Here is a 57,047-nt window from a genome sequence, read left to right as displayed (position 1 = left end):
GTCGATCATGCCGGTGACCGCGTCGGTGCCCTGCGGCAGGACGCTGAAGCCGTCACCACCACCGGCCAGGAAGCTGTTCACCGTGATCCGGTAGGTGGCGGCGGTGTCGACCGCCGTCCCGCCGATGGTGAGGCTGCCCCGGACGACCCGGGTGCCGGCGCACGGGTCGCCGGCCGGCGCGGAGGTGCCGTTCGGGTCGACGACGTAGCGCACGGAGGCGGACGGGTAGAGCGTGCGCCCGACGGTGAACTGCTGCTCCAGCATGCAGTAGAGCTGCGCGCCGGTCAGGTTCAAGGTGGTCAGGTTGTTGGCGAACGGCTGGACCGTGAACGCCTCCTCGTACGTCACCTGGCCGGCGTCGATGTCGGCCCGGACGCCGCCCGGGTTCATGAACGCGGCGACCGCGTTCTGCTCGGTGTCGGTGGCGGCGAGCTGCGCGTCGGCGATCACGTTGCCCATGGTGGACTCGCCCAGGGTCGTGCCGAACAGGGTCTCCTGGGCGCGGGTCAGCGGACCGCCGGTGGTGCCGACGACCTGGCCGGCGATCGGGCCGAGGACCTCCTTGTAGCGGCTGATCAGCGCAGTCTGCGCCCGGTCCTTGGCGACGTCCCGGGTGACCACGACGTTCTCGGCCCTCATGGTGAGCACGTCGCCGCTACGCCGGTCGATCTTGAGGTCGATGTCGGTGACCAGCCGGCCGAACGAGCTGGCGCTGGTGACCAGCTTGCCGTTGACCTCGCAGTTGTACGCCTGGTGGGTGTGGCCGCTGACGACGACGTCGATGGACCGGTCCATCCGCTTGGCGATGTCCACGACCGGCCCACTGAAGTCGACACAGTCGTTGATGCCACCGGATCCGGCCTGGTTGCCGCCCTCGTGCAGCAGGACCACGATGGTCTGCACGCCCCGGCGGCGCAGCTCGGCGGCGTACCGGTTGGCCGTCAGTGCCTCGTCGGCGAAGGTCAGGCCAGCGGTGCCCTCCCGGCTGACGATGTCCGGGGTGCCCTCCAGCGTCATGCCGATGAAGCCGATCTTGACGCCGTCCACCTTGTGGATGGCGTACGGGGGCAGCAGCGGGCGACCGGTCGAGGTCTTGAACGCGTTGGCCGACAGGTACTGGAAGCCGGCTCCCCGGTACGGGGTGCCGTCGGCACAGCCGTCGACCGGGTGGCAGCCGCCCTTCTGGATCCGCAGCAGCTCTGCGGGGCCCTCGTCGAACTCGTGGTTGCCGACGCTGGCGTAGTCGAGCCCGGCCAACGACAGCGCCTCGATGGTCGGCTCGTCGTGGAACGCCGCGGAGAGCAGCGGCGACGCGCCGATCAGGTCACCGGCGGCGACGGTGATGGTGTTCTTGTGCTTCCTGCTCTCCTGGCGGAGCTGCTTGAGGTAGGTCGCCAGGTATTCGGCACCGCCCGCGGTCTGCCCGGCGATGGTGCCGCTGGAGCCGCTCGGCGGCTCCAGGTTGCCGTGGAAGTCGTTGAGGGCGAGCAACTTGACGTCGACAGGCTTGGGACCGGGTCGGTGGGCCTGGGTGGGGGTCGCGGCGGCCACGCTCAGCGCTACCGCGGTGAGTGCGGCCAGACCGAGGGCGGTCCGGCGACGCATCCCGGAGACGGACATGGAACTCCTCGTGAGGGTTGGTGCGTGGGGCCGGTCGCGGTACCGTCCGGCTGCCCTGATCCGTACCGTTGCAGTGATCGCTAGCAGGGACGCGGCGCGGTGCCCGTCGCCCTGCCGGGACAGCCTCTCATCCGCGCCGCGATCGGTCGACCGGTCGAGTACAGCGGAGCTACGAAGACGTTCGGCCACCTCGGGCGGTCGGACGGCCGGTTCCGGCATGACGGCCGGGTGAACGGTCGACGCCTTCGCCACCGGCCGGGACACCGGGGCGGTGGACGGCGGGTCGGGACCGGACGGTTGTCGTACCGTCGCGGTAGGAACGGTGGGTGACGACGAACCAGCCGGTACGGAGGGTGCGTTCCGCCGACGGCACCCCGATCGCCTACGAGTCCGCCGGGGACGGGCCACCCATCATCCTGGTCGGTGGCGCCTTCAACGACCGGACGACCGCGCGACCGCTGGCCGCCGCCCTGGCGCCGCACTTCACCGCGTACGCCTACGACCGCCGGGGCCGGGGCGACAGCGGCGACACCGCGCCGTACTCGGTCGACCGGGAGGTCGACGACCTCGCGGCGCTGACCGGGGCGGCCGGCGGCTCGGCGTACGTCTACGGGCTCTCCTCGGGGGCGATCCTCGCCGCCCGTGCCGCCGCCCGGGGCTTGGCGGTCACCGGGCTCGCCCTCTTCGAGCCGCCGTTCGCGGTGGACGGGCAGGCCGGCTCCCGGCCGGCCATCGCCGCCGCCCTGGCCGAGCTGGTCGCGGCGGGCCGCCGCGCGGAGGCGGTGGAACTCTTCCTGACCTCGGCGGTGGGGCTGCCCGGCGAGGCGGTCGCCGGCATGCGACACGACCCGAGCTGGCCGTCGCTGGAGCGGATGGCGCACACCCTGGTCTACGACACCACCATCACCGCCGACGGTGCCCTCCCCCGCGACGAGCTGGCCGCGATCACGGCGCCCACCCTGCTGGTCGACAGCACGGCCAGCCCGGAGTGGCTACGGCAGGCGACCGAGCGCACGGCGGAGGCCGTTCCCGGGGCCCGGCGGCTCAGCATGGCGGGCGGGTACCACCAGGTGCCCCCGGCCGACCTCGCCGACGAGCTGCGCCGGTTCCTCCTCGGGTGACCGACGGCAGCGCGCGGTGAGGGCCGCCGCGCCGGCCTCCCGTCAGAGCCGGCGCGGCGGTGGCTTCCGGTCGGTCAGCGGCAGGCGTAACTGCCGCCCGAGCCGCGGTACGGCCGGGCCGGGTTCTCGATGGCGGGGTCTCCGCCACCGTCGAACGAGCCGAAGCGGCCCGCGTCCCGCTGGTCGCGGTCCGCCAGGTCGCGCAGCGCCCAACGTCCGGCGGAAGGCATGCGCCGGTTGATGGGAAGGTTCTCGTCGTTCAGGCTGCTTTTCACGATTCCCCCACATTCCGAGAGCCGGCGAGAGTCCTGCCGGCACGGGATCCCACGTTTCCGTGAGAATGCCTGAGGCTATCGATGGTGATGCCAGTCGTGTACGCAAGAAAGCTGCTGGGGCAACTAACAACTGCCCGGTTGATCAACCACGACCGAACGGCCCACACGACTCAGGCGATCGGCGCATGCCTATGCACTGAGGGTGATCGCGCAGGTCGGCGCGGGTGAGCACCCGCCCGATCGCCGATCGGCGGACGAGAAAGAGCCGATCGGCGGAAGATGTGACCACGCCGACATCCCCGGGAGCAGGATCGGATACACGATTGTCGGAAAATGCGCAGGCAGGTGCAGCTCGTCGTTGTTCCGCCCGGAACACACCGCCACGGGCGCCGATGCGTCGCACCGTTCCCGCCCGGCAAGCGCGGGATGTGCACCCCCGCTGACGAGGGGTGTCGACTGTGGACACCCGCAGTATGACGTTACACCGCGTCGGTCGGACCGGTCCACGTTCCCGCCGTCGCGCGCCGGACCGTCGCCGCCAGGTCGGTCAGCTCCCACCGCCCGGCCACCCCGGGTCGGGCCGCCAGGTAGTCGACGATCCGGTCGGCGGACCAGCCGTGCGACTCGGCGAGCCCGGCGGCGAGCAGGCCGAGGTAGGCGGCGGCCGGCGGGTGCCACGGGACGTCGCCGGCCCGCCAGGGCGCGGTGAACGTCAGCAGCGGGTACCCCTCCCGGCGGCCGGCGCAGACCAGGGTCTCGTACCGGCCCGGCCCGACCGCCACCGAACCCCGCTCCACCGCGGCGGCGAGCGCCGCCAGGTCCGCGCCCGGCGGACGGTACATCTCCTGCGCGGCCACGTCGGCGAACTGCCCGGCGGTGAGCAGGTACGCCCGAGCCGCGACCGTGCCCGGCAACTGCGGGTCGTAGAAGGCCATCCCGCCGGTCCAGGCCCGCGACTCGCCGGTGAAGTAGACACCACCGGGCAGGAACACCGGGACGCTGCGTCGGGGCGGTCGGCGGTCCCGGCAGCCCGGGTACGTCCGTAGTCCACCGGGCGGCCGTCCGCCGCCGAGGTAGCAACCGAGCCGGGCGGCGTGCAGGTTCGAGCCGTAGGCGACGTACCACACCAGGTCCGACGACATCGACACCTCCCGGTCGGCCCAGGGTATCCACAGCCCACGTCCACAGCCTGTGGATAGAACATGTGTACGAGCAGCCGGGCGGCCGGTTCGACCTGGGTACCCTTGGTCGGGCGGCCGGTGGCCGCGCGCCCACCCCCCGACCTGGAACGACGCCCGCGTGGACCTGGATCGAGTCATCCGTGACGTCACGGTGCGCCTCCCGATGGCGTCCACCGCGGTCGAGGCGTGCCAGTGGACCGTCAACACCCTCTCCCGGTACGCCCCGGCGACCATCTCCGTCCTGCTCCAGGTCCACGACCGGCTGCGCTGCGTCGCGGCGACCGGTTCCTGGCAGGTCTACGCCACGGTGCCGCCGAAGGCGGGAATCGTCGGCCGGGTCTACGCCTCGGGCACCGGGGTCACCGTGGCGGAGGTCGCCGACGACCCGGACTACCTGCCGATCCGGCCGGACGTGACCGCCGAGATCTGCGTACCGGTGGTCGACCCGGCGGGCCGGCCGCTCGGCGTACTGGACCTCCAGTGGTGCGGGCCGGTGGAGCTGGGCCCGTGGCGGGAAACCGCCGAGCGGATCGCCACCCGCCTCGGTGCGCGGATCGTGGCGTTGGGCGGCCCACCGGCGGAGACGCGCGGCGAGAAGATGCTCCGGCACGCCGCCGCGCTGACCGCCGCACCGACCGAGTGGGACCTGATGACCGCGGCGATGTGCGCGGCCCGGGACGTCTCCACGCTCTCCGCGGCCGTGCTGGTCCTGCCCGACCCGGACGGCCCGCGACTCGCCGCCCCGCCCCGAGCGCCCGGCGACCTGGAGAGCCGGGTGCGGGCCGAGCTGGTCGAGGCGGGTCCGGGACCGCTCGGGCGGATGATGAGCCGGGCCCACCGGTACGGTGCCGGCTACACCCTGGGCGAGGCCGGACACCCGCCGATCGAGGACCTCCAGCCGCTGGCCCGAGCCGGCGTCCGCACGCTGATCACGGTGCCGGTCGGGCCCCCCGACGGCGGGGGTGTCCTGCTCGTGGCCGACGAACGGTCGCTGCGGCCGGACCCGACCACGGTCAACCTGATCGAGTTGCTGGCCGGGCAGGCCTGGATCTCCCTGGACCGGCTCCGCACCCTGGCCCGGTTGCGCGAGCGGGCCAGCTCCGACCCGCTCACCGGGCTGCGCCACACCGGGCCGTTCGGCGAGCGGATCGCCACCGCCACGCCGGGGCGCACCGCCCTGCTCGCGATCGACGTGGACGACTTCAAGAGCGTCAACGACACGTACGGCCACCAGGCGGGCGACCGGCTGCTGGTCGGTCTGGCCCGCGCGTTGGAGGCGGCGCTGCGCCAGGGGGACGAGCTGTACCGGATCGGCGGGGACGAGTTCGTGGCGGTGCTCGAGGTGAGCCGTCCGGACGAGGCGGTCCGGATCGCCGAACGGCTCGCCCAGGCCGCCCGGGGCACCGGTCAGACCATCAGCGTCGGGGTGGCCCTCCCCCGGCCCGGCGAGACCCCCGAGTCGACGATGCGCCGCGCCGACCAGGCCCTCTACGCGGTCAAGCGCCGGGGCCGGGACGGCGTACAGCTCGCCGCCGCCTGAACGCCCCCGCACCACCGCCACGGAGGAGCGTGCCCGGCGGGCTGCTCAGCGGGTGCGGAACTCGGCGGCGAGCAGCTCGGCGATCTGCGCGGTGTTCAGAGCGGCCCCCTTGCGGAGGTTGTCGCCGGTGACGAAGAGATCCAGGGCGCGGGGGTCGTCGAGGGCTCGACGGATCCGGCCCACCCAGGACGGGTCGGTGCCGACCGCGTCGATCGGCATCGGGAACTCGCCCGAGGCCGGGTCGTCGACGAGGATCACCCCGGGGGCGTTGCGCAGCGCCTCGCGGGCGCCCTCGGCGTCCACCTCGGCGGCGAAGACCGCGTGGACGGCCACCGAGTGCCCGGTCACCACCGGCACCCGTACGCAGGTGGCGGAGACCTTGAGGTCGGGCAGTCCGAGGATCTTGCGCGACTCGTTGCGCAGCTTCATCTCCTCGGAGGACCAGCCGCCGTCGGCGAGCGAGCCGGCCCAGGGAACGACGTTCAACGCCAGCGGCGCGGGGAACGGGCCCAGATCGTCCCCGACCGCCTGGCGGACGTTGCCGGGGCGGGAACCGAGCGCACGGTCCCCGGCGATCTTGCCGAGCTGGGTGTGCAGGGTGTCCACGCCGGCCTGCCCCGCCCCGGACACCGCCTGGTACGAGGCGAGCACCAGCTCGCGCAGGCCGTACTCGCGGTGCAGGGGCGCGACGGCGACGATCATCGCGAGGGTGGTGCAGTTCGCGTTGGCGATGATCCCCTTGGGCCGGTTACGCACCTGCTCCCGGTTGATCTCGGGGACCACCAGTGGGACGTCGCGGTCCATCCGGAACGCCCCGGAGTTGTCCACCGCGATCGCGCCCCGGTTGACCGCGAGCGGTGCCCACTCGGCGGAGACCTCGTCGGGCACGTCGAACATGGCCACGTCCACGCCGTCGAAGACCTCGGGGGTGAGCGCCTGGACGACCAGCTCCTCGCCCCGGCAGCGCACGCGTCGTCCGGCCGATCGGGGCGAGGCGACCAGGCGGATCTCGCCCCAGACGTTCTTACGGGCGGAGAGCAGATCGCACATCACCGTGCCGACCGCACCGGTCGCCCCGACCACGGCGAGGGTGGGCAGCGGCGCCATCGGCGCTACCGCCCCGTTCCCGCGTAGACCACGGCTTCTTCCTCACCGCCGAGTTCGAACGTGTCATGGATGGCCCGTACGGCCACGTCGAGGTCGGTGTCCCGGCAGACCACGGAGACCCGGATCTCGGAGGTGGAGATCATCTCGATGTTGACCCCGGCCGCACCGAGCGCGGCGAAGAACCCGGCGGCCACCCCGGGGTGGGAACGCATGCCGGCGCCGATCAGCGACACCTTGCCCACGTGGTCGTCGTAGAGCAGGCCCTTGAACTTGACCGACTCCTGGATCTTGTTGAGCGCGGCCATCGCGGTCGGGCCGTCCGTCTTGGGCAGCGTGAACGAGATGTCCGTCCGGCCGGTGCCCTCGGTGGAGACGTTCTGCACGATCATGTCGATGTTGATCTCGGCACCGGCCACGGTCTCGAAGATCCGGCCGGCGGCTCCCGGCTCGTCCGGCACCGCGACGATGGTGATCTTCGCCTCGCTGCGGTCGTGGGCGACCCCGGTGATCAGTGCTTGCTCCACAGAGAGGTCCTCCATCGATCCGGTGACCATGGTGCCGGTGTTGGTCGAGTATGACGAACGGACGTGGATCGGCAACCCCGCGCGACGGGCGTACTCCACGCTGCGCAGGTGGAGCACCTTTGCCCCACAGGCCGCCAGTTCCAGCATCTCCTCGTAGGTGATCTGCTTGATGTGCCGGGCGTTGGGCACGATCCGCGGGTCGGCGGTGAAGACCCCGTCGACGTCGGTGTAGATCTCGCAGACGTCCGCGTCGAGCGCCGCGGCGAGCGCCACGGCGGTGGTGTCCGAGCCGCCCCGGCCCAGCGTGGTGACGTCCTTGGTGTCCTGGGAGACCCCCTGGAAGCCGGCCACGATCACCACCGCGCCCTCGTCGATCGCGCCCTTGAGCCGACCCGGGGTGACGTCGATGATCCGCGCCCGGCCGTGCACCGAGGTGGTGATCACCCCGGCCTGCGAACCGGTGAACGAGCGGGCTTCGTACCCGAGGTTGTGGATGGCCATGGCGAGCAGCGCCATGGAGATCCGCTCCCCGGCGGTGAGCAGCATGTCCAGCTCCCGCCCCGGCGGCAGCGGGCTGACCTGATTGGCCAGGTCGAGCAGTTCGTCGGTGGTGTCCCCCATCGCGGAGACCACGACGACCACGTCGTCGCCGGCCTTGCGGGCGGCGACGATCCGTTCGGCCACCCGCTTGATCCGCTCCGCGTTGGCGACGGAGGACCCGCCGTACTTCTGCACCACGAGTGCCACGACGGCGCACTCCCTCCCAGCAGCCCTGAGCGTGCCGACGCCGCCGGGGTGATTCGCCGGCGGCGCGGGTCAGACGTACCCAGGGTATCGGGCGGCTCCGTCCGGCAGGTCAGGTGATCCCACGATCCGGCCGGAAGCGGTCCCCGCCGCCTCGCCGCCGGATTGCGACACGCCGTTCGGGCACGGCCCCGGGGGCTCCCGTACGGCGGTGCCGGACCGGACAATGGACGGGTGCCTACCGGTGTCCACCTCCGCGCCGCGCGCCGCCGACCGACCGTCCTGCTCGCGCTGACCGTCCCCCTTCTGCTCGCCGGCGCCTCCCTGGCCGGCTGCACCTCCGAGGAGCCCTCGACCGAACCACCCGAGCCCGCCGGTGGCAGCCCGACGCCGGCCCGCCCCGACGGCGCGCGCGACGACCTGGCCGCTCTCGCGGCAGCCGCCCAGGACCGCCACCTGACCGCCCGGTACACCCTCACCACCGACGACGGCTCCACCCGGACGATCACCGTGATCAACGCCAACGACGGCAGCTGGCGGGTCGACGTGCCGGGCTGGGCGTTCGGCGGCACCGTGGACGTGGCGCTGGTGAGCACCGCCGAGGGGCTGTTCCAGTGCGCGCTGCCCTCGGCGACCCGGCCCGAGCCGGCCGGCTGCGTACGCCTCGGCGACCCGGACGACACGATCCCCCGCCGGCTGGACCCCCGGGTACAGCACCCGTTCACCGACTGGCTGGACGTGCTCACCGACCGCCAGGCCCCGCTCGCGGTGTCGGTGACCCGGCCGCTGCCCGGCGCCACCGGGACCTGCTACTCGGTCGAGTCCACCTCGGCCTCGCTCAATCCCCCGCTGGACGTGGGGATCTACTGCTACGACCCGGACGGCACGCCGACCGCCGTCCGGACGGCCTTCGGGACGCTCCGGCTGGCCGGCCAGCCCGCACCCGCCCCGGCGACGGTGCAGTTGGCCGGGCCGGTGACCGAGGGCGAGCCGGTCGACGGCACCGCCCCGGCCCCGGGAGAACCGAGCACTGGGCCCACCCCGACGCCCTGAACCACCCGCACGGCCACGGGTGCGGTTGATCACAACGGGTCACCCTTCCATTCCGTCGGGTGACGCGGTAGGGAAAGCTCGGCGGTATGGCCGAACTCTCCCCGTTGCTCGCCGCACGCTGGAGTCCATACGCGTTCGACCCGTCGGTGGAGCTGACCGAAGCCGAGGCCGCCTCCCTGCTGGAGGCGGCCCGCTGGGCGCCGTCGGCGGGAAACCGTCAGCCGTGGCGGTTCCTCCTGGGCCGGCGCGCCGACGAGGCGTACAAGCGGATCTTCGTGCACCTGGCCGCCGGGAACCAACGCTGGGCGGGACGGGCCTCGGCGCTGCTGCTCGGTGCGTACCTGGTGCCGACGCCGGGCGGTCCCGCGCCGGCCGACCACCACCCCGTCCGGGGCGCCGACGACCCCGGGCAGGTTCAGGCCGCCCACCACCCCGTCCGGGGCGCCGACGACCCCGGGCAGGTTCAGGCCGCCCACCACCCCGTCCGGGGCGCCGACGACCCCGGGCAGGCCGCCTACGACCTGGGGCAGGCGGTGGCCCACCTCACCGTGCAGGCCGGCACCCTGGGCCTGCACGTGCACCAGATGGCCGGCTTCGACCGGGCCGGTATCGCCATCGACCTGGCGCTGCCCGACGACGTCCGCCCGCACGTCGTGGTGGCGGTCGGCCGGCTGGGCGACCCGCGCTCCCTCCCGGGGGACCTCCGCCGGCGGGAGACCGAGTTGCGCCGTCGACGTCCCGTCACCGATCTGATCCTCGGCCCGCCGACGGGCTGAACTGGGAGGTGTCGATCTCGTCCCATAGTCCGGAAGGTCGTTTCCGTGAGCCAACCTGATCACGTAGGGTCACCAATATCATGTGGCAGGCGAGCCTCCTCCTTCCGTGCCGCGACGAGGCCCATCCGGCCGGCACCTCGTCGCGGGTCTGACGCGCGCCGTCCAGCACACCGAACTCGTCCGGACCGATCCGGTTCCGACCCCCGCTCGTCGGCACCGTCGCCGACATCTCGATGCTGACGCCACATGATCAACGGGAGCATTCCGCCATGGCCCAGTCCGCCGGCACCAACGACGTCGATCCCGATTCCCGGGTAGCGGTCGACTCCGTCACCCACGACCCGACCGGTTCCGCCCCCGCCGACCCGATCGCCCGGCAGCAGCCCAGCCGCATGCCGTACCAGCGGTACCAGCCGTACCAGCAGCAGTTCCGGATCGACCTGCCGGACCGGCGGTGGCCGAGCCGGCAGGTCGAGGTCGCCCCCCGGTGGTGCGCGGTCGACCTGCGCGACGGCAACCAGGCCCTGATCGACCCGATGTCCCCGGAGCGCAAGCGCCGGATGTTCCAGCTCCTGGTGCAGATGGGCTACAAGGAGATCGAGGTCGGCTTCCCGTCGGCCAGCCAGACCGACTACGACTTCGTCCGACAGCTCATCGAGCAGGACCTGATCCCGGACGACGTAACCATCCAGGTGCTCACCCAGTGCCGGGAACACCTGATCGACCGGACCTTCGAGTCGCTGCGCGGCGCGAAGCGGGCGATCGTGCACTTCTACAACTCCACCTCGACGCTCCAGCGCCGGGTGGTCTTCGGGCTGGACCGGGCCGGCATCACCGACATCGCCACGCAGGGTGCCCGACTCTGCCGGAAGTACGCCGAGATCCACACCCCGGACACCGACGTCTTCTACGAGTACTCGCCCGAGTCGTACACCGGCACCGAGTTGGACTACGCGCTGGAGGTCTGCGCGGCGGTGATCGAGGTGATCGACCCGACGCCGACCCGGCCGCTGATCATCAACCTGCCGGCCACCGTGGAGATGGCCACCCCGAACCTGTACGCGGACTCGATCGAGTGGATGCACCGCCGGCTGCCCCGCCGGGACAGCCTGGTGCTCAGCCTGCACCCGCACAACGACCGGGGCACCGGCGTGGCCGCCGCCGAGCTGGGCCTGCTGGCCGGGGCGGACCGGGTCGAGGGCTGCCTCTTCGGCAACGGCGAGCGCACCGGCAACGTCGACCTGGTGACGCTGGGACTCAACCTCTTCTCGCAGGGCATCGACCCGCAGATCGACTTCTCCCGGATCGACGAGGTCAAGCGGGCCGTCGAGTACTGCAACCAGCTGCCGGTGCACGAGCGTCACCCGTACGCCGGTGACCTGGTCTACACCGCCTTCTCCGGCTCCCACCAGGACGCCATCAAGAAGGGCTTCGACGCCCTGCACACCGACGCGGCGGCGGCCGGGGTGCCGGTCGACGAGTTCCGCTGGGCGGTGCCGTACCTGCCGATCGACCCGAAGGACCTGGGGCGCACGTACGAGGCGGTCATCCGGGTCAACTCGCAGTCCGGCAAGGGCGGCGTGGCGTACGTCATGAAGAGCGAGCACCAGCTCGACCTGCCCCGCCGGCTCCAGATCGAGTTCTCCGGGGTGATCCAGCAGGTCACCGACCACGGCGGTGGCGAGGTCGACCCCGCCACCATGTGGACGATCTTCGCCAGTCAGTACCTGGTCGACCACCAGAGCACGCCGGTGGTGGCCCTGGCCGACTACACGATCGGCACCACCGAGGGCAAGGTCGAGATCACCGCCCAGGTCGACTTCGCCGGGGAGCGCCGGACCCTGGCCGCCGTCGGCAACGGCCCGATCGACGCGTACGTCAACGCGTTGCAGTCGCTGGGCGTGGCGGTGCGGGTGCTCGACTACCACGAGCACGCGCTCTCCTCCGGTGGTGACGCCCAGGCCGCCGCGTACGTCGAGTGCGAGGTCGACGGGCGTACCGTCTGGGGCGTCGGCATGGACGCGAACATCGTCACCGCGTCGGTGAAGGCGGTGACCAGCGCGGTCAACCGCGCCCGTCGCTGATCGGCCGGGTCGGCCCTCGCCGTCGCGCGGGGGCCGGCCCCTCCGGTCCGGGCCGAGCAGCCCGGTCGGGTGGACCGGGTGCCGGCCCCCCGGCGCCTCCCTGGTCGGCGGCCGGGGCACCGGTCAACAGGAGTCCGGCCAGCAGGGCGGCGGCCAACAGGAGCCCCGCGCACCACAGCAGCGCCCCCCGGTACGCGTGGGTCAGCTCGGCGGCCTGCTCGTAGCCGGTGCCGGAGAGACCGACCAGCAGCGGCAGCGCGGCCACCGCGAGCAGCCCGCCGACCCGCGACGCGGCGTTGTTGAAGCCGCTGGCCACCCCGGCGAACCGGTCGGCCACCGCAGCCAGCACCGAGGCGGTCAACGGCGCCACCACCAGGGTGAGACCGAGGCCGAACAGGGTCACCCCGGGCAGCACGTCCGTCCAGTACGACGCGCCCGGCCCGACCCCGCGCAGCAGCAGCAGACCGACGGCGGCGAGCACCGGCCCGACGGCCAGCGGCAGTCGGGGGCCGATCCGCCCGGCGAGCGCTCCGGCACGGGCCGAGCCGACCAGGAGCAGCAGGGTCAACGGCAGGGTGGCCAGTCCGGTCCGCAGCGCCGACCAGCCGACCACGTTCTGTAGGTAGACGGCGAAGAAGAAGGTGAAGCCGCCGAGTGCCGCGTACACCGCCACGGTGAACGCGTTCAGCACGGTGAAGCGTCGGCTGCCGAACAGGGTGGGCGGCAGCATCGCCCCGTTCCCGCGTCGCCGCTCGACCAGCACGAAGCCCGCCGCCGCGACCACCCCGACCAGGGCCCCGCCGAGGACCGGCGGGGCGGTGGCACCACGCCCGGGAGCGTCGATCAGGGCGTACGTGACGCCGGCCAGGCCGAGCGCGCCGAGCAGCGCCCCGAGCACGTCGAACCGGCGCCGGTGCCCGGGTGCCCCGCGACGCGAGACGTCCTCGTCCCGGCTCTCCGGCATCCACCGCAGCGCGACCAGCACCACCGGCACGGCGAGCACCACGTTGACGAAGAAGATCCACCGCCAGGAGAGGGTGTCGATCAGCCACCCACCGACGAACGGGCCGAACGCGGTGGAGACACCGGAGAGGCCGGCCCAGGTGCCGATCGCCCGACCCCGGTCGTCCGGATGGAAACTCGCCTGGAGCACCGCGAGCGAGCCGGGGGTGAGCAACGCCCCACCCGCGCCCTGGAGGATCCGGGCCCCGATCAGCCAACCGGTCCCCTGCGCCAGGCCGCAGAGCACCGAGGCCAGGGTGAACCAGACCACGCCGTACAGGAAGACCCGGCGGCGGCCGAAGCGGTCACCGAGGGCCCCGCCGAGCAGGACGAACGCGGCCAGCATCAGCGCGTAGCCGTTGATCGTCCACTGGAGATCGGCGACGGTCGCTCCGAGGTCGGCACCGAGGCGGGGCAGGGCGACGTTCACGACGGTCGCGTCCAGGAAGACCATGCCGGAGGCGAGAATCGCGGCGAGCAACGTCCCCCGCCCGGCGACGGTGCCGGTGCGCAGGGTGGCCGAGGCGGCGGTCATGGTTCCCAATCTGCCTCCTCGGATATGAGAGTTGCCACGAAACGCCGAAACCGCACCCCCCGTTGCCGTGCGGATTCCCCGGAACCCCCCAAGCTGGAAGGGTGTCGTCTCCACATACCAGAACAGGACCTCGCACCCTCGCGGCGACCGCGATCGTCGCGGTACTCGCCCTCGGTGCCGCCGGCTGCGTCAGCGTGACGGAGCCGGACGCCCCGCCCCCGGACAGCGGCGGCAACGCCAGCGCGAAGCTCGAGACCCTGACCGTGGCGAAGGCCGCATCGATGCGGGGCTACAGCCGGGAACGCTTCCCGCACTGGCGGGACACCGGCAAGAACTGCGACGTCCGGGACAGCGTCCTGGAACGGGACGGCAGCGACATCAAACGCTCCGGCTGCAACGTGGTCGCCGGCCGCTGGGAGAGCGTGTACGACAACCGTGCCTTCACGGACCCGTCCGACGTGGACGTGGACCACGTGGTGCCGTTGGCGAACGCCTGGCGTTCGGGCGCGAACGAGTGGGACGACACGCAGCGGGGCGAGTTCGCCAACGACCTGACCCGACCGCAGCTCATCGCCGTTTCGGCCAGCTCCAACCGGGCAAAGGGTGACCAGGATCCGTCGCAGTGGAAACCGGCGAACCGCTCGCACTGGTGCGAGTACGCCGAGAGCTGGGTGACGGTCAAGCACCACTGGAAGCTCTCGGTGACCAGTGCCGAGAAGGCCGCGCTGGCGGACATGTTGGAGGAGTGCGCGTGAGCGAACGGTCCGGTACCGAGGCCGGGACGACAGCGGCCGGCCCGGCGGACGCAGCCGCACCGGTCACGGCGGCGAACGGAGCAGTACCGGTCCCGACGGAGAACGGAGCCGCACCGGTAGCGGCCGAGGACGGAACGCCGCCGGCGCCGGCCGGGAACACGGCCACGCCGGAGCCGACCGGCGGGTCGGAGAGTCGTACCGCCGACGTCGTGCCCGGCCCCGGCGGGGTGATGACCGACGAGGTGGGCGTGGTGACCGGGGAGCTGACCCTGCGTACCGAGTTCGCCGCCGGTCAGGTCACCCTCCGGGTGCAGTACCGGGAGGCCGACGAGTGGTACACGGTCACCGGCGGCCGGGTGGCGCTGCCGGACGTGTCGGGGCTGGACGCCGTACACGCTGTCGCCGTCGGGCTGCTCCACCGGCCCGAGGGCTGACCGCCACCTCCACGCGCCCCCCGCCTAACCGCTACGGGCCCGCCCCACCGCCGGATCGAGGTGGTTGCCGGGGCCCTTCCTCCGCAAGAAGCGGTGACCAGGGTCCCCGGCTACCACCTCACACGTACGAGCCGGGCTCGGTCGGTGCGGAGACCACGCCGGGCGTCTCACCCTCGCCGGCCGGACGGACCAGTTCGGCGTCCACCCGGTGCGGGCGCAGCTCGCCGGTGGAGATCTGCTCCGCCCAGTGGCAGGCGACCCGGCTCCGGCCGATCTGCCGCAGCACCGGACGCTCGTCGGCGCAGCGGGTCGGCTGCGCCCACGGGCAGCGGGTGTGGAACCGGCAGCCGGACGGCGGGTTGGCCGGTGAGGGCAGGTCACCGGAGAGCAGGATCCGCTCCCGCCGGTCCTCCACGTCCGGGTCGGGCACCGGCACCGCCGACATCAGCGCCCGGGTGTACGGGTGCAGCGGCTCGGTGTAGAGCCGGTCGCTCGGCGCCTCCTCGACCAGCGCGCCCAGGTACATCACGCCCACCACGTCGGAGATGTGCCGTACCACCGCCAGGTCGTGCGCGATCACCAGGTAGGTGAGGCCGAGGTTCTCCTGGAGTTCGTCGAGGAGGTTGACCACCTGCGCCTGGATCGAGACGTCCAGGGCGGAGACCGGCTCGTCCGCGACGATCAGCTCCGGGCCGAGCACCAGGGCCCGCGCGATACCGATGCGCTGCCGCTGGCCCCCGGAGAACTCGTGCGGGTAGCGGGAGAGCGCCCAGCGGGGCAGCCCCACCGCGTCCAGCGTCTCGCCGATGATCCGGCGGCGCTCGTCCCGGCCGTCACCGATGCCGTGCGCGTGGAGCCCCTCGGTCAGGATCGACTCGACGTTCTGCCGGGGGTCCAGGCTCGACATCGGGTCCTGGAAGATCATCTGCATCCGGCGACGCATGCCGCGCAGCTTGTTCGGGGACATCCGGGTCAGGTCGATGCCGTCGAAGGTCACCTTGCCGCCGGTGGGCGGGGTGAGCTGGAGCAGCGCCCGACCGAGCGTGGACTTGCCGCAGCCGGACTCGCCGACCAGCCCGTACGTCCGGCCCCGGGGGATGTCCAGGTCGACCCCGTCCACCGCCTTGACGTGGCCGACCACCCGGTCGAAGAGCACGCCCCGGGTGATCGGGAAGTGCACCTTCAGGTCGCGTACCTCGACGAGGATCTCGTTCTCGGTCACGCCTTGTCCTCCTCACGGCGGGTGCCGACGGGCGGTTCGCTGCCCGGTACGGGGGCCGGGTTGACGCAGCGGTAGCTACGGCCGTCGTGGGTCAGCACCAGTTCGGGCGGCTCCCCCACGCAGGCGTCCACCCGGCGGGCGCAGCGGGGCGCGAACGCGCAACCCTCCGGCCAGGGCAGCAGGTCGCGCACCGAGCCGGGGATGGGGGTCAACCGCTCGCCCCGGCCGGCGTCCAGTCGCGGCACCGACCCGAGCAACCCCACCGTGTACGGGTGCCGGGGCTGGGCGAACAGCGGCCGGCGGCGGGCGGTCTCCACGACCCGACCGCCGTAGAGCACGTTGATCGTGTCGCACATGCCGGCGACCACGCCGAGATCGTGGGTGATCATCACCAGCGCGGTGTCCGAGTCGCGGACCAGTTCCTTGAGCAACTCGAGGATCTGCGCCTGGATGGTCACGTCGAGGGCGGTGGTGGGCTCGTCGGCGATCAGCAGCCGGGGCTTGCAGGCCACCGCCATGGCGATCAGGGCGCGCTGGCGCATCCCGCCGGAGAGCTGGTGCGGATACTCCTTGAGCCGCCGCTTCGGGTCGGGGATACCGACCCGGTCGAGCAGGTCGGCGGCCTCCTTCGCCGCCGTGTCCCCCTTCATGCCCCGGTGCCGGGTGAGCACCTCGGTCACCTGGAGCCCGATCGGAATCACCGGGTTCAGCGAGGAGAGCGGGTCCTGGAAGATCATCGCCACGTCCCGGCCGCGGATGTCGCGCCGGGCACGGTCGTCGAGCCGGAGCAGGTCGGTGCCGTCGAAGACGGCCCTGCCACCGATCCGGGTGCCCCGGTGCTTCGGCAGCAGACCCATGATCGCCAGCGAGGTGACGCTCTTGCCGCAGCCGGACTCGCCGACCAGGCCCACCACCTCACCGGCGTCGACCGAGAAGGAGACCCCGTCGACGGCGTGCACGGTGCGCTGGCCGCGCCGGGAGAACGTGACGGAGAGGTCCTCCACGTCGAGCAGTGCCATTATTGATCTCCCGTTCGCGACTGCTGGGCTCCGCTGCGCTGCACTCCTCGCGCTGCACACATGTCAACCATCGGCGCTACTTCCGGAGCTTCGGGTCGAGTGCTTCGCGCATCGCCTCACCGAGGAGGGTGAAGCCGAGCGCGGTCACGATGATGGCGACCGCCGGGTAGATCGCCAGCGCCGGACGGATGCCCAGGTACGGCTGCGCGTCGGCGAGCATCACCCCCCACTCGGGGATCGTCGAGTCGGGGTTGCCCAGGCCGAGGAAGGAGAGTGCGGCGGCCTCGATGATCGCGGTGGCCAGGGTCAGCGTGGCCTGGACGATCACCGGGGCGAGCGAGTTCGGCACCACGTGGGTGAGCGCGATCCGCGACCGCTTCACCCCGAGGGAGGTCGCCGCCAGCACGTAGTCGCTGTTGGACTGCGAGATCATCGAGCCGCGCAGCAGCCGGGCGAAGACCGGCACGGAGACCACGCCGACCGCGATCATCACGGTGGTGAGGCTCGCCCCGAGCAGCGCGGCGACGCTCACCGCCAGCAGCAGGCTGGGCAGGGCCAGCAACATGTCGACGAAGCGCATCAGGGTGGTGTCCACCCAGCGGCCCCAGCGCCCGCCGAGGCCGGCGGAGGCACCGGCGACGCCGCCGATCAGCGCGCCGACGGCGAGCCCGATCAGGGTGGAGACCACACCGACCAGGAGCGTCTGCCGGGCTCCGACGATCATCCGGCTGAACACGTCCCGGCCCTGGTGGTCGTAGCCGAGCCAGTGGTCGCCGGAGGGGCCGGGGATGAGGCCCTGCCCGGACTTGACCACGCCCTCCCGGATGCCGATCGAGTCGGTCGCCCCGTACGGCACGAGGAACGGGCCGACGACCGCGACCAGGACGAAGAGGACCAGGATCACCGCGCCGACGATGGCGGCCGGGTTGCGGCGCAGCCGCCGGAACGCCTCCTGCCAGAGGCTGACCCCCCGCTCGTCGTCCCGGACGGCGGCGAGTTCGGCGAGCCGGTCGATCTTGTCGCGCTTCTTGCCGCTGGTGACGGTCATCGCACCCTCACCCTCGGGTCGATCAGGCTGTAGGAGAGGTCGACTATCAGGTTCACCAGCACGTACACCACCGCGATGATCAGGATGAAGCCCATGAGGACGGGGTAGTCACGCTGGCTGATCGACTCGGCGATGAACGCTCCGATGCCGCTGAACGCGAAGACGGTCTCGGTGAGCACCGCGCCGGAGAGCAGACCACCGGCGAGCAGACCGATCGAGGTGGCCACCGGGAGCATGGCGTTGCGCAGCACGTGCCGCCGCCGGACCACGCTCTCGGTCAGCCCCTTGGCCTCGGCGGTCCGGACGAAGTCCTCACCGAGCACCTCCAGGACGCTGGCCCGGGTGATCCGGACGATGATCGCCAGCGGGATGCTCGCCAGGGCGAGGCCGGGCAGCACCAGGTGCCAGAGCGCATCGGCGGCGGCGTCCCACTCCCGGGTGAGTATTCCGTCGAGCACGAAGAAGTTGGTGATCCGGGTGGCCTCGATGGTCGGGTCCTGCCGGCCGCTGGAGGGGAACCAGCCCAGGTTCTCCGCGAAGATCGCCTTGAGGACGTAGGCCAGGAAGAAGACCGGGATGCAGATGCCGATCAGCGAGCCGCCGACCGACAGGTGGTCGAGGAGCTGGCCACGACGGCGGGCGGCCAGGTAGCCCAGCGGGATGCCGACGCCGATCGCGATGATCATGGCCATCACGGTCAGTTCGACGGTACCGGGGAAACGCTGGAGGAACTCGGTGGTGACCTCCCGCTTGGTGGAGGTCGAGGTGCCCAGGTCGAGCCGGATCATCCGGCGGATGAACCGGCCGTACTGCACCAGGATCGGCTCGTCGAGGCCGAGGTTGCGGCGGATCGCCGCGCGCATCTCGGGAGTGCCCCGCTCACCCAGGATCGCGGTCTCCGGACCGCCCGGCAGTCGGCGCAACCAGATGAAGAGCAGGATGGAGAGCCCGAACAGGGTGGGTATCAACTGCAACAGGCGTCTGACGATGAACCGGAACACGGCGGCCTCGAAGGGGTGCGGAGGGATGCGGGCGGGCGCTGGTCACCAGCGCCCGCCCGCGTTCCTTGCGTCAGGTCAGGACTTGAACTCGGCGGTGGAGTACCGCTCGTCGGTCAGCGGGCTCGCCTTGACGCCCGTCACGTCCTTGCCGAAGACGATCGCCGGCGGCGAGTGCGAGATCGGCACACCCGGCAGGAAGGTCATGATGTCGGCGTTCAGCTCCTTGTAGAGCTCGACCCGGGCGCCCATGTCGGCGGTGGTGTCGGCCTTCTGGAACTTGTCGAACAGCGGCTTGTTGTTGAAGCCCCACTCGTCCTTCGGCCGGTCGAACATGGTGCCGATGAAGTTGTAGGCGTCGCCGTAGTCACCGGTCCACCCGAGGAAGTGGATGTCGTGCGCGCTGCCCGAGGTGGTGGCGTTGAGGTAGTCCGGGCTCCACTTGAGCGGAACCGGCTGGACGGTGATGCCGACCGCCTTCAGGTCCGCCGAGAGCAGCTCGAAGATGTCCTTCGGGTTCGGCATGTACGGCCGGGTGACCTCGGTCGGGTAGTGGAAGCGCAGCGTCAGGTTCGACGCGCCCGCCTCGGCCAGCAGCTGCTTGGCCTTCGCCGGGTTGTAGTCGTACTTGGTGACGTTGCCGTTCCAGCCCTCGACGGTGTCCGGGAGGAAGTTCTCCGCGACCTTCGCGCCCGGGGGCAGCTTCGAGTCGACCAGCGCCTGCCGGTTGAGAGCGTGCGCGATGGCCTGCCGGACCTTCACGTCGGCCAGCTTCGGGTTCCCCTTCTGGTTGATCGCCAGGTAGAGGATGTTGAAGGCCGGACGGGTGAGCATGTTGAAGCCCTCACCCTTGAGCGGCTCGACGTCGGCCGGGCCGACCAGGTCGTAGCCCTGGATGTCCCCGGAGCGCAGCGCCTGCTTGCGCGCGTTCTCGTCGGAGATGGTCTTGAAGATCAGGGTCTTCAGCTTGGCCTTGTTGCCGGCGTAGTCCTCGTTGCGCTCCAGGGTGAGCGTCTTGTTGGCGATGTCCCAGGCCTTGAACTTGAACGGCCCGGTGCCGGTCGGGTGCTCCGTCGCGTACGAGGGGTACTTGATGTCCTCCGCGGTGCCACCGACGTTGCTGGCGTCGTACTGCTCCAGCGCCTTCGGGCTGTGCATGGAGAACGACGGCAGCATCAGGGCGGCCGGGATCTTGCTGGAGACCCGGGTGAAGGCCAGGTCGACCGTGGTGGCGTCCTTGGCGGTGCAGGACTTGAAGAGGCTCGGCGGCAGTTCCGGGTCCTCGTTCTTGGCGAAGCCGCCCATGACGTCCTGCCAGTACGGGGTCACGTCCGGGCTCTGCATCAGGCCCTTGGCGTTGTACCAGCGGTTGAAGTTGACGCAGACCGCCTCGGCGTTGAAGTCGGTGCCGTCGTGGAACTTCACCCCGGAACGGAGCTTGAACGTCCAGGTCGTGCCGGCCGCATCCGGCGTCCAGGTCTCGGCCAGGCCGGGCGTCACCTTGGTGCCGCCCTCCTCCGGCCGGACCAGGGTCTCGAAGACCTGACGCGCCATGCGCAGCGACTCACCGTCACTGGCAAAGCTGGGGTCGAGCACCTTCGGGTCTCCGGCGACGCCGAAGACGAGAGTGTCCTTCTTGCTACCGCCGGAGTCTTCGCCGCGGTCGCTCTCGGCACAGCCTGCTACCGCAAGGGCCGCGGCCGCGACGGCCGCCAGCGCGGCCTTCGACCTGGGTGCACGCATGGGTGCTTCACCTCGTCCTAGGGGGTACGGACAACCTGGTGACAGGGGTCACCGATGGCGGTGACCTTAGCCCCCGTTCGGACCTCCCCGAAACTATTGACGAAGCTGTTGGTACCGGATCGTGTCTTTACCGCTGCGACCCGCGCCGGACAGGTCTGTTTTCCGCCCCGAATTGGGGCAGTTCACCCCGGTTCACCTATACGAATTTGTTACATCGAACGTCGAGACTGACCGGGCCATGTCAGAGCTGCGCAGGCCCGCCGCACCACAGTGGACCGACGCCGCCGGACGGGTGGCGCCGGTCCACGACCGGCGGTCTCAGACGGCCCGCCGCCCCTCGAACGCGCGTCCCAGGGTGATCTCGTCGGCGTACTCCAGGTCGCCACCGACCGGTAGGCCACTGGCCAGCCGGGTCACCGAGATGCCCATCGGCTTGACCATCAGGGCGAGGTACGTCGCGGTCGCCTCACCCTCCGTGTTCGGATCGGTGGCCAGGATCAGCTCCCGGACGGTGCCGTCGCCGAGCCGGACCATCAGCTCCCGGATGCGGAGATTGTCCGGGCCGATCCCCTCCAGCGGGTTGATCGCCCCACCGAGCACGTGGTAGCGGCCCCGGAACTCACCGGTCCGCTCGATCGCCACCACGTCCTTGGGCTCCTCGACCACGCAGAGCACCTCGTCGGTACGGCGCGGGTCGCGGCAGATCCGGCACCGCTCGGACTCGGCGACGTTGTAGCAGCTCGTGCAGAACCGGACCAGCTCCTTGACCTTGCGCAACGCCCCGGCCAGCCGGTTGACGTCGGCCGGGTCGGCAGAGAGGACGTGGAAGGCGATCCGCTGGGCACTCTTCGGGCCGACGCCCGGCAGCCGTCCCAGCTCGTCGATCAGGTCCTGGATGGCACCCTCGTACATGCAGCGACTCAGAACCCGGGCAGGCCGAGGCCACCCATGCCGCCGGTGACCGGGCCCATCTTCTGCTCGGTCAGCTCCCGGGCCGCCTCGGTGGCGTTGTGCACGGCCGCGACGACGAGGTCCTCCAGGGTCTCCACGTCCTCCGGGTCCACCGCCTTCGGGTCGATCCGGATCGCCTTCAGGTCCCCGGAACCGGAGACGGTCGCGGTGACCAGCCCACCGCCGGCGGTGCCGGTCAGCTCGGCCTCGGCCAGCTCGGCCTGGGCCGTGGCGATCTGCTGCTGCATCTTCTGCGCCTGCTTCAGCATCTGCTGCATGTTCGGCTGTCCACCTGGGCGCACGGATGACTCCTTCTCGCACTCGTCCCACTCGGCCGTCGCCAGCCTAACCGCTGTGAGCGGCCTCGCCCCGCGCGGTGCTTTGCCGGCGGCGCGTTCCGGAGGACCATGACCATGACGCCAGGTCGAGAAGAGGGAGACCCGCCGATGTCCCGCGAACAGGCCGCCGCGGCCATGGAACAGCAGGCCGGGGCGTGCGCGCAGTTGGCCGCCGGGCTCTACGCCGACCTGCTCGTCCGGGCCGCCGCCGACGTCCGCGCCGGCGGGCCGTGCGCCACCGTCATCCAGGGGTACGAGGACGCGCCCGTCGACGGGGCCGTGTCGCTGCGCCTGCTCGGCGGGGTGCACGCCCTGGTGCTCACCGGTGCCGCACCGGAGCTGGCCCGGTACTACCCGAGCGCCGGTGGCGCGTACCACCCCCGGGACGCGGACGCGTGCTGGACGGCGTTCCGGGACACCGTGACCGGCGCGTCGGACACCCTTCGGCCGTGGCTGCGCCGCCCGCCGCAGACCAACGAGGTCGGCCGGGCGCACCTGCTGCTCACCGGCCTGCTGTACGCCCTCGGCGAGCTGGGCGACCTGCCGGTACGCCTGGTGGAGCTGGGTGCCAGCGGAGGGTTGAACCTGCGCGCCGACCGGTTCCGGGTGGAGGCGGACGGCTTCGCCTGGGGGCCGGTCGACTCCCCGGTCCGGCTGCCCGACGCGTGGCGGGGCCCGGTGCCCGGCTGGCTGCGGGACGCCGCCGGGGCGTACCCCGAGATGACCGTGGTGGAGCGGCTCGGCTGCGATCCCGACCCGCTCGACCCGGGCGACCCGGCGGACGCGCTCGCGCTGCGGGCGTACCTCTGGCCGGAGCACACCGCCCGCGCGGCGCGGCTGGCCGGTGCGCTGGAGCTGGCCCGACGCCGGCCGGTACGGGTGGACGCCACCCGGGCGGCCGACTTCCTGGCCGGCGTCGACCCCCGCCCGGACACGCTCACCGTGGTCTGGCACTCGGTCATGCGGCAGTACGTGCCGGCCGACGAGTGGCGGCGGGTCACCGCCGAGATCGACCGGCTGGCCGGCAGCGGCGCGCCGGTCGCGCACGTCTCGTTCGAGCCGGGCGTGGCGGACAAGTCCCGCTTCCAGCTACGCGTCCGGATCGGGAACCGTCCGGAACGACTGCTCGCCGACGCGCACCCGCACGGCCTGCCCGCCTGGGTGCCCTGAGCGGTTCCGCCCCTACCGGGCGTCCACCTCGTTGATCTTCTCCGCGCCGAACACCTCGCGGAGCAACTGCACCGCCTGCTCCTCGCTGGACTGCCGGGCGGTCTTCTCGTCGATCACGTCGTCGAGCGGCTCGTCACCCGGGTCGAACCCCTCGTAGCTCGGGGCCGCCGGCTGCGGAACAGCTGCCCCCGGCGCCCTGCCGACCGTCGCGGTCGACCGGCCGCCGCCGCGCAGCGGGCCGTCGTAGTCCGGGTCGTAGGGCGGCTCCCCGGCGAACTCGTCGTCCGCCGTCTTCCGCGCCGGCGCCTCGGTACGCGTGCCCCGCCCGGCTGCGGCGGCCCGTGCGGCGGCGAGCGCACTGCTCACCGGAGTGCCACCAGCCCCTCCACCGACGGCTGCCGGCGGCGGCGTGGACGCGGCGGACCGGGCCGCTGGCGCCGTGTTGTCGGTGGCCCGGGATGACGGCGGGGCGGTCGCCCGGGACGTCGGCAGAGCGGACGGCGTGGCGGTGGGGCCGGTCGGTGCGGGCCGCCCGTTCGGAGCGTCCGGGGCGACGGTCCCACCGGGGCGCGCGGGCTCCGGCCAGTCGTCGCTCCTCTCGGGTGCGACACCACCCGGGCGGGCCGGTTCGGGCCAGTCCTCCTCGACGGCGGCCGACCCACCGCCCCCGGCCGGGCCGTCGGGCGAGGCCGCGCCGGCCGGGCCGGACCGCTCGGGAGCCGCCGGCGGTGCGGCGGGTCGGGCGGGTGGGGACGCTGCGGCCGCCGGCCGGGACGGCGCGGCGGATGCCCGGGAGCCGCCCCGCTCGCCGGCCACCTCGCACCGGATCTGCCAGCGCCCGCCGAGTTCCTCGTAGAGCGCGTCGGTGAGCACCTGGGCGTGGTCGGTCATCATCCGGGCCAGGACCGCCGACTTCACGGTCAGCACCAGGGTGTCGCCGTCCAGGTCCCGGACGACCGCGTCGCGCATCAACGCGGCGATCCGCTTGTTGCTCCGGTTGACCTTGCCGACCACGTCACCCCAGACCCGGCGGACCGAGACCGCGTCGACGGTTCCGGTGGACGGCGCGTCGGGGCGGGGCGGGGCGGGGGTGACCGGATCCGGCATCACCGCCTCCGGCGGCACCGCCCGGCGCGACCCGGTCGGTTCGGGAGCGGCAGCAGCGGTCGGCGTCCGTTCCGCCAGGGGCGGCGGGGCGGGCTCCGCAGCGGCGTCCCACGAGGGCGCGCCTCGGCCGGTCCCCGGCGCCGCCGGGGAGGGGACGGGCTCCGGGCGGACCGCAGCGGCCTCGGGACGGACCGGAGCAGTCTCCGGGCGGGCCGCAACGGGCTCGGAGCGGGCCGGAGCAGCCTCCGGGCGGGCCGACGCGACGTCGGCGGCGGGAGCGGGGACGCCCAGGGTGAGCCGGCGTTCCATCCGCTCCAGGCGTTGCAGCAGGCCACCGGTGGAGTCGTCGACGCCGGGCAGGAGCATCCGGGCGCAGATCAGCTCCAGCAGCAGCCGGGGGGCGGTCGCGCCCCGCATCTCGACCAGGCCGTTGTGCACGATGTCGGCGCAGCGGGACAGCGTCCCCGGGCCGAGCCGCTGGGCCTGCGCGGTCATCCGCTCGACCTGGTCGGCCGGACCGTCGATCAGACCCTTGTCGGCGGCGTCCGGCACCTGCTGGAGCACGATCAGATCGCGGAGACGTTCGAGCAGGTCGGAGGCGAAGCGGCGGGGGTCGTGCCCGGCCTCGGCCACCCGGTCGACGGTGGCGTACGCCGCCGCGCCGTCCCCGGCGGCGAGGGCGTCGCACATCTCGTCGATCAGCGCGGAGTCGGTGACGCCGAGCAGGGCGGCGGCCCGCGCGTAGCTGACCCCCTCCGGTCCCGCCCCGGCGATGAGCTGGTCGAGCACGGAGAGGCTGTCCCGGGCGCTGCCGCCGCCGGCCCGGACCACCAGCGGAAAGACCGCCGGGTCGACCGTGACCCCCTCGGCCTCGCAGAGCTGCTCCAGGTACGGCCGGAGCAGCTTCGGCGGGATCAGCCGGAACGGATAGTGGTGGGTCCGCGACTTGATCGTGCCGAGGACCTTCTCCGGCTCGGTGGTGGCGAAGATGAACTTGACGTACTCCGGGGGCTCCTCGACCAGCTTGAGCAGGGCGTTGAAGCCGGCCGACGAGACCATGTGCGCCTCGTCGATGACGTAGATCTTGAAGCGGCTGTTGGCGGGGGCGAAGAAGGCCTTCTCGCGCAGTTCACGGGCGTCGTCCACACCACCGTGGCTGGCCGCGTCGATCTCGATGACGTCGATCGAGCCGGCGCCGTCGCCGCTCAGCGACCGGCAGGAGCCGCACTGACCGCAGGGCTCGGGGGTGGGACCCTGCTCGCAGTTGAGCGAGCGGGCCAGGATCCGGGCGCTGGAGGTCTTGCCGCAGCCCCGGGGACCGGAGAAGAGGTAGGCGTGGTTCAGTCGCCCGCTGCGCAGCGCCTGCGACAGCGGCTCGGTCACGTGCTCCTGCCCGATGACCTCCGCGAACGTGCGCGGCCGGTACTTGCGGTAGAGCGCCAGTGCCACCCGTCCCGCCTCCTCTCGACCGAGCCATTCTGCGCCGGCCTGCCGCGGGTGACCACCCACCCCGCCGGCCGGACGCCGATCGGAGGAGACGTTATCGGGCACCGGAGACAGAAAGGCCCCCCGTGCACCCGTCAGAGCCCGCTTATCCTTGCTGCCTTCCGGCCCTGGGGAGGTTCACGAGATGCACGCCGCACGGGGGGTGCACCCAGCCTACCCGACGCCCGGACGATCTTCAGGGGGTGGTGGGGTGATCGAGTCGAACGAGACCTGTATCCTGTTCGACGGAGGATTCGCCTAGAGGCCTAGGGCGCACGCTTGGAAAGCGTGTTGGGTTTACACCCTCACGAGTTCGAATCTCGTATCCTCCGCTCTGAGCAGCACGAACGCGAGGGCCGGCCCCACCGGGGACCGGCCCTTCGTCGTCTCTGCGGCGCTCTCGTCTCAGTAGCCCTGCACCCTCGGGTAGCTGCGCCGCGCCGACCGAAGCGCGCGCCGGCGGGACCGCCCTGCTTGCGCCGACGGGCGACGACCAGGCGTGGCCGGAGGTGTCAGCGCAGCTCGGGCTGACGGGCCGTGGCACCGGACTGGTCCACGGCGGGTCCGGCACCGGGGTGGCCAGCCGGCGGCACCGTCCTCCCTCCCGGATCGGCGGCGGGCGGGGCGACGAAGGCCGGGCGGCGGGCGTTGGTGAGCCAGCGCAGCGCCCACTCGACCGGGCCGTAGCGGAACCGGCGCAGCCAGAACGCGCTCACCACCAGTTGGGCCACGAACACGGCCAGGGCGAAGGCGAGAAGCGCCAGCGGGGAGAACGTGCCGGCGAGCCCGAACCCGATGCCGGTGAAGGTGATCAGGCCGACCACCGACTGGCCCAGGTAGTTGGTGAGGGCCATCCGGCCGGCCGGGGCGAGCGCGGCCCGGACAGCCGCCGTACGCGCATCGCGCATGACCCGCAGCAGCGTCGCCACGTACGCGGCGGCCAGCAGCGGAGCTGTCGCGACGCTCGCCGCGACCCCGAGGGTGTTGCCGTTGCCGCCGCTGGCGGCGTAGACGATCGACCCGAGCAGCCCGACCGGGAATCCGATCCACTGGATCCGGCGCAGCACCGGCTCGCTGCCGGAGACCCGGGCCAGCCACTGCCGACGTCCGGCGACCATGCCGAGCAGGAACAGGCCCAGTGCGGTCGGGCCCTGCAGGGTCACCGCCTGGAGGAGCAGCAGCGGCAGACCGGCGACGCGTCCCTCGATGTTCGCCCCCCAGCCGCCGAGCAGCACCCGCGTCGCCTCCTGGCCGTTGGCCAGCGCCTCGGCCTCGCCGGGCAGGAACGCCGAGCGGTCCACGAAGAGCGCACTTGTGACCAGGCTGACCAGCACGAGGGCGTAGAGGGCCACCGCGATCCAGATCGCCGTCCGGTCCTGCACCTTGCGCAGCAGGAGCAGCGCGAGACATGCCACGGCGTACGTGGTGAGGACGTCGCCGCCGTAGAGGAAGACGGTGTGCAGGGCACCGAGGAGGAAGAGGCCACCGATCCGGCGGAGCATGCGTGCCGGGAAAGCTGCGCCGGCCCGGCCCGCCGCCTCCATCTGGAGGGTGAAGCTGTACCCGAAGAGGAACGAGAAGAGCACGTAGAACTTCATGTCGACGAAGACGGAGGAGAACGTGCGGACGGCGTTGTCCAGTTCCGAGCCGAAGTCGGGGTCGGTCACCAGGTTGCCCGGATAGCCGGAGGCCATGAACGTGACGTTGACGACGAAGATCCCGAGCAGTGCGAAGCCTCGGACCGCGTCGACGTCGAGAAGACGCCTGACTGGATTCTGTGTGGTCACGACCCACCCCCCAGATGATCTATGTATCCGATACAGAGTACGAGATACAGAGTCCCCGAGATCTACAGTGAGCACAAGACCCTGCGGGTGGACACGAGGAGTTCAACGTGGCGGAACACAGGCTCCCCCCTGTGGTGGCCCGGATGTGGGGCCGCGAGACCAGCCCGAGGCACGGCCCCCGGCCCAGCCTCGACCTCGGCAGGATCGTCGACGCCGCGATCCGGATCGCCGACCGCGACGGCCTGGAGGGGGTGAAGATGAGCAGCGTCGCCACCGAAGTCGGAGTGGCGACAATGTCGCTGTACCGCTACGTCGGCAGCAAGGACGAGCTGTTGATCGTGATGGCGGACGCCGCCGCGCCCGAACCACCGGTGCTCGACGGGCGGCCCTGGCGCGTCTACCTGACCGACTGGACCCGGGCCAACCGGGACTTTCTGCTCGGCCGGCCCTGGTTGCTGGCGCTCAGCCAGCACACCCCGCCCGCCGGGCCTCGGTCGCTGCGCTGGCTCGACCGCGCACTCGCCGCGCTCGCCGACACCGGACTCGGCTACGGCGAGCGGATCAGCATCGCGACCACCCTCGCCGGCTACGCCACCCGGCAGGCAGCCCTGGCCCACGCCCTGAATCGCACGGCCGCCGCCACCGACGACTCGATCGCAGGGCTGGCCGGGTACGGCGACATCCTCGGCCAGGTCCTCGACCCGGACGGTTACCCGGAGCTGACCGCCGCAGTACGCGCGAACGCGTTCGGCGTCGCCGCGGAGTGGATCGACAACGCCGATTTCACCTTCGGGCTCGACCTGCTCCTCGACGGCATCCAGGCACTCATCACCCGCGGAAACAGTTGAACTGAGCAGCACGAACGGCAGGGCCGGCCCTACGGGGACCGGCCCTGCGTCAGCTCCACCGCCCCGGGGCACAGTGGTCAGGCCGCGGGGTCGATCTGGAGGAAGCCGTTCACGCACATCCGCTTGACCAGACGCGTCTGCGGCGGGGTGAGCCGGGGAGCGATCTCGCCGTACTTGACCGGGCCGCCGCTCAACAGGGTCCACAGCTCGTCCACGCCGTCGCGCTGCGGATCGGCGTCGATGGTGGTGCCGTGCGGGTCGGCGGTGGAGTAGATCCGCCGGCAGGGGACGGTGTCCCGCAGCGGCGACGGCGACGAGGCGGCGTTGGTGATCGGGTTACGCCAGTAGTGCGTCATCCCGTCCAGGATCGCGGGCGGAAGCTGCACGTTCGCCGGCGGGTTGGTCGCCTTGAACCCCGGCACCAGGAACGAGACGCTGTCGCGGATCGCGGTGCCGGGCGCGAGTGCGACGACCGCGTCGTCGGTGAGGTCCGCCGGCTCGGCCAGGGCGGTCGCCGCCAGGTACGGGCCGGCTGCGTCCAGGTCTTCGACCTTTCGGCTGCCGTGCGTCATGACTTCCAGCAACGCCGGCTGGAACGCCGTGTTCAGCAGCGTGTCGAAGGTCTGCTCGCGGATGCCGAGGTCGGCGCCCGTGCCCCGGGTGTTCCAGTACACGCTGCCCGGGTTGTTCTTCGCGATGGCGTGGTACCACTGGTCGATCATCAGCGCGAACGTCTCGGCGGTGCCGTGCCACTTGTCGTTGTAGTCCTGCCACAGGTGGCGTTGGTCGGTTTCGTCGAGGCTGCCGTCGGCCGTCTTCTGGATCAGTAGCGCGGCGGTCGTCGCCTGGGTCAGGGCGACCGCGACGCCCGAGGAGAAGAGCGGGTCGACGAAGAACGCGGCGTCGCCGACGAGCAGGTGCCGTTCGTCGTAGTCCGCGAACTCCTCACTGACCCGCGAGTAGTTGGTGGCGGTCAGCATGTGGTCGGCGACCGGCACCGCGTCAGCGATCAGGTCCTTCAGGTACGGCACCTGACGCACCGTCTCCAGAAACGTCCTCTGGTCGGTGAAGTCACGACCCGGTTCCCGCAGCACCGCCGGGTTCGTCACGATGCCGATCGAGTGGGTGAGGACCCGCCTGCCGTTGATGACCTTCGGCACCGGGATGTACCAGCACCAGCCGTCCCGGAAGGCGAAGCAACCGATCGGGGAGAGGTTGTCCGCGGTGAAGATGTTCCAGTCCGCGACGAGGTTCTGGGTCTGCCCGCAGTTCGTGAAGTGCTGCCAGATCGCGATGTTCTTGAAGTTGGAGAGCCAGCCGCGCTTGTTGCGGGCCGCCGAGACGTTGCTCTGCCGTCCCGACGCGTCGACGAAGTAGCCGGCGCGCACCGCCCGCTCGTCCGCCAGCCGCACCAGGCCCCCGCGCCCGTCCGGCTCGTACGCCGTCACCGCCACACCCTGGAACACGTCCACACCCACATCCGCCGCGTGGTCCAGCAGGATGTGGTCGAACTCGGCCCGGTCGACGTGCATCGTCCACCGCAGCACGCCGTCCCGCTCGAACAGCACGTCGTCGAAACGGGCGATGCTGGGCCGCTCCGGATCCCAGGCGAAGATGCCGCCGAACTTCTTCACCCAACACGGACTGGCGAGGACCTTGGCCAGCGCACCGCTCTCCTGGAGCGCGGGAACGACAGGGTGGGCGAAGGACTCACCGATGTGTTCGCGGGGAAAGATCTCCTTGTCGAAAATTGCTATTCGCAGGTCGGTGCGTTGGGCAAGTAGCGCGCCGAGGGTGGACCCGGCCGGGCCACCGCCCATGATGACGACGTCGTAGTACTCCCGCACGTGTCTGACCTTTCGTTCGTGGTACACGGGCCATGCCGGGTGCTGCGGTGCCGGAAGGTGGAAGGGTGCGCGGAACGCTGCCTCCTCGTGGTTCCGGGGTCCGGGGTGGACGGGATCCGACGGCGACCGGATCGGCTTCTGCCGTGGTCACAGGTGGAATCTGCTCGACCGGGAGGCCGGCCCGGAATCGCGACTATCCCATCGACCTCGATCCGAAGGAGATCGATTAGCGCTGCCCGTGAAGATCCGTAACGATCGCCCGTCCCCCGCCCCCCGAATTCCATTGCCGCCAATATATCAATCACCGCCCGCACATTAGTATGGGATTTCCACAAATTGCATTCGTCGCCAATCGTGGCAGACCTCTCGAATCCCCACCTGTCCGATGGGTCAATGGGGTTCCGACCGCGCCGTCCCGCCCGCTTCGGATCGGGGAGCGGGTCGGGCGTCCCGCCCTTCGCCAAGCGGCTGACGCCGCCCGGGTCCGCATGGTCCGCTGGTCGGATGCGGGTCGTGGTGCTGGGCGGTACGGAGTTCATCGGGCGGCGGGTGGTCGAACGGCTGGTCGGCCGGCACGACGAGGTCCTGGTGGTCCACCGGGGCCGGACCGAGCCCGCGGACCTCCCCGCCTGCGGGCACCTGCACGTCGACCGACGCGCCTTCGCCGAGGTCGCCGACCGGGTACGGGAATTCGCGCCGGACGCCGTGGTCGACTCGTACGCGCTCACCCGGGCGGACGCCGACGCGGTCCTGCCCCACCTGCCCGACGTACCGCTGGTGCTGCTCTCCAGCGTCGACGTCTACCGGGTGTGGGAACTGCTCCTCGCCGACGACGACACCCCGTTACCGGCACCGGTGACCGAGGACGCCCCACTGCGCCGGGGGCGCTTCCCGTACCGGGGTCAGGGCACCGGGATGGACGACTACGACAAGCTCGACGTCGAGCCGGCGTACCTGGGTCGGGGCGGCACCGTGTTCCGCCTCGGCATGGTCTACGGCCGACACGACCAGCAGCGGCGGGAGGAGTTCGTGTTGCGACGGGTCCGGGCGGGGCGGGCCCGGATCCCGGTCGGCGCGGGCGACGCCCTGATCACCCGCCTGCACGTCGACGACGCGGCCGGGGCGGTGCTCGCCGCTCTCGACCGGCCGGAGGCGGCCCGGGGCGAGCTGTTCAACCTGGGCGAGTCGGTGACACATCCGGTGCGGGGCTGGCTACGGCTGATCCTGGACGCCGCCGGGCACGACGCCGAGCTGGTCCGGGTGTCCGACGAGCGGGTGCCGGACGATCTGTGGATGACCCGGCGGCTGGCCCAGCACGTGCTCGTCGACAGCGGCAAGGCGAGCCGGTTGCTGGACTGGCGGTCGACGGACCCGACCACGGCCGTGCTCCGCTCGGTGCGCTGGCATCTGGACCACCCGCCGGCGGACAGCCCGGCCGACTTCGCCGCCGACGACCGGGCCCTCGCCGGCTGACCCGTCGGACGGACACCCCGCCCCTGGCACCGACCCGCCCGACGGCACTGCTGTGCCCGGTGGCGCTGTTCCCACCCACGGACCTCCCCGGCCCGGCGGCAGCACAGCCGGGGCAGCTCCACAGTGTCTTCGGAGTGCCCCTTCCGCCCCGCCGACCTCACTCTGGGTCACCGGGTGCGCCCGGGTGCGGTTTACTGACGACGTGATCATCGACGCCTCCGGGCCGGCCCGCCGCCGTGCCGCATGAGCTACCAGCTCAGCGCCGTCGTCGCCGACGTCGAGCTGCTGGCGGAGCAGACCGCCGGGTTGGACCACGCCGTCCTCGCCGCGCTGCGACAGGATTTCGCCCTGCTGCCGGTCACTCCACAACTGGTGGAGGAGCTGACCGGGGCGCTGCCCGACTTCACCGTCGAGGAGCTGGGTCCGCAGCGGCCGTTCCATCTGGTGCTCTCGGCCGCGCTGACCGAGGTGTTCGCCCGCTGGTCACGGCAGGGACCGGTGGCGTATTTGGAGGCGGAGTTCGCCGGCGGGACCGGACACCAGGCAGCGGTGCTGTGGCTGGACGGGGCGATGGTCTGGGGGCCGTGCTTCGACGCCACCCTCGACCGGCACCGCAGCGAGTGGCCGATCAACACCGCGCTGGTCCGGATCGGCGCGGAGCCCGGTAGCTGGATCGACCCCTTCGCCGAGCTGGGCCTGCACCTGGAGGGAAGTACCGAGGGGTGGCTGGCGCACGGTCGGCGCCGCCTTTCCGCCGATTACTGGGATGATCTCGCCGAGGAATGGGAATACCGGCAAAACCCTACAAACCAGCAACCTTGGCGGCCCGAAGCCGTTGGGGACTGGGGGATTTCATGACTTTGCGGCAGTTCTTGTTCATCGCGGCGTTGCTGACAGCGGCCTCGGTCGCCGGAAGCGGTAGCCGTCCACATCCGCCGGTCGAGCCGGCGCAACCGGCCGAACCGGTCGCACCGGTCGTCGACGAGGTGATCGATCTGCACGGGCTCGCCGGAGTCGAGTTCGGCGACAGTCGGCGGGAACTGACCGAGCGGGGCGTGCTCCGTGAGGTGGCCGAGTCCTGCGGTCCCACGCTGGTCGGGCACGAGACGGTCAGCCCGGTCTTCCACCAGGGCCGGCTGGTGCTGCTCTGGGTCAGCGCTCCCGTCCGGACGCCGGAGGGGGTCACCATCGGCACACCGGTCCGCGAGCTGCGATCCCGTTTCCCGTCCCTGGCCCGCCTCGACGCGCCGGACGGGACGTACCGCTTCGACGGACTGCTCGCCCGGCGGGGCGACCGCGCGTACCTGTTTCTCCACGACGGACGGACGGTCCGCAAGACGATCGCCGGTTACGCCGACTACGCGCAGCGTCTCTTCGACGAGGGCCACGGTCCCTGCTGACCCGAGCGCGCCCCGGGCACCTCACCACGCGATCGGCAGCTCCTGCGGCCCGAGGATCGCGTGCCCTGCCTTCCACCGCACCTCCTCGGCGGGAACGGCGAGCCGCAGGGCGGGCAGTTCGCGTAGCAGCAGCCCGATCGCGGTCCGTACCTCCAGGGCGCCCAGATGTGCCCCGATGCAGTAGTGCGGGCCGTACCCGAAGGAGAGGTGCGGATTGGGGTCGCGGTCGAAGTCCGTCCGTTCCGGGTCGGGGAAGACCCGTGGATCCCGGTTGGCCGCGTCGTGCGAGGGGATCACCACGTCCCCGGCGGTGAGCCGCGCGCCGCTGGGCAGCTCCACGTCGGCCAGAACCCGGCGCGGCATGTCGTCGGCGTTCGCGGTCGAGTGCAGCCGCTCCAGCTCGGTGATCGCCGGGTCCAGCCGCTCCGGATGGTCGAGCAGGTACGCCCAGCCGGAGGCGTACCCCCGGTAGGGACGGCTGCACAGGACGTGGACGAAGGTGGCGATGGAGCTGGCGGCGGTCTCCCAGCCCCCGACCACCAGGGAGATCGGCAGCTTGATCTGTACGTCCACCGGCTGGTCGACGGCGGTCTCGGCGATCCGGGTGAGCAGGTCGCCGGCCGGACAGCCCCGCCGTCGCTCGATCTGCTCCCACAGGTAGCCACTCATCGCCTGGGCGGAGCGGGCGGCCTCGTCGCGGGTGAGTTCGCTGTCGGCCAGGAACATCTCGCCCCACCGACGGAACCGCGCCCGGTCCTGTTCGGGGATACCGAGCAGGTCGCAGACGACGTGCAGGGTGAACGGGATGGCGAAGTCCCGGAGCAGGTCGGCCCGGCCACCCCCGCCGAGCAGGGCGGTGAGCTGGGCGACCGCCTCGGCCTCGATCCGCCCCCGCAGTCCGGCGACCGCCTGCCGGGTGAAGACGTCCCTGACGGTGCCCCGGACCCGGGCGTGCTCGTCGCCGTCCAGGCCCAGCATCGTGCCGGTCACGTCGACCGGGTCGGCCGCTCCGGCGGCGGCGCGGGAGAAGACGTCCTGCCGCCGCAGCACCTCCCGGACGTCCGCGTATCGGCAGATCAACAGTGCCGGGACGGATTCACCGTTGACCTGGCGGACCACCGGCACCACCCCGGATCCGCCAGCGGCGAAGCGCCCGTAGTACGGGTGCTTGTCCGGGCCGGGAGGCCGGTTCACCCCGTCGGCGTCGGCGTGGAACGGATGACGAAGGCGGGTGACCGACTCGTGACTGCTGGTGATCATGACACCACGATCCCATCGATGACCACCTGAATCCAGAGCCCCGAGCGAACGACCCGGCGCCAGCGGGGGCAGCGCGTCACCCCGGCCTCAGTGGTGCCAGGCTGAGCCAATCGGAGCCACGCTGAGCCAAGACTGATTGCCGATGGTGCCACGGTGTGCCATAGTGATGCCATGGACCTGACCCCGTATGTGGCTTCTCTCGGTCGCGAGCTGCTGACGGCCGCGGCGCCCGGCGACGACCACGGCAGCACGTTGATCGAGCGGTTGACCGTGTCGATGGAGTCGGCGATCCGGCTCGCCCTGCTCGAGGCGCTGTCGGCCGCCGCCGACGAGATCACCCGGGAGCTGGCTCCCGGTTCGGTCCAGGTACGCCTGCGCGGCCGTGACCCGGAGTTCGTCGTGGCACCGCCGCCGGTGGAACAGCGCCAGGACGACACCACCGACCGGGGTACGGCACCGGTCGACGACGCCACGACGGGCTTCGACGAGGGTGCCACGGCACGCATCAACGTCCGCCTTCCGGAACAGCTCAAGGCTGCGGTCGAGGAAGCGGCCAGCCGCGAGGGCCGATCGGTCAACGCGTGGCTGGTACGGGCCGCCTCGACCGCACTGCGGGCCGCCGAGCGGGACCACGGCTCCGTCCCGCGCGGCAAGCCCGGTACGCAGCGCTACACCGGCTGGGCGCGTTAGCCGAACCGGCTCCACTCTCCTTCCACGTCCCCCACCAGCGGGGATGTTCTTCCGACTCATCTCGAGGGGACAGCCATGCCTGTTTTCGCCACCCCGGAACCGATCTCCGTCACGATCGAACTCTCCGTCGGTGACGTGCGGCTCGTCGCGAGCGACCGCACCGACACCGTCGTCGAGGTGCGGCCGAGCGACGGGTCCGACGACTCCGACGTCAAGGCCGCGCAGCAGACCCGCGTCGAGTACGCCGACGGCACGTTGACGGTGCGCGGACCGAAGTCCGGTGCGCTCAACTTCTCCAAGCGGTCCAGGTCGGTCACCGTGCTCGTCGAGCTTCCCGCCGGCTCGGCGGTGCACGGTGACCTGTCGGTCGGGGAGGTCCACAGCACCGGCGTGCTCGGCGGGTGCCGGTTCAAGACCTCCGTCGGGCACGTCCGGCTCGACCGGACGGGTCAGCTGCGCCTGGACACCTCCGCGGGTCACCTCACCGTCGGCCGGGTCGGCGGTGACGTCGAGGTCACCAGCGGCAGCGGCCACGTCCGCCTCGGCGAGGTCAGCGGAGCCGCGGTCGTGAAGAGCTCCAACGGCAGCATCGAGATCGACTCCGTCACCGGCGAACTGCGTGCACGGGCGGCCAACGGCGACATCTCCGTCAACCGCGCCGGTGCCGGAGTCGAAGCCAGGACGTCGAACGGCACCATTCGCGTCCACGAGGTCGCGCGCGATGCGATCACGCTGCACAGCGCAGCCGGCGATCTGGAGATCGGCGTCGCCGCGGGCACCGCCGCGTGGCTCGACCTGAAGACCGGGCACGGACGCGTGCACAACGCGCTGGACGACATCGGCGGGCGACCGGAGCAGTCCGAGCGGACCGTCGAGGTCCGCGCGCAGACCTCCTTCGGCGACATCACCGTCCGCCGTTCCTGACCAGACCTCTCGGAGGGACCTTTTCATGACCACACCTACCTCGTCGGCGATCGCGGCGACCGGACTGCGCAGGTCGTTCGGCGATTACGTCGTCCTCGACGGGATCGACCTGAACGTCCCGCGGGGCACCGTTCTGGCGCTGCTCGGCGCGAACGGAGCGGGCAAGACCACCACGGTCCGGATCCTGTCCACGCTGATCCGCGCCGACGGGGGCAGCGCGCGGATCGCAGGACACGACCTGGTCACGGAGCCCGACGCGGTGCGCGCCGCGATCGGCGTCACCGGCCAGTTCTCCGCGGTCGACAACCTGCTGACCGGCCAGGAGAACCTGACCCTGATGGCCGACCTGCACCACCTGGGCCGGGCGGAGGGCCGGCGCAGGGTCGCCGAGTTGCTCGACCAGTTCGACCTGGTGGACGCGGCCGGGAAACCGGCCGCGACCTATTCCGGCGGCATGCGCAGACGGCTCGACCTCGCGATGACCCTGGTCGGCACCCCTCAGGTGATCTTCCTCGACGAGCCGACCACCGGCCTGGACCCGCGCAGCCGCCGTGGCATGTGGCAGATCGTGCGGGAGCTGGTCGCCGGCGGCGTCACCATCCTCCTCACCACGCAGTACCTGGAGGAGGCCGACGAACTCGCCGACCGGATCGCGGTACTCGACCGCGGCAGGATCGTCGCCGAGGGCACCGCGGACGAACTCAAGCGCCGCATCCCCGGTGGTCACATCCTGTTGCGGTTCGCCGACCCCGGCGACCTCGAGTCCGCGGTACGGGCGGTCGGCCCGGCGGCCCGCGACAGCGACGCGCTCGCCCTACGGGTGCCGCACGACGGCAGCCTCGGTGCGCTGAAGGCCCTGCTCGACCGGCTGGACGAGAACGCCGTCGAGGTCGACTCGCTGAGCATGCACACCCCCGACCTCGACGACGTCTTCCTCGCCCTCACCGGCAGTCCCACGAACGAGAAGGTGACCACGCGATGAGCACCATGTCGTACGCACTGACCGACTCGGCGACGATGCTGCGCCGCAACCTCCGGCGGATGGCGCGCTATCCGTCCATGACGGTCACGCTCGTCGGCATGCCGGTCGTCTTCCTGCTGCTGTTCGTCTACGTCTTCGGCGGCACACTCGGCGCCGGGCTCGGCGGGCCCTCCGGCGGACGGGCGGAGTACGTCAACTACGTCACCCCCGCGATCATCCTGATGACGATCACCGCTGCGGTGCAGGGCACCTCCGTCTCGGTGGCCATGGACATGACCGAGGGCATCGTCGACCGGTTCCGCACCATGGCCATCGCCCGCGTCTCCGTCCTGACCGGGCACGTCCTCGGCAGTCTCGTCCAGACGATGCTCAGTATCGCGGTGGTCGTCGGCGTCGCCCTGCTCGTCGGCTTCCGGCCGTCCGCAGGTCCGGGTGCCTGGCTCGCCCTCACCGGCGTGCTGGTGATGATGAGCTTCGCCTTCATCTGGCTGTCGGTCGCCCTCGGCCTGGCCAGCAGGACCGTGGAGTCGTCCAGCAACGTCGGACTGCCCCTGGTCCTGTTGCCCTTCCTGGGCAGCGGGTTCGTCCCGACCGACTCGATGCCCACCGCACTGCGGTGGTTCGCCGAGTACCAGCCGTTCACCCCGCTCATCGAGACCATCCGCGCTCTCCTGATGGGCACGCCGCTCGGGAACAGCGCGGCCATCGCCGTCGGCTGGTGCGTCGTCATCACCCTCGGCGGCTACCTCTGGTCGAGGAAGCTGTTCAACCGCGAGTCCCGCCGCGCGGCGTAGGCCCTTCCCCGCCGTCGAGCTCCGCCCGGCGCCGGTTCCGCCGCGGCCCGCAGCGTCCATCGCCACGTCCCACCGCTTCCGGCACGCCACCACGGATGCCACTAGCGCCAATCGGTTTGCTATGGAAACCTATTGGCATGACTTCCGATGCGGTTCGTGTCGCCGGTGACCCCCACCGGCTGTTGGCTGATGCGCGCGGCCTCGCGCGCCGGGTTCGTCTCGCCCAACGGGTGACGTGGTTGCCGCTGCTGGTGCTGGCGTTGGTGACGTTCGGGGCGATCCCCGCCTACCAGTACGGCCACCCCGTCGTCAGCAACTGCAAGACGGTGGACGGCGGGCAGGTGTGCAAGGTGTGGGAGCCGGCCGCGCAGTTCTACTGGCTGGCAGCCGCAGTCCTGGCGTACGCGGTGATCGCCGGCGGGTACCTGCGGGTGGCCCGGGCCCGGGGGGTGGACGCCCGGGTCCTGCCGTACGTGCTCACCGGGGTCGTGCTCTCGATCGTGCCGTTCGCCGCCATCGCCGCCGGCGCCGGGGCCTGGATCGTCCGCGACCCGCAGGCGCTCCTCGATCCCTCCACCTCCGTCCAGGTACTGTTCCGGTTGCTCACGCCGACCGGCGCGATCGGGCTGGCCCTGCTGGTGCTGGCCTGGCTGGAGCGGCACGTCGCGCTGCTGTTGTTCGCCCTCGGATACCTGGCGGTGGTGTTGGTGCCGATCGACTTCCGCTGGGGAGCCCACTGGAGTGGCCGGTGGGAGGACGTGCCGATGCTGGTCGTCAGCGGCGGCGTGCTCCTGCTGGGCAGTGCCGGTTTCGCGCTGGCGCAACGGCTGCGGCAGCCCCGGTGACCGGCTCCGTCGACACCCCGGCACCCGACGAGACCGAAGCCCCGCATCCGGCCACCGGGCTCGACGACGTGGTGCACCAGCGGATCCGGCTCGGCATCCTTACCATCGCGCACGAGGCCCGCCGGGTGGAGTTCGGCTTTCTGCGTACCCAGTTGGAGCTGACCGCCGGCAACCTCTCCAAGCACCTGGGGGTGCTGGAGACGGCCGGCCTGGTCCAGATCGAGAAGGGTTACGCCGGACGCCGCGGCCGGACCTGGATCTCGCTCACCGCCGCCGGTGACGCCGCACTGGCCGAAGAGATCACGCGGCTGAAACAGCTCATCGCCCGCGTCGACACGACGAACGGGCAGTAGCCGCACCGGCCAGAACCCCGACCGAGACGAGGATCTGGGACCGAAAGCGGAACGCCCGGTGAGTCCTGACGGACTCACCGGGCGTTCCCACATGTCACGAGCGGTGGCGGCGGGATTTGAACCCGCGGAGGGCGTAAACCCTCACACGCTTTCGAGGCGTGCTCCTTAGGCCACTCGGACACGCCACCGCCGAGAAGGGTACAGGACCACCGGCCCGGACGCCGAACCGGTATGCCGCCGGTCGGCCTGGCAGGATCCCTGTCATGAGTGTGCACATCGGCGCGAAGCCGGGAGAGATCGCCGAACGGGTCCTGCTGCCGGGCGACCCGCTGCGGGCCAAGTGGATCGCGGAAACCTACCTCGAGGACGCCACGTGCTACTCGACGGTTCGGGGCATGCTGGGCTTCACCGGCCGGTGGAACGGCGTCGAGGTCTCCGTCCAGGGCTCCGGCATGGGCATGCCGTCCGCCTCGATCTACGCCCACGAGCTGATCAACGAGTACGGCGTCCGGTCGCTGATCCGGGTCGGTTCCTGCGGTGCCATCAGCCCGGACCTGCAACTGCGCGACGTGCTCGCCGCGAACGGCTCGGCCACCGACTCGAACATGAACCGGGTGCGCTTCGACGGGCTCATCGACTACGCCCCGGTCGCCGACTTCGGGCTGCTGCGCACCTCGGTCGAGATCGCCGAGCGGCGCGGCGTACCGATGCGGGTGGGGCCGGTGCTGGCGGCGGACGCCTTCTACACCGACCGGCCGGACCTCTACGACCGGCTCGCCGACTACGGCGTGCTGGCGGTCGAGATGGAGTCGGCGGCGCTCTACACGATCGCCGCGCGGTTCCGGGCCCGCGCCCTGACCGTGCTCACCGTCAGCGACCACATCAAGACCGGCGAGAAGACCGCCTCCGCCGAGCGGGAGAACACCTTCTCCCAGATGGCCGAGATCGCCCTCGACACCATCGTGGCCTGACCACCGCGGTGGTGGCAGGGGGCCCTTCCGGCGTCGAGGGTCCCCTGCCACCGCGCTGACGCAGCACGCCCCTCTCAGCGGAAGAAGGCGCGCAGCAGGGCGGCGGACTCGGTTTCGAGGACGCCGCCGTACACCTCGGGGCGGTGGTTGAGCCGACGGTCGCGCAGCACGTCCCAGAGTGAACCGGCCGCCCCGGTCTTCGGCTCCCAGGCCCCGAAGACCACCGTCGACACCCGGGCCAGCACCAGCGCGCCCGCGCACATCGTGCACGGTTCCAGGGTCACCACCAGGGTGCAGCCGTCCAGCCGCCAGCGGCCGAGCCGCTGCGCTCCCCGGCGCAGGGCCAGCACCTCGGCGTGCGCGGTCGGGTCGCCGGTGAGTTCCCGCTCGTTGCGGCCGACGGCCAGTTCGACGCCGTCCGGGCCGTAGAGCACCGCACCGACCGGCACGTCGTCCGGGCCGACCGGGGCGTCGTCGACGCCGACCGGGGCGTCGTCGACGCCGTCCAGGTCGTCGAGCACCGCGTCGACCGGGACGACCGTCGGGGTGTCCGGGCCGGTGACGGCGACCGTCAGCGCACGGCGCATCCACAACTCGTGGCGCTGCCGCCGGCCGACACCGCCCGGGTCGGCCAGCCCCTCCTCCGGTCCCGGTCCGACCCGGCCGACGTACCCGGGTGTGGGTTGGCCCGGCCGGACGGTTTCCAGCGCCGGGTCGGTGGCATCCGCCGGCTCACCACCGGCGGCACGGGGAAGCCCGGCGGCAGAGGAGGGCTCGGCGACGCGGGGAAGCCCGGCGGGGAGACGTGCGGGGTCGGCGGCGGGCGACCCACCGTCGGGAGGCGGCTCGTTCACACCTCGCGCATCTCCTCGACCTCGTCGGCGCAGCCGAGCACCTGGCACACCTCGGCGGTGACGTCGGCGGGGAGCATCCCTTCCCGGGCACAGAGGGCGATCAGCCGCTGCGCGGGGATGCCCAGGTCGGCGAGGAGATCGGCGTCCCCGACCGGATCGGCCTCGGGGTCGACCGCCGGCTGGTCGCTCTCCCCGCTGCCGGTCGTCCGCCGTGCCTCGCCGACGTCGTCGAGGTCGGATGCCTTCAGGTCGCCGACCAGCACCGACCCGAGCCAGGACTCCTCGGCGTACGCCGAGTCGGAGCCGAAGACCCGCAGGTCCACTCCCTCGTCCAGGCGCAGCACCACCAGGTACGCGTCGTCGGCCTCGACGAAGAGCAACGACAGGTCGGCGTCGGGCTCGACGTCCCGCAGGCGCTCGGCCACCTCGTCGAGATCGGTGACGCCCCGCAGGTTCACCTCGGCGGCGGTCCAGCCGCCCGCGTCCCGTACCGCAGCCGCGGCGAAGTACGACACTGTCCCCCCTGACTACCCGGCACCGCGTGCCGACCCGTTACGCGTGCACGGTAGCCGGTCGCATCGGTGGGTGGTCGGTCAACGCCCCGATGAGGCGGACGATCCCCGGGAAAGTCGCGCCGCTCCGGTCAGCCGGCGACCCGGCGGCGGGTGGCGATGAGCTGGCGCAGCCGCTCACTGCGTACCCGCTGCGGTCGCTCCCGCTGGCGGACCGCTCTGGCCCCGGCCAGTTCCGCGAGGAGCTGCAGGCGTCGGCGGCTGCGGTCGGGGTCGAGCCGCTGGGTGGTCCAGGCCATAACGCGAGGGTGGCCCAGTCCTGTCAGGTACGTCAAGACGCGCTTCGGAGTGCAGCGGAGCGACCACGCAACGCTGACCGCAGCAGCCCGCTGGGCCGGTTGCCCGCCGCCGTCACCAGAGCGGCCAGTTCCCGCTGCCCGCCCAGCTCGCCACCACCACGGCCACGGCGATGCTCCAGCCCCCGGCGGTGACGATCGCCACGCCGGTGCCCGCCCCCCGGTCCCCGAAGCGGACCAGCACCAGGGCGACGACCCAGGCGACGAGGCCGGCGCCGGCCGTCCACCAGACGTAGCCGCGCAGATCCCCGCCGAGCAGGCCGAAGAAGAGCAGCCAGGCGGCACCGACCGCGCCACCGGCGGCGACGCCGCTGCCGGTGACCGGATGCGGCTCACGGTAGGTCGGGCGGACGGGGCGTCCGGAGGGGAAGAGACCCGACGGGGTACGCCCCACCGGGTGCCCCACGCCCGGCGCGGGCGGCGGGCCGGGTTGCCAGGTCATCGCCGTCGATCCTCCCCGGGCCCGGCGGGCCCCCTCCCACCGTAGTGGTCTGTCAGGATGGTCGGGTGTTGCCGCGACTGATCGGGTACGGACCCACGCGGCCGATGGTGCTGCTGCTGCTCGTGCCGGTGCTGCTGGCCGGGTGCGCGACCACCCGGCCGACGTCCGCCCCACCGGGACCGGTCGGGTCGTGGTCGCCGACCGGCCCCGTCACGGCGACGCAGCCGGCGGCCACCGGGAGCCCGACGGCCCGTCCCGCACCGTCCCGTACCGGCCTGCGGTACGCCTTCCCGGTGCGGTCCCGCAAGGTCGGCTACCACCCGACCCACTCGGCGTACCCGGGCACGGACATCTTCGCCGACTGCGGCGAGCCGGTCGTCGCGGTGACCGACGGCGAGATCCTCGAGGTGAGCCGGGTGGACCGCTTCGACCCGCAGGGGCCGAGGGGGCCGTACAACGGCGGTCTCTCCGTCTCGCTGCTCGGCGACGACGGCGTGCGGTACTACGGCTCCCACCTGAGCGTGGTCGCCGACGGGGTGGCCGCCGGGGTCCGGGTCCGGACCGGGCAGCAACTCGGGCTGGTGGGCCGGACGGGCAACGCGAACAACGTCTGCCACCTGCACTTCGGCATCTCGCCGCCGTGCACCGGAAAGGACGGCTGGTGGATCCGGCGGGGCGTGGTCTGGCCGGCGCGCTATCTCGACGCCTGGCGGCGGGGGGTGCACCGGGAGCCCGCCGCCGAGGTGCGCACGTGGCACCGCAAGCACGGCTGTCCACCCGCTCCGACCTCGGCCAACTGACCGCCCACTCAGGCGCTTAACGGGTAGGACACATTGACGAGTGTTGCCTTGTCGGCTACCGTCCGAGCGAGAGAGCGCTCTCACAGCACCCTTTCCCCCCATTTCTGACAAGCGCCCCGGAGTCGGCCAAACCGGCGTCGGACGCGCGATGGAGGCCCGATGAAACCTCCCGTCCCCCACCGCCCGCTGGCGCTGGCCGCGGCGACAGCCCTGGCCGTCCTCGTCGGCGGCCTGGCCGTCAGCGTCACCACCCCCGCCGAGGCCGCCACCGTCGGCCGGGGCAGCTACACCACCGACCCGGTCGGCCCGCTCCCCGCCGGCTGTGGGCAGATGTCCACCAACCCCCGCCAGTTCGTCACCGCCAACGCCCCCAGCGGCCCGGTGCCCACCAACGACTGGTGGTCGTCCCTGCTCTGGAAGAAGACCAACTGCGCGTTCAGCGAGCCGCTGCACGCGCACCCGATCTCGTTCGCCACGCTCACCGACGGCCTCGGCTTCTCGGCCACCTCCACCCCGGTCATCACCGGCACCGCGACCGGGGTCGGCGAGTTCAAGTACCCGTACCAGGAGGACATCCGGGTCGGGGTCGCCGGGCTCGCCGCACCGAACGTCAAGGTCGACGGCTGGACCGACTGGACGGTCAGCCCGCACTGGAGCGACGGCACCCGCACCCTGCGGGCCACCATCGGCCACGGCCTGCCGTTCACCTACCTCCAGACCGGCGGCGGCGACGCGGTGGTCAACGCGACCGGCGGCAGCCCCACCGTCTGGTCGAACAGCGGCAGCACCATCGGTTTCACCGTCCGCGGCAACAACTACGTCGCGTACGCCCCGACCGGTGCGACCTGGACGGTCAGCGGCACCCGGATCTCGTCCAACCTGGCCGGCCGGGGCTACTTCTCGGTCGCCCTGCTGCCGCAGACCAGTGACACGACGGCCCGCGCCTCGCTCGCCGCCACCTACGGCCAGTACGCGCACGCCCACGTCACCGGCACCCGGGTCTCCTACAGCTACGACCAGGCCACCAGCACGGTCCAGACGACGTACGCGTTCACCACCACCGCCCGCGAGGGCAGCGCCAACCGGACCGTGGTCAGCCTCTACCCGCACCACTGGAAGTCGCTGGCCGGATCCACCCCGATCGCCCAGACCTACCCGTCGGCCCGGGGCCGGATGAAGGTGCTCACCGGCGTCAACCAGTTCCAGACGTCGATGAAGTTCCACGGGGTGATGCCGGAACTGCCCGCCGTCGCCACCGGCAGCGGCAGCGACCTGACCACCCTGCGCAACCACCTCGCCGCCGTCCGGGGCAACCCGATGGACCAGCGGGGCAACGACACCTACTGGACCGGCAAGGGCCTCGGCCGGGCGGCCCGGATCGCCGAGATCGCCGACCTGGTCGGTGACATCGACACCCGCACCGCCGCGCTGAACGCCATCCGCAGCACCCTCACCGAGTGGTTCACCGCCTCGGCGGGCAAGACCGAGCGGCTGTTCTACTACGACCGCAACTGGGGCACGCTGATCGGTTACCCGGCGTCGTACGGGTCCGACCAGGAACTCAACGACCACCACTTCCACTACGGGTACTACATCGCCGCCGCCGCGACGCTGGCCAAGTTCGACCCGACCTGGGCCCGTGCGGACCAGTACGGCGGCATGGTCGACCTGCTGATCCGGGACGCCAACAACTACGTCCGCAGCGACACCCGCTTCCCGTACCTGCGGGACTTCGACATCTACGCCGGCCACGACTGGGCCTCCGGGCACGGCTCGTTCGCCTCCGGCAACAACCAGGAGTCCTCGTCGGAGGGAATGAACTTCGCCAACGCCCTGATCCAGTGGGGTCAGGCCACCGGCGACACCGCCGTCCGGGACGCCGGCATCTGGATGTACACCACCCAGGCGGCGGCGATCAACGAGTACTGGTTCGACGTCGACAACGAGAACTTCCCGGCCGCGTTCGGCCACTCCACGGTCGGCATGGTCTGGGGCGACGGCGGCGCGTACGCCACCTGGTTCAGCGCCGACCCGGAGATGATCCAGGGCATCAACATGCTCCCGGTCACCGGTGGTCACCTGTACATGGGCTACCGGCCGGCGTACAACTCGACGAACTACGCCGAACTGGTCCGCAACAACGGCGGTGAGCCCACCGTCTGGCAGGACATCCTCTGGCAGTTCCTCGCACTCGGCGACCCGGACGCGGCCCTGGCCAAACTCCGCGCCAACCCCGGTTACACCCCCGAGGAGGGCGAGAGCAGGGCGCACACCTTCCACTGGGTACGCAACCTCGCCGCCCTGGGCAACGTCGACCGGACGGTCACCGCGAACCACCCGCTCGCGGCGGTGTTCGTCCGCAACGGCGCCCGCACCTACGTGGCGAGCAACATCAGTTCCTCCCCGATCACCGTCCGCTTCTCCAACGGCACCTCGCTCAACGTGGCGGCGGGCAAGACGGCCACCACCGGGGCGCACACCTGGAGCGGCGGCAACGCCGGCGGCGGAGTGAACCCGACTCCCACGCCGACCGCGACGCCCACGTCCAGCCCGACCCCGACCCCCACCCCGACCGGCACGCCGGGCTCCCCGACCCGCTACCTGCTCGCCGGGGGCGGTCTCGCGGGCGCCGGCACGGCGGGCACCGCCTCGATCGCCGCCGCGAACGGCAACCACGACGGACGACCGACCAACGCGCTGGTCTTCACCGCGACCGGCGTCAACCTCACCTACCAGGGGGGCAACAGCAGCTTCGACCTCTTCCTCGACGCCGGCACGGCGGTCGGCAACGGTGTGCAGCTGCGCGCCTCGTACGACCTGACCGGTGACGGCACCTTCGAGCGGGTGGAGACCTTCCGCTACTTCGCCACCGACCCGGTCCAGGGATACGAGCACTACACCCAGAACCAGGGCCTTCTCACGGCCACCGGCAGCCACGGCAACCTGCGCAACGGCACCGTGAAGCTGGAGGTCTGGTCGGCCATCGGCGGAAACCCGACCACCCTCGGTGTGGGCAACCAGTCGGTCCTCCGGCTCCCCCACGCCTGATCGGCGTACCAACCGGCCCGGGGGCCGTCGTGGCGCTGGCCACGACGGCCCCCGGTTCCGTCGGCCCCGCCGACCAGGGGGAGGACCGTCCCCGCGATGCAAGGAAGAGGACCGTCCCCGCGATGTCAGGGAGAGGACCGTCCCGCCGATCTCCGGGGGACGACCGCGCCGCCGGCATCCGGGGGGACGGCCGCCCCCGCCGTATCCGGGGGACGACCGGCCCGACGAGCGCGACCCGCCCGCGAGGCAGGGCGGAAGGACGGGCGCAACCCGGAACGGGGGCGTAGGTTCGCAGGGTGAGCCGGGATCCCGTCGCCGACCTGCGCCGCGTCGCGTTCCTGCTGGAACGGGCGAACGAGGCCACCTACCGGGTACGCGCGTTCCGCTCCGCGGCCACGACCCTCGCCGCCCTGCCCGCCGGGGAACTGGCCGAACGGGCCCGCACCGGCAGGCTCACCGAGCTGACCGGGGTCGGTGACGTCACCGCCCGCTGCGTGGTCGAGTCGCTGGCCGGCGAGGAGCCGGTCTACCTGCGCCGGCTGGCCGCCACCGAGGGCACCGACCTGGACGCCACCGCCACCGAGCTGCGTACGGCGCTGCGCGGCGACTGCCACACCCACTCCGACTGGTCCGACGGCGGGTCGCCGATCGAGGAGATGGCCCTCGCCGCAGCGGAACTGGGCCACGAGTACCTGGTGCTCACCGACCACTCGCCCCGGCTCACGGTCGCCCGGGGGCTGACCGCCGACCGGCTGCGCCGCCAGCTCGACCACGTGGCGCACCTCAACGACGCGCTGCCGGAGGGGTTCCGGATCCTCACCGGGATCGAGGTGGACATCCTCGCCGACGGCTCGCTCGACCAGTCCGACGAGCTGCTGGCCCGGCTGGACGTGGTGGTCGGCTCGGTGCACAGTGGCCTGAACGACGACCGGGCGAGGATGACCCGACGGATGCTCGCCGCCGTCGCCAACCCGCACCTGGACATCCTCGGTCACTGCACCGGGCGGATGGTGTCGTCCCGACCGGCCGGGGTGAAGGGGCCGGGCGACCGGGCGCACCGGGCGCGTACCCGGCCGGAGAGCGACTTCGACGCCGACGCGGTCTTCGCCGCCTGCGCCGAGCACGGCAAGGCCGTCGAGATCAACTCGCGGCCGGAGCGGCAGGACCCGCCGAAGCGGCTGATCCGACGTGCCCTGGAGGCCGGCTGCGTCTTCGCCGTGAACACCGACGCGCACGCCCCGGGACAGCTCGACTGGCAACGGTTCGGCTGTGAACGGGCCGCCCGGTGCGGGGTGCCCGCCGACCGGGTGGTGAACACCCGGTCGGCCGACGAGTTGGTGGCCTGGGCACGGAGCCACGACCCCACCTGAGGACCCGCCGGGCGTACCGAACCCCGGCCCGGTGGGGCGTCAGTGCGGGGCGGCCACGGTGGGAGCGGCCGGCGCGGCGGGCGCCTCGGCGACGGGCACCGCCCGGTACGGCCACCGGACGACGCCCTGCGACACCGCCACCCCGAGCAGCACGACCAGCGCCCCGACCGGCTGGTGCCAGGTGGGCGTCTCGTCGAGGGCCAACGCGCCGATGAGCACCGCGAAGACCGGGATCAGGTAGGTGACCGTGGATGCCGCACTCGCGCCGATCAACCGGATGTTGTGCATGTTGATCACGAAGGCCAGCCCGGTGCCGAGGGCCCCGAGCGCCAGCACGCTGCCCAGCACGTCCCAGGAGAGCGCGCTGGGCTCGGGCGGTGCCCCCGCCACCAGCGGGGCCACCACCGCCAGTTGGACGGTGGCGATCAGCAACTGCGCCGCGGACAGGGCCAGCCCCGACTCGGCGCGGCCCGCGACGAACCGCTTCTGGTACGGGATGGCCATGCCGTAGCAGGCTGCCGCGCCGAAGCACATCAGTTGCCCGGTGAAGGTGGCGCCACCGATGCCCTGCCAGACCCCGAGCACCACCAGCACCCCGGCGAAGCCCAACCCGAGGCCGACGGCCCGCCGCGTGGTCAACCGCTCGGTCCGGAACACCAGCACCGCCAGCGGCAGCACGACCAGCGGGGTGGTGGCGTTCCAGATGCCGGCCAGCATCGACGGGATCCGCTGCTCGCCGTAGCCGAAGAGGGTGAACGGGAGCGCCACGCCGAACGCGGCCACCACCGTGAGGTGCAGCCAGAGCCGACGGTCCCGGGGAAGCCGGTCGCGGAGCACGGCGAGCACCAGGAGGAGGGTCAGCGCCCCGGTGGCGACCCGTCCCAGGGTGACGTAGAGCGGGTGCAGCTCCCGGATCCCGATCTTGATGAACAGGAAACTGGAGCCCCAGATCGCCGCGAGCAGCACGAACCCGGGAAGCCAGCTGCGCAGGGGCGCCCGGTCAGGGGTGGAGTCCGGTGTCACTCCTGACACTCTGCCCCAGCCCCCCGACATTGTCCGCCGCTACCCGGTCACCGTGTCGCGCGTCACCGCAACCTGCCGACAGTGGTGGCGGTGACCAGCGGGCACGCCGGAAAGAAGGTCGACAGTCGGGGCAGCCGGTCACGTAGGGTTCCCCCGTGGGACGAATCGACGACCTCGCGAACCGGTACGTGGTGGAGTGGGCCGCACTCAATCCGGCCGGTGCCACCTACGCCGGCATCGCCGGCCATGACGACCGCCTCGACGACCTGACGCCGGACGGCTACGCCGCCCGCGCCGAGCTGGACCGGCGCACCCTGGCCGAACTGGACGTCATCGAGCCGGACACGCTGGCGGAGCGGACGGCCAAGGAGGCCATGCAGGAGCGACTGGGCCTGACCCTGGCCCGGTACGACGCGGGCGAGGAGACCAGCGCGATCAACGTGATCGCCAGCGGCCTGCACGACCTCCGCTCGGTCTTCGACCTGATGCCGACCGAGGGCGAGGAGGCGTTGGCGAACGTCGCCACCCGGCTCCAGCAGTTCGCCGGGGCACTGGAGGGCTACAAGACCACGTTGCGCGAGGCGGCCGACGCCGGCCACGTCTCCTCCCGTACCCAGATGGTCGAGGTCGCCAAGCAGTGCGACATCTGGACCGATCCGGACGGCGACGACTTCTTCCACGGCCTGGTCGAGCGGCTCGGTGCCGACGGCAGGCTCGGCGCCGACCTGCGCCGGGGCGCGGCGGCTGCCACCGCGGCGACGGCCGAGTTCGGCCGGTTCCTCCGCACCGAGTTGGCCCCGCGCGGGCGGGAGAAGCAGGCCGCCGGCCGGGAGCGCTACGCCCTGGCCTCCCAGTACTTCCTCGGCGCGAAGATCGACCTGGACGAGACGTACGCCTGGGGCTTCGAGGAACTGGCCCGCCTGGAGGCCGACATGCGGACGGCGGCCGGCCGGATCGTCGGTCCCGGGGCGACCGTCGACGAGGCGGTGGCCGCACTGGACGCCGACCCGGCCCGCACCATCCAGGGCAAGGAGGCGTTCCGGGACTGGATGCAGGCCCTCGCCGACCGGGCCGTCGACGAGCTGCACGGCACCCACTTCGACATCCCCGAGCAGGTACGCCGCATCGAGTGCCGCCTCGCCCCGACCAGTGACGGCGGCATCTACTACACCGGCCCCAGCGAGGACTTCTCCCGGCCCGGTCGGATGTGGTGGGCCGTGCCGCAGGGCGTCACCGACTTCTCCACCTGGCGCGAGGTGACCACGGTCTACCACGAGGGCGTGCCGGGCCACCACCTCCAGGTCGGGCAGACCGCCGTCCGGGCCGAGCTGCTCAACCGCTGGCAGCGGCTGCTCTGCTGGGTTTCCGGTCACGGTGAGGGCTGGGCACTCTACGCCGAACGCCTGATGGACGAGCTGGGTTACCTGGCGGACCCGGGTGACCGGCTCGGCATGCTCGACGCGCAGGCGTTCCGGGCAGCCCGGGTCATCGTCGACATCGGCATGCACCTGGAACTGGAGATCCCCCGGGACAACCCGTTCGGCTTCCGGCCGGGTGAGCGCTGGACGCCGGAGCTGGGCTGGGAGTTCATGCGCGCGCACTGCCGGGTGCCCGACGAGAACCTGCGCTTCGAGCTGAACCGCTACCTGGGCTGGCCGGGGCAGGCCCCGTCGTACAAGGTCGGTGAGCGGATCTGGCTCCAGGCCAGGGACGAGGCGAAGACCCGCAAGGGCGCCGAGTTCGACCTGCGGGAGTTCCACCGGCAGGCGCTCGACCTGGGCGCGCTCGGACTCGACCCGCTGCGCCGGGCGCTCGCCCGCCTCTGAGCATCGGCGGCGACCGGGGCGGCGGAGACGTCCGGCCCGGTCGCCGGCCGGTTCACGGCAGGGTCAGCCGGAGCGGTTCGTCGCCGGTGGTGAGCACGTCACAGTCGACGTAGGCCAGGTCCATCACCGGGTCCTGGAAGACGAGCTGCGGCGCGGTGATCGGGATGCCGTCCGGGAACGGCAGGTCCGGCGTGAGCGTGACGGTGACCAGGCCGGGGCCGCCGAGCAGGGTGAGCCGACCGGTGAACCGGGTGGCGTAGAAGGCCACGTCGCCGTCGACGGTGAGCTGGTCGGTGGCGTACCGCAACGGACGCCCGGCGGTTCCGGTCGACTGGAGCGCGAAGTCGTCGGTGACCGCCCGGCGCATGCTGAACTTCAACGCGCGCAGCGTGCCGTCGACGGTCCGCAGGTCGACGACCCCCTCGAAGCGGATCCCGGTCATCACCACCTTCGAGCCGGTGAGCTTCGACGGCGTGCCCACCGTGGGCTGTCCCGGCTCGGCGTCGATCCGGGGCAGCGGCCTGCCCGGCTGGACCGGACCGGGCTGCTCCGGGTCGTCGGGGTCGTCCGGGGTGGGGGTCGCGCAGGTCGGCGGGGTGGTGGACGTCCCGGCCGGGGCGGGACGCGCCGTGGGCGTTCCGCCGGGGGCGGTGCCCGGGGTGGCCGCGACCGGTGCCGGGATCGGCGCCGGCCGCGCTCGGGCGTCGTCTCCGGTCCGGAGGTTCCCGGTCGCCCCGACGACGTCGGTGGCCGGGGTGGCGTCGGGTGCGGCGGGCGTGACCGGGCCGTCGTCCGATCCGGCGGGCGTGGTCGGGAGAGCCGTACCGGGGTCGGGGTCGGGCGTGTCGTCGCCGGAGGTGGCGGACGGGTCCGGCGCGCCGGACGGAGCCGACGCGGTCGGGGTCGGGCTGGACGGAGCCGACGCGGTCGGGGTCGGGCCGGACGTGGCCGGCGCGGTCGGGGTCGGGCAGGCGGACCCGGCCGGCGCGGCCCGCACCGCCGTCGGGCCGTTCAGGCCGAGCAGGCCGGCCACACCGAGGCTGAGCAGGGCCACCGCCCCGGCGAGGAACCGGGGATCGCGGGGGGAGAGCCCGGCCTCCCGCTCGACGGGCATGATCTCGTCGACCAGGGTCCGGTCCCGGTCGTCGGTCTCCGGCGGGTTCGCCGGTCCCGGCCCGACCGACGGCACACCGACGGACGGCGCGACAGCGGACGGCGCGACGGCGGGCAGCGGCCCGGCGGACGCCGCCTCCCGGGCCGGGGCGGCGGGTGCACGGGCGGGGACCCAGGCGAAGCCGAGTGCGCTGCCGACCATGCCCAGCACCAGGCCGACGAAGAAGCCGCCGAGGTTGACCCCGATCAGCGAGAACAGGGCGGTGACCGCCGCGACGACGGCGTAGAACATCCGGTGCTGCGGGGTGAACCACATGAACATCCCGCAGGCCACCAGGACGGTGGGGATCACCCAGGAGAGAAACCCGGTCGGTCCCATCTGGAACGTCAGGCCGCCGAGGCTCATCTGGGTGGTGCCGAAGATCTGCACACCGGCCAGGGCGGTCAGCAGTCCGCCCCAGAACGGTCGGCTCCGCCGCCACCGGTGGAACCTTCCCCTTGCCTGGGTGAACCCGCCCGGACGGGCATGCTGCGGGTCCGCGCTTGTCACGTGCGCCTCCTGGGCGGCTCTGGTGGTGGGGGCCGGAGGGGACGGGCCGTGGGGCCCACGGCGGTGTCCGCGTGGGCCCCGGCGTCACCTCAGAAGCACTCCCTGGCCTCGGCGCCGACGTTCACCTTCAGCTTGAGCCCGGTGAGGGTGAAGGTGCCGGCGCTGGTCGAGCGGGCCACCTGCTTCAGGTCGTTGATCACCACGCTGTCCGCGCTCTGCCCGAACGACTTCGGCGTGGCCTTCCCGTTCAGGTCGGTGGCGTCCCGTCCGATCTTGATATTCGAGAAGGTGGCGTCGCCCTCCAGCGAGTCCATGTCGATCAGCAGCCCATCGGCGGTGGCCGGGGTGCCGCCACCACCGGCGTTGATGGTGAGCACGATCGGCATGTTCGGGATCTTCACCGACTGGCAGAGGTTGTGGAGCTTGGCCCTGGTGATCTCCGAGACGGCGACCGGGTGGGCGGTGCCGTCCTTCTCCTCGACCATGCCGCCGTACTGCTTGAAGCCGTCGCCCTCCAGCTTGGAGGCGCTGACCTTGAACGTCTGTCCGGAAACGGCGAAGGACGCCGCGATGGCACCGTTCGCCATCCCGACGACGATGGCACCGGCGACGACGGTGGTGGGCACCAGCATGGCGGCGAACCGACGCCAGCGCACGCCGCCCTGGGTCGGGGAGTCGGTCGATTCCTGCACGGGTCCTCCTCGAGAGGGGTCACCGGACGCGGGGCGGCGCCGGGACTGCGGGGGGAGCACCACGCGGCGCCACGGGACCCACTGTGCTGCTGGCCGTGCGCAGCGTGCGGATTGGATGGTCGCGCGTGGCGACGGACGTCACAAGGCCCTTGCTACCCGCCGGTAACTCTGCCGTGACATCGAAGATCGCAATTCCCTTACCGGCGGTGAGAACGTGCCGGCACCCGCACCGGGCAAACCACTCCGATTGCCACAGGGCGCCTCCACCGACCTCACCATCGGTAGTCGTTCCATTGACAGGTCACATTTTGGAAACGGCTGCCTGACAAACCGCTGAGGGTGATCGACGACCACCCGTCCGGGGGATGGACCACGGCCGTCCGGTAGTGATCATTCGCCTGCCGCCACCCAGTCGTGCAGCAACCGCCGGTCGATCGCGTCCGGCCGGCCCAGCGCCCGCCCGTCGGCCAGCCACCCACGTAGCTCGGTCCGGGAGAACCAGCGCGCCTCCCGCAACTCCACCCCGTCGACCCGGAACCGGTCCGACGTCGCGACCGCGCGGAACCCCACCATCAGCCCCGCCGGGAAGGGCCAGGCCTGCGACCCCTGGTAGGACATCTCCCGCACCGACACCCCGGCCTCCTCGGCCAGCTCCCGGCGCACCGCGTCCTCCAGGCTCTCGCCCACCTCCACGAATCCGGCCAGCGTCGACCAGCCCTCCGGTCCCGCACCGGCGTGCCGGGCCAGCAGGCACCGGGCGGGCGGCTCGGGCGCCTCGACCAGCACGATGACCGCCGGCTCGATCCGGGGGAAGAGCACCCGACCGCAATCCGTACCGGCACACCGCCGGGCGTGCCCACCCGACACAGGGGCCGTCACCGCCCCGCAGGCTCCGCAGAACCGCTGCTGCCGGTGCCAGTGCAGCAGACCCCTGGCGTACGCCTGGAGAGCCGCCTCGGCCGCGCTCAGCGCCCCCACGATCGCCCGTACGTCCACCGTCGCGTCCGCACCCGCCAGGGTCAACGCCCGTGCCTCGGTCAGCTCCGAGAGATCTGCGGCGAAGACCGCCCCGCCACTGCCGAGACACCCGGCACCGGGCCTCCCGGCCCCGGCCGGGGTGACGTCGGGCACCACCTCGACCCGGTCGTCGACACCGAGGAAGACCACCTCGCCGGCCTCGGCGAGCAGCCCGGCGGCGTCGGGGGCCGGCACCCTTACCGGCCGGGTGCCCCCACCCGTCACCAGGCAGCGGTCCCGCCAGAGCACCAGGACCCCGGTGTCCGGCGCGCGCAGCAACGACTCCAGCCACCCCGCGTCGTCACGCCGCGCCCCGGCCCGGTCCAGCCAGCCGCCACCGTAGGTCGATCCGCCGCCGTCGCTCCGCATCCCGTCACCGTGCCATGACCGAGGGCACCGGCGCGATCCGGAGCGACACGCGTACCGACCTGCGTGGTGATGCGCACTGCCGAAGGCCCCTCGGCGTTGGTTACCGTAGTCGTTCACCGGGGAGTTCCCCGCTCCCCCCGTGGTACGTCCGATCGAGGTTCTGCCTGTGACTCTGTACGGCGACAAGCTGCCTCCCGCCGACGACCGGCCGACCGTCCAGGTCACCGCGGTCACCTGGCCCGCCACCGACGCCGGGCCGCCCCCGCCTGCCGCCGGGCCGGCCCCCGCCGGTCCGGCACCGGATCCGGCCGCTCCCCCCTCCCGCCCGCGACGACGGCGACAGGTGGTGCTCGCCGCCGGGCTGGCGACCGTACTGCTCGCCGCCGGGGCCGGCGCGAGCGGTTACGCGTACGCCGGTGAGGTCCCGCGCGGCACCACCGTCCTCGGCACCGAGGTGGGCGGCAAGAGCCGGGCGGATGCGGCCCGGGCGCTCCGGGCCGAACTGGACCGCCGGGCCGTCACACTCACCGCTCCCGTGCCGGTACGCGTCGGCGACCGGACCACCGAGATCAGGCCGGCCGACGTCGGGCTGACGGTGGACGTGGACGCGACCGTGGCGGCGGCCGTCGAGGCCCAGGCCGCCCCGCTCAGCCGCCTCTTCGGCTCCCGTACGGTCGAGCCGGTGGTGACGGTCGACGCCGCCCGGCTCGAGACCGTGCTGGAGGCGGCGGTCGGCCCGCAGGGCCGCAAGATGACCATGCCGAAGATCACCTACAGCGGCACCACCCCGAAAAAGGTCCACCCGAAGCCCGCCCTCACCGTCGACGGGCAGGCCTCCGCCGAGGCGGTGCGCGCGGGCTGGCTCAGCGCCGAGCCGGTAACCGTTCCGCTGGTCGAGAAGCACCCGGCGACCACCGCCGAGGAGGTCGACCGCCTGGTGACCGAGCTGGCCGCGCCCGCGGTCGCCGCGCCGGTCACGCTGACCACCGACAAGGGGTCGGTGACCATCCCGCCGAAGGCGATCGCGCGGAGCCTCAGCTTTCCCGCCGACAAGACCGGCAAGCTCACTCCCAAACTCGACGTCAAGAAGCTCCGGGCCGCGCTGGGCGGCAAGCTGGCCGCCATCGAGGTGGAACCCCAGGACGCCGCGATGACGTTGGCCGGCGGGAGGCCGAAGGCCGTCCCGAGCCGTGCCGGACAGCGCCTCGACGACGCCGCCCTGAGCCGCGACCTGCTCGCCGTACTGCCGAAGGCCGACGGCCGCACGGTCAACGGGGTGCTCAAGCCGGTCGAGGCCGACCTGACCACCGAGGAGGTCACCCAGCTCGGCATCAAGGAGCGGGTGTCCAGCTTCACCACCCACTTCACCGGTGGTCTCTCCTCGTCCCGCAGCAAGAACATCGTCCAGATCGCCAAGGACGTCGACGGCACGGTGGTCCAGCCGGGCGAGACGTTCTCCCTCAACGGTCACACCGGTGAGCGCAGCTACCAGCAGGGTTACCACGACGCGCCGGTCATCATGAACGGGAAGCTCGTACCCGGCGTCGGCGGTGGGACGTCCCAGTTCACCACCACCCTGTTCAACGCCATCTACTACGCCGGCCTGGAGGACGTCGAACACAAGCCGCACTCGTACTGGTTCAGCCGGTACCCCGCGGTGATCGAGTCGACGATCTTCTACCCGGACCTGGACTTCAAGTTCCGCAACAACACCCCGCACGGGGTCATGATCGACACCTCGTACACGTCGGGTTCGGTGACCGTGGCGATCTGGGGCACCAAGATGTACGACAGCGTGCGGACCGAGTACAGCCCACGGCGGAACATCACCAGGCCCAAGGTCGTCCACCTGGAGCCAGGACCGTCCTGCATCGCCACCAACGGCATCGACGGCTTCACCCAGGACGCCTACCGGGTCATCCGTAAGGACGGCAAGGTGGTGAAGCGGGAGAAGTTCACCTGGACCTACCAGGCCGAGCCGCGCTTCGTCTGCGGACCGTAGCAACGCCACGTCCTCGGGAACGCCCGCACACGACGCCCCGCCGGCCCTGCACCGGCGGGGCGTCTCCCGTTTCCGGGACGCGTTGCTCCCGCCGGGCCCGCCTCGACGGCGCCTCGGACGTCGCGTCCCGACGCCGGTGACGTGGCGGCGCGTCGCTCCCGCCCGCGCCCGGACGCCTCAGCGCTCCCCGGGACGCCTCAGGGCCGGGCCTCGGCCAGTCCCTGCCGTACGCCGTCGGCGTCCCGGTCGGTTCCGTAGACCGGGGTGTCCGGCTGCTGCCGCCAGCTCTCGTCCAGGGTCCCGGCATCCACCGGGTCGAACCCGAGCGCGTCGACGACCTCCATCACGAGCCGCTTCGCCTCCTGGTCGTCCCCGGCCACCGGGAGGGCGATCCGGTCCGGGGCACCGGCCGGACTGCCCTTCTCCAGCAGGTGTCGCGCCTGGATGTTGTTGAACGCCTTGACCACCCGGGCGCCCTTGAGGAAGTCGGCCGTCCAGCGGCTGGAGGTGAGGCTCCGATCCGCGATGTCCGGCACGTCCCCGTCCCGTTGGGGGTAGTAGTTGTTGGCATCGACGACCACCCGGCCCTCGAAGGCCGAGGCGGGCAGCTGCGGTACGACCTTCAGTGGCACCGCCACCACCACGAGGTCCCCGCTGCGGGCCGCCTGTTCCACGGTGCCCGGGGTCGCCCCGGTCTCCTCGGCCAGGTCACGCAGCGAGTCGGGCCCGCGCGAGTTCGCCACCGTCACGTCGTGGCCCAGGTCGCGCAGCCGCCGGGTCAGGGTGCCACCGATGTGGCCCGAGCCGATGATGCCGATCCTCATGAGCGCTCTCTCCTACCTCCGCCGGTACGGCGGTACGGGTCGGGACAGAGAGCAGATACCCCGGAGGGTCAGGGTGATTCCCCCAGGAAACGACACTTCTTTCGGGCAACGCAACGAGGGCCACCCCGATAACGGGGTGGCCCTCGTGAAAGAAGTCCGGCGGTGTCCTACTCTCCCACACCCTCACGAGTGCAGTACCATCGGCGCTGGAGGGCTTAGCTTCCGGGTTCGGAATGTGACCGG

At 72.0% G+C, this 57,047-nt stretch carries 50 protein-coding genes, 2 tRNA genes, 1 rRNA gene and 1 other RNA gene (1 of these 54 running past the window's edge); 25 read left to right on the top strand and 29 right to left on the bottom strand.

From position 1 onward, the window contains the following. Positions 1–1,620 carry the 5' portion of a bifunctional metallophosphatase/5'-nucleotidase gene (locus AB0F58_RS06485; RefSeq protein WP_357138909.1) on the bottom strand. It extends 90 nt beyond the left edge of the window, so the window shows 1,620 of its 1,710 coding nt (coding positions 1–1,620); the start codon lies at positions 1,618–1,620; its stop codon lies beyond the left edge, outside the window. 326 nt (positions 1,621–1,946) lie between these two features. Between AB0F58_RS06485 and AB0F58_RS06480 the strand changes: the two genes are divergently transcribed. Continuing rightward, a complete protein-coding gene (locus AB0F58_RS06480; protein ID WP_357138906.1) occupies positions 1,947–2,741 on the top strand; it encodes an alpha/beta hydrolase in 795 nt (264 codons plus the stop codon). A gap of 74 nt (positions 2,742–2,815) precedes the next feature. Here the strand turns inward: AB0F58_RS06480 and AB0F58_RS06475 are convergent, their stop codons facing one another. Beyond that, on the bottom strand, positions 2,816–3,016 hold the full coding sequence (locus AB0F58_RS06475) for a hypothetical protein (protein ID WP_357138904.1): 201 nt from the start codon (positions 3,014–3,016) through the stop codon (positions 2,816–2,818). A 479-nt stretch (positions 3,017–3,495) separates the two neighbouring features. Then, positions 3,496–4,158 (bottom strand): histone deacetylase, encoded by a 663-nt coding sequence (locus AB0F58_RS06470; RefSeq protein WP_357138901.1) that lies wholly within the window; start codon positions 4,156–4,158, stop codon positions 3,496–3,498. 157 nt (positions 4,159–4,315) lie between these two features. Between AB0F58_RS06470 and AB0F58_RS06465 the strand changes: the two genes are divergently transcribed. Then, entirely contained in the window at positions 4,316–5,737 is a 1,422-nt protein-coding gene (locus tag AB0F58_RS06465; protein ID WP_357138898.1) for a diguanylate cyclase, read from the top strand. Between the two features lie 45 nt (positions 5,738–5,782). On the opposite strand, the gene AB0F58_RS06460 is transcribed toward AB0F58_RS06465, so the two are convergent. Both AB0F58_RS06460 and AB0F58_RS06455 read right to left on the bottom strand, forming a co-directional pair. Beyond that, the gene (locus AB0F58_RS06460) at positions 5,783–6,844 is read right to left on the bottom strand and encodes an aspartate-semialdehyde dehydrogenase (protein ID WP_357138895.1); all 1,062 of its coding nucleotides are present in this window, start codon (positions 6,842–6,844) and stop codon (positions 5,783–5,785) included. 5 nt (positions 6,845–6,849) lie between these two features. Next, a complete protein-coding gene (locus tag AB0F58_RS06455) occupies positions 6,850–8,115 on the bottom strand; it encodes an aspartate kinase (RefSeq protein ID WP_357138892.1) in 1,266 nt (421 codons plus the stop codon). 231 nt (positions 8,116–8,346) lie between these two features. Here AB0F58_RS06455 and AB0F58_RS06450 point away from each other — a divergent pair, with 231 nt between their 5' ends. From AB0F58_RS06450 to leuA, 3 genes are all read left to right on the top strand, one after another. Further along, positions 8,347–9,165 carry a hypothetical protein gene (locus tag AB0F58_RS06450; RefSeq protein WP_357138889.1) on the top strand — a complete coding sequence of 273 codons (819 nt, stop codon included), beginning with the start codon at positions 8,347–8,349 and terminating at the stop codon, positions 9,163–9,165. A gap of 86 nt (positions 9,166–9,251) precedes the next feature. Next, a complete protein-coding gene (locus AB0F58_RS06445; protein ID WP_357138886.1) occupies positions 9,252–9,941 on the top strand; it encodes a nitroreductase family protein in 690 nt (229 codons plus the stop codon). Between the two features lie 392 nt (positions 9,942–10,333). Beyond that, the gene (gene leuA / locus AB0F58_RS06440) at positions 10,334–12,025 is read left to right on the top strand and encodes a 2-isopropylmalate synthase (RefSeq protein ID WP_357140366.1); all 1,692 of its coding nucleotides are present in this window, start codon (positions 10,334–10,336) and stop codon (positions 12,023–12,025) included. On the opposite strand, the gene AB0F58_RS06435 is transcribed toward leuA, so the two are convergent. Next, on the bottom strand, positions 12,006–13,562 hold the full coding sequence (locus AB0F58_RS06435; protein WP_357140365.1) for an MFS transporter: 1,557 nt from the start codon (positions 13,560–13,562) through the stop codon (positions 12,006–12,008). The genes leuA and AB0F58_RS06435 overlap by 20 nt on opposite strands. Before the next feature lie 101 nt (positions 13,563–13,663). On the opposite strand from AB0F58_RS06435, the gene AB0F58_RS06430 reads away from it, so the two are divergent. After that, positions 13,664–14,317 (top strand): HNH endonuclease family protein, encoded by a 654-nt coding sequence (locus AB0F58_RS06430; RefSeq protein WP_357138883.1) that lies wholly within the window; start codon positions 13,664–13,666, stop codon positions 14,315–14,317. Next, positions 14,314–14,751 (top strand): hypothetical protein, encoded by a 438-nt coding sequence (locus AB0F58_RS06425; protein ID WP_357138880.1) that lies wholly within the window; start codon positions 14,314–14,316, stop codon positions 14,749–14,751. The genes AB0F58_RS06430 and AB0F58_RS06425 overlap by 4 nt, the downstream gene beginning before the upstream one ends. A gap of 118 nt (positions 14,752–14,869) precedes the next feature. Here the strand turns inward: AB0F58_RS06425 and AB0F58_RS06420 are convergent, their stop codons facing one another. The 7 genes from AB0F58_RS06420 to AB0F58_RS06390 all read right to left on the bottom strand — a co-directional run bounded on the left by AB0F58_RS06420 (position 14,870) and on the right by AB0F58_RS06390 (position 22,010). Beyond that, positions 14,870–15,973 (bottom strand): oligopeptide/dipeptide ABC transporter ATP-binding protein, encoded by a 1,104-nt coding sequence (locus tag AB0F58_RS06420; protein WP_357138877.1) that lies wholly within the window; start codon positions 15,971–15,973, stop codon positions 14,870–14,872. Further along, positions 15,970–16,992: an ABC transporter ATP-binding protein gene (locus tag AB0F58_RS06415; protein ID WP_357138874.1), complete on the bottom strand. Its 1,023-nt coding sequence runs from the start codon at positions 16,990–16,992 to the stop codon at positions 15,970–15,972. The genes AB0F58_RS06420 and AB0F58_RS06415 overlap by 4 nt, the downstream gene beginning before the upstream one ends. Before the next feature lie 76 nt (positions 16,993–17,068). Beyond that, positions 17,069–18,040 (bottom strand): ABC transporter permease, encoded by a 972-nt coding sequence (locus AB0F58_RS06410; protein ID WP_357138872.1) that lies wholly within the window; start codon positions 18,038–18,040, stop codon positions 17,069–17,071. Further along, positions 18,037–19,041 (bottom strand): ABC transporter permease, encoded by a 1,005-nt coding sequence (locus AB0F58_RS06405; RefSeq protein ID WP_357138870.1) that lies wholly within the window; start codon positions 19,039–19,041, stop codon positions 18,037–18,039. The genes AB0F58_RS06410 and AB0F58_RS06405 overlap by 4 nt, the downstream gene beginning before the upstream one ends. A 75-nt stretch (positions 19,042–19,116) precedes the next feature. Beyond that, the gene (locus tag AB0F58_RS06400; RefSeq protein WP_357138867.1) at positions 19,117–20,781 is read right to left on the bottom strand and encodes an ABC transporter substrate-binding protein; all 1,665 of its coding nucleotides are present in this window, start codon (positions 20,779–20,781) and stop codon (positions 19,117–19,119) included. 318 nt (positions 20,782–21,099) lie between these two features. After that, a complete protein-coding gene (gene recR, locus AB0F58_RS06395) occupies positions 21,100–21,693 on the bottom strand; it encodes a recombination mediator RecR (RefSeq protein WP_357138864.1) in 594 nt (197 codons plus the stop codon). An 8-nt stretch (positions 21,694–21,701) separates the two neighbouring features. Then, complete coding sequence (locus AB0F58_RS06390) at positions 21,702–22,010, bottom strand: YbaB/EbfC family nucleoid-associated protein (protein ID WP_357140362.1); 309 nt, start codon at positions 22,008–22,010, stop codon at positions 21,702–21,704. Between the two features lie 168 nt (positions 22,011–22,178). Here AB0F58_RS06390 and AB0F58_RS06385 point away from each other — a divergent pair, with 168 nt between their 5' ends. Then, on the top strand, positions 22,179–23,240 hold the full coding sequence (locus tag AB0F58_RS06385) for a DUF2332 domain-containing protein (protein WP_357138861.1): 1,062 nt from the start codon (positions 22,179–22,181) through the stop codon (positions 23,238–23,240). A gap of 12 nt (positions 23,241–23,252) precedes the next feature. Here AB0F58_RS06385 and AB0F58_RS06380 read toward each other — a convergent pair whose 3' ends face one another. Continuing rightward, on the bottom strand, positions 23,253–25,796 hold the full coding sequence (locus AB0F58_RS06380; protein WP_357138858.1) for a DNA polymerase III subunit gamma and tau: 2,544 nt from the start codon (positions 25,794–25,796) through the stop codon (positions 23,253–23,255). A 111-nt stretch (positions 25,797–25,907) separates the two neighbouring features. Beyond that, an RNA gene (ffs, locus tag AB0F58_RS06375) (signal recognition particle sRNA small type) lies at positions 25,908–25,998 on the bottom strand. Positions 25,999–26,079: 81 nt separating this feature from the next. On the opposite strand from ffs, the gene AB0F58_RS06370 reads away from it, so the two are divergent. Further along, a tRNA-Ser gene (locus tag AB0F58_RS06370) sits at positions 26,080–26,164 on the top strand. A 180-nt stretch (positions 26,165–26,344) separates the two neighbouring features. On the opposite strand, the gene AB0F58_RS06365 is transcribed toward AB0F58_RS06370, so the two are convergent. Next, positions 26,345–27,619, bottom strand: a complete 1,275-nt coding sequence (locus AB0F58_RS06365) for a DUF418 domain-containing protein (protein WP_357138856.1) — start codon at positions 27,617–27,619, stop codon at positions 26,345–26,347. Positions 27,620–27,726: 107 nt separating this feature from the next. Here AB0F58_RS06365 and AB0F58_RS06360 point away from each other — a divergent pair, with 107 nt between their 5' ends. Next, positions 27,727–28,467 carry a TetR/AcrR family transcriptional regulator gene (locus AB0F58_RS06360; RefSeq protein WP_357138853.1) on the top strand — a complete coding sequence of 247 codons (741 nt, stop codon included), beginning with the start codon at positions 27,727–27,729 and terminating at the stop codon, positions 28,465–28,467. 77 nt (positions 28,468–28,544) lie between these two features. Here AB0F58_RS06360 and AB0F58_RS06355 read toward each other — a convergent pair whose 3' ends face one another. Next, positions 28,545–30,314: a tryptophan 7-halogenase gene (locus tag AB0F58_RS06355; protein WP_357138850.1), complete on the bottom strand. Its 1,770-nt coding sequence runs from the start codon at positions 30,312–30,314 to the stop codon at positions 28,545–28,547. A 504-nt stretch (positions 30,315–30,818) separates the two neighbouring features. Between AB0F58_RS06355 and AB0F58_RS06350 the strand changes: the two genes are divergently transcribed. From AB0F58_RS06350 to AB0F58_RS06340, 3 genes are all read left to right on the top strand, one after another. After that, positions 30,819–31,787, top strand: a complete 969-nt coding sequence (locus tag AB0F58_RS06350) for an NAD-dependent epimerase/dehydratase family protein (RefSeq protein WP_357138847.1) — start codon at positions 30,819–30,821, stop codon at positions 31,785–31,787. Between the two features lie 243 nt (positions 31,788–32,030). Further along, positions 32,031–32,645, top strand: coding sequence for a hypothetical protein (locus AB0F58_RS06345; RefSeq protein WP_357138845.1), 615 nt, complete (start codon positions 32,031–32,033; stop codon positions 32,643–32,645). A gap of 32 nt (positions 32,646–32,677) precedes the next feature. Next, positions 32,678–33,187 carry a hypothetical protein gene (locus AB0F58_RS06340; protein WP_357140360.1) on the top strand — a complete coding sequence of 170 codons (510 nt, stop codon included), beginning with the start codon at positions 32,678–32,680 and terminating at the stop codon, positions 33,185–33,187. Positions 33,188–33,208: 21 nt separating this feature from the next. On the opposite strand, the gene AB0F58_RS06335 is transcribed toward AB0F58_RS06340, so the two are convergent. Further along, positions 33,209–34,447, bottom strand: a complete 1,239-nt coding sequence (locus AB0F58_RS06335; protein WP_357138842.1) for a cytochrome P450 — start codon at positions 34,445–34,447, stop codon at positions 33,209–33,211. 171 nt (positions 34,448–34,618) lie between these two features. Here AB0F58_RS06335 and AB0F58_RS06330 point away from each other — a divergent pair, with 171 nt between their 5' ends. The 6 genes from AB0F58_RS06330 (at position 34,619) to AB0F58_RS06305 (ending at position 39,035) form a co-directional block, all read left to right on the top strand. Next, on the top strand, positions 34,619–35,137 hold the full coding sequence (locus tag AB0F58_RS06330; RefSeq protein WP_357138839.1) for a hypothetical protein: 519 nt from the start codon (positions 34,619–34,621) through the stop codon (positions 35,135–35,137). Positions 35,138–35,212: 75 nt separating this feature from the next. After that, positions 35,213–36,061: a DUF4097 family beta strand repeat-containing protein gene (locus AB0F58_RS06325; protein ID WP_357138835.1), complete on the top strand. Its 849-nt coding sequence runs from the start codon at positions 35,213–35,215 to the stop codon at positions 36,059–36,061. 25 nt (positions 36,062–36,086) lie between these two features. Next, positions 36,087–37,043, top strand: a complete 957-nt coding sequence (locus tag AB0F58_RS06320; RefSeq protein WP_357138832.1) for an ATP-binding cassette domain-containing protein — start codon at positions 36,087–36,089, stop codon at positions 37,041–37,043. Continuing rightward, a complete protein-coding gene (locus AB0F58_RS06315) occupies positions 37,040–37,837 on the top strand; it encodes an ABC transporter permease (protein WP_357138830.1) in 798 nt (265 codons plus the stop codon). The genes AB0F58_RS06320 and AB0F58_RS06315 overlap by 4 nt, the downstream gene beginning before the upstream one ends. A 230-nt stretch (positions 37,838–38,067) precedes the next feature. After that, entirely contained in the window at positions 38,068–38,682 is a 615-nt protein-coding gene (locus AB0F58_RS06310) for a hypothetical protein (RefSeq protein WP_357138827.1), read from the top strand. After that, positions 38,679–39,035 (top strand): transcriptional regulator, encoded by a 357-nt coding sequence (locus tag AB0F58_RS06305; RefSeq protein WP_357138824.1) that lies wholly within the window; start codon positions 38,679–38,681, stop codon positions 39,033–39,035. The genes AB0F58_RS06310 and AB0F58_RS06305 overlap by 4 nt, the downstream gene beginning before the upstream one ends. A 101-nt stretch (positions 39,036–39,136) precedes the next feature. On the opposite strand, the gene AB0F58_RS06300 is transcribed toward AB0F58_RS06305, so the two are convergent. Further along, positions 39,137–39,223 (bottom strand) — tRNA-Ser (locus AB0F58_RS06300). Positions 39,224–39,298: 75 nt separating this feature from the next. Between AB0F58_RS06300 and deoD the strand changes: the two genes are divergently transcribed. Next, a complete protein-coding gene (deoD, locus tag AB0F58_RS06295; RefSeq protein WP_357138821.1) occupies positions 39,299–40,006 on the top strand; it encodes a purine-nucleoside phosphorylase in 708 nt (235 codons plus the stop codon). A 74-nt stretch (positions 40,007–40,080) separates the two neighbouring features. Here deoD and AB0F58_RS06290 read toward each other — a convergent pair whose 3' ends face one another. The 4 genes from AB0F58_RS06290 to AB0F58_RS06275 form a co-directional block, all read right to left on the bottom strand. Next, the gene (locus tag AB0F58_RS06290; protein ID WP_357140357.1) at positions 40,081–40,593 is read right to left on the bottom strand and encodes a nucleoside deaminase; all 513 of its coding nucleotides are present in this window, start codon (positions 40,591–40,593) and stop codon (positions 40,081–40,083) included. Between the two features lie 263 nt (positions 40,594–40,856). Further along, complete coding sequence (locus AB0F58_RS06285) at positions 40,857–41,375, bottom strand: tRNA adenosine deaminase-associated protein (RefSeq protein ID WP_357138818.1); 519 nt, start codon at positions 41,373–41,375, stop codon at positions 40,857–40,859. 128 nt (positions 41,376–41,503) lie between these two features. Beyond that, positions 41,504–41,671, bottom strand: a complete 168-nt coding sequence (locus tag AB0F58_RS06280) for a hypothetical protein (RefSeq protein WP_357138815.1) — start codon at positions 41,669–41,671, stop codon at positions 41,504–41,506. Between the two features lie 112 nt (positions 41,672–41,783). After that, a complete protein-coding gene (locus tag AB0F58_RS06275; RefSeq protein WP_357138813.1) occupies positions 41,784–42,170 on the bottom strand; it encodes a hypothetical protein in 387 nt (128 codons plus the stop codon). Between the two features lie 104 nt (positions 42,171–42,274). On the opposite strand from AB0F58_RS06275, the gene AB0F58_RS06270 reads away from it, so the two are divergent. The 3 genes from AB0F58_RS06270 to AB0F58_RS06260 all read left to right on the top strand — a co-directional run bounded on the left by AB0F58_RS06270 (position 42,275) and on the right by AB0F58_RS06260 (position 47,388). After that, a complete protein-coding gene (locus AB0F58_RS06270; RefSeq protein WP_357140354.1) occupies positions 42,275–42,970 on the top strand; it encodes a M23 family metallopeptidase in 696 nt (231 codons plus the stop codon). A 159-nt stretch (positions 42,971–43,129) separates the two neighbouring features. Then, positions 43,130–46,018: a glycosyl hydrolase gene (locus AB0F58_RS06265; protein ID WP_357138810.1), complete on the top strand. Its 2,889-nt coding sequence runs from the start codon at positions 43,130–43,132 to the stop codon at positions 46,016–46,018. A 296-nt stretch (positions 46,019–46,314) separates the two neighbouring features. Continuing rightward, a complete protein-coding gene (locus AB0F58_RS06260; RefSeq protein ID WP_357138807.1) occupies positions 46,315–47,388 on the top strand; it encodes a PHP domain-containing protein in 1,074 nt (357 codons plus the stop codon). 39 nt (positions 47,389–47,427) lie between these two features. On the opposite strand, the gene AB0F58_RS06255 is transcribed toward AB0F58_RS06260, so the two are convergent. After that, complete coding sequence (locus AB0F58_RS06255) at positions 47,428–48,411, bottom strand: DMT family transporter (RefSeq protein ID WP_357138804.1); 984 nt, start codon at positions 48,409–48,411, stop codon at positions 47,428–47,430. 155 nt (positions 48,412–48,566) lie between these two features. Between AB0F58_RS06255 and AB0F58_RS06250 the strand changes: the two genes are divergently transcribed. Continuing rightward, positions 48,567–50,237: a DUF885 domain-containing protein gene (locus AB0F58_RS06250; protein WP_357138801.1), complete on the top strand. Its 1,671-nt coding sequence runs from the start codon at positions 48,567–48,569 to the stop codon at positions 50,235–50,237. Positions 50,238–50,289: 52 nt separating this feature from the next. On the opposite strand, the gene AB0F58_RS06245 is transcribed toward AB0F58_RS06250, so the two are convergent. The 3 genes from AB0F58_RS06245 to nudC form a co-directional block, all read right to left on the bottom strand. Next, positions 50,290–51,900, bottom strand: a complete 1,611-nt coding sequence (locus AB0F58_RS06245; RefSeq protein ID WP_357138798.1) for a DUF6114 domain-containing protein — start codon at positions 51,898–51,900, stop codon at positions 50,290–50,292. Between the two features lie 89 nt (positions 51,901–51,989). Beyond that, positions 51,990–52,592, bottom strand: a complete 603-nt coding sequence (locus tag AB0F58_RS06240; RefSeq protein ID WP_357138795.1) for a DUF6230 family protein — start codon at positions 52,590–52,592, stop codon at positions 51,990–51,992. A gap of 390 nt (positions 52,593–52,982) precedes the next feature. Further along, entirely contained in the window at positions 52,983–53,978 is a 996-nt protein-coding gene (gene nudC / locus AB0F58_RS06235; RefSeq protein WP_357138792.1) for an NAD(+) diphosphatase, read from the bottom strand. Positions 53,979–54,138: 160 nt separating this feature from the next. Here nudC and AB0F58_RS06230 point away from each other — a divergent pair, with 160 nt between their 5' ends. Further along, complete coding sequence (locus tag AB0F58_RS06230; protein ID WP_357140352.1) at positions 54,139–55,980, top strand: VanW family protein; 1,842 nt, start codon at positions 54,139–54,141, stop codon at positions 55,978–55,980. 197 nt (positions 55,981–56,177) lie between these two features. Here the strand turns inward: AB0F58_RS06230 and AB0F58_RS06225 are convergent, their stop codons facing one another. Then, complete coding sequence (locus AB0F58_RS06225; RefSeq protein ID WP_357138789.1) at positions 56,178–56,804, bottom strand: NAD(P)-binding domain-containing protein; 627 nt, start codon at positions 56,802–56,804, stop codon at positions 56,178–56,180. A gap of 154 nt (positions 56,805–56,958) precedes the next feature. Continuing rightward, positions 56,959–57,047 (bottom strand): 5S ribosomal RNA (gene rrf, locus AB0F58_RS06220); the annotation flags it as partial.

The sequence above is a fragment of the Micromonospora sp. NPDC023956 genome, assembly GCF_040639195.1.
Classification (GTDB): Bacteria; Actinomycetota; Actinomycetes; order Mycobacteriales; family Micromonosporaceae; genus Micromonospora.
Note: the sequence above shows the minus strand (reverse complement) of the source record. Positions and strands in the feature narration are given on the sequence as shown.

What these genes read in the sequence shown, in the direction of transcription:
- AB0F58_RS06345 (WP_357138845.1), top strand. Translation starts at nt 32,031, where the DNA reads ATGAGCTACCAGCTCAGCGCCGTCGTCGCCGACGTCGAGCTGCTGGCG.
- nudC (WP_357138792.1), bottom strand. Translation starts at nt 53,978, where the DNA reads ATGCGGAGCGACGGCGGCGGATCGACCTACGGTGGCGGCTGGCTGGAC.
- AB0F58_RS06225 (WP_357138789.1), bottom strand. Translation starts at nt 56,804, where the DNA reads ATGAGGATCGGCATCATCGGCTCGGGCCACATCGGTGGCACCCTGACC.
- AB0F58_RS06275 (WP_357138813.1), bottom strand. Translation starts at nt 42,170, where the DNA reads ATGACCTGGCAACCCGGCCCGCCGCCCGCGCCGGGCGTGGGGCACCCG.
- AB0F58_RS06400 (WP_357138867.1), bottom strand. Translation starts at nt 20,781, where the DNA reads ATGCGTGCACCCAGGTCGAAGGCCGCGCTGGCGGCCGTCGCGGCCGCG.
- AB0F58_RS06335 (WP_357138842.1), bottom strand. Translation starts at nt 34,447, where the DNA reads ATGATCACCAGCAGTCACGAGTCGGTCACCCGCCTTCGTCATCCGTTC.
- AB0F58_RS06445 (WP_357138886.1), top strand. Translation starts at nt 9,252, where the DNA reads ATGGCCGAACTCTCCCCGTTGCTCGCCGCACGCTGGAGTCCATACGCG.
- recR (WP_357138864.1), bottom strand. Translation starts at nt 21,693, where the DNA reads ATGTACGAGGGTGCCATCCAGGACCTGATCGACGAGCTGGGACGGCTG.
- AB0F58_RS06390 (WP_357140362.1), bottom strand. Translation starts at nt 22,010, where the DNA reads ATGCAGCAGATGCTGAAGCAGGCGCAGAAGATGCAGCAGCAGATCGCC.
- leuA (WP_357140366.1), top strand. Translation starts at nt 10,334, where the DNA reads ATGCCGTACCAGCGGTACCAGCCGTACCAGCAGCAGTTCCGGATCGAC.
- AB0F58_RS06265 (WP_357138810.1), top strand. Translation starts at nt 43,130, where the DNA reads ATGAAACCTCCCGTCCCCCACCGCCCGCTGGCGCTGGCCGCGGCGACA.
- AB0F58_RS06435 (WP_357140365.1), bottom strand. Translation starts at nt 13,562, where the DNA reads ATGACCGCCGCCTCGGCCACCCTGCGCACCGGCACCGTCGCCGGGCGG.
- AB0F58_RS06315 (WP_357138830.1), top strand. Translation starts at nt 37,040, where the DNA reads ATGAGCACCATGTCGTACGCACTGACCGACTCGGCGACGATGCTGCGC.
- AB0F58_RS06330 (WP_357138839.1), top strand. Translation starts at nt 34,619, where the DNA reads ATGGACCTGACCCCGTATGTGGCTTCTCTCGGTCGCGAGCTGCTGACG.
- AB0F58_RS06325 (WP_357138835.1), top strand. Translation starts at nt 35,213, where the DNA reads ATGCCTGTTTTCGCCACCCCGGAACCGATCTCCGTCACGATCGAACTC.
- AB0F58_RS06460 (WP_357138895.1), bottom strand. Translation starts at nt 6,844, where the DNA reads ATGGCGCCGCTGCCCACCCTCGCCGTGGTCGGGGCGACCGGTGCGGTC.
- AB0F58_RS06415 (WP_357138874.1), bottom strand. Translation starts at nt 16,992, where the DNA reads ATGGCACTGCTCGACGTGGAGGACCTCTCCGTCACGTTCTCCCGGCGC.
- AB0F58_RS06410 (WP_357138872.1), bottom strand. Translation starts at nt 18,040, where the DNA reads ATGACCGTCACCAGCGGCAAGAAGCGCGACAAGATCGACCGGCTCGCC.
- AB0F58_RS06280 (WP_357138815.1), bottom strand. Translation starts at nt 41,671, where the DNA reads ATGGCCTGGACCACCCAGCGGCTCGACCCCGACCGCAGCCGCCGACGC.
- AB0F58_RS06270 (WP_357140354.1), top strand. Translation starts at nt 42,275, where the DNA reads ATGGTGCTGCTGCTGCTCGTGCCGGTGCTGCTGGCCGGGTGCGCGACC.
- deoD (WP_357138821.1), top strand. Translation starts at nt 39,299, where the DNA reads ATGAGTGTGCACATCGGCGCGAAGCCGGGAGAGATCGCCGAACGGGTC.
- AB0F58_RS06320 (WP_357138832.1), top strand. Translation starts at nt 36,087, where the DNA reads ATGACCACACCTACCTCGTCGGCGATCGCGGCGACCGGACTGCGCAGG.
- AB0F58_RS06470 (WP_357138901.1), bottom strand. Translation starts at nt 4,158, where the DNA reads ATGTCGTCGGACCTGGTGTGGTACGTCGCCTACGGCTCGAACCTGCAC.
- AB0F58_RS06290 (WP_357140357.1), bottom strand. Translation starts at nt 40,593, where the DNA reads ATGCGCCGTGCGCTGACGGTCGCCGTCACCGGCCCGGACACCCCGACG.
- AB0F58_RS06350 (WP_357138847.1), top strand. Translation starts at nt 30,819, where the DNA reads ATGCGGGTCGTGGTGCTGGGCGGTACGGAGTTCATCGGGCGGCGGGTG.
- AB0F58_RS06385 (WP_357138861.1), top strand. Translation starts at nt 22,179, where the DNA reads ATGTCCCGCGAACAGGCCGCCGCGGCCATGGAACAGCAGGCCGGGGCG.